Genomic DNA, 46,517 nt, shown 5'->3' with positions numbered 1-46,517 from the left:
GGCCCCCCCCTCAATGTCCGCCGTGGCCGCCTGGGTGGGACCGGCCCCGCCCGCCCCGGGCCCCCGGGCGGGGCGGGGCCGCCCCCCCCCCCGCGGGGGGGGGGCCCCGGGGCGGGGGCCCCGCCCGCCGGCGCGTGGGGTACGCGGTCCGCGTGTCAGGCGGCGCCCACCGCGACGGCGTCGCGGCCCGCCACCGCGGCGGCGGCGCGCGGTACGGGGTGGATCAGCCGGTCCACGCCGGCCGCCAGCGCACCGCCCACCAGCGGGGCCACGAGGAACAGCCACAGCTGCGACAGGGCCGCACCGCCCGCGAACACCGCCGGGCCCAGGCTGCGCGCGGGGTTCACCCCGCAGCCGGTCAGCGGCAGGCCGACCAGCACGAGCGCGGCGAGGGTGAGGCCGATCGCCGCGCCGCCCGCGCCCGGAGCGGAGTTCCGCCGGGTGACGCCCAGCACGACGAGGACCAGCAGCATGGTCAGCACGGCCTCCGCGAGGAAGGCGCCGACCCCGTCGATGCCGACCGCCGAGCGGGCTCCCCAGCCGTTGGAGCCGAAGGCGCCGTGCACGTCGAAGCCGGGGATGGCGCGGACCAGCGCGTAGAGCACGCCCGCGCCGACGACACCGCCCGCGCACTGCGCGACGGCGTACCGGACGGCGGTGCGCGGCCCGATCCGACCGGCCAGCAGCAGCCCGAAGGTCACCGCGGGGTTGAGGTGCGCCCCGGAGACGGGTCCGAGCGCGTAGGCGAGGGCCAGCAGGACCAGGCCGAAGACCAGGGCGATGCCGACCGGTCCGATCAGCGGGCCGGCGACGGCGGCGGCCGCCACACCGAAGAAGACGAGCAGGGCGGTGCCGGTGAATTCGGCGGCGATGGCACGGTCGTTCATGATGACGGACTCCCGGAAGGTCGTGGAGGAGCGGGTGGGGCGTCGGCCCCTTTCCGACTGTGCGCGAGGTGCGTGCGCCGCCGCGTCGTCCGGCGGGTCCGGTCACCGAGCCGACCGTCGTCCTCCGTCCGGTCGCCCGAACGCACGACACGCGGCCGGCCGGCCCGCCCGGAGCGGCCCGACCGGCACGCCTGTCAGGGCGCCGGTCGGGGAGCGGTCCGGCGCGCGGGGGCGGGGATGCCGAGGACCCGGTCGCGCAGCACGGGCAGTTCGGCCCGTACGCGGTCCACCTCGGACGGATCGACCTCGCACGTCAGCACCTCCTCGTCGGGGCCCGCCTCGGCGAGCACCTCGCCCCACGGGTCGACGACCATGCTGTGCCCGGCCTGCCGGACCCCTCCGTGCTCGCCGACGGCGACGCAGGCCAGGACGAAGCACTGCTCCTCCACGGCCCGCGTACGGACGAACAGCCGAAGGTGCGTCAGCCGCCCGGCAGGCCAGGCCGCGGGAACCACCAGGAACCTCGCGCCGGCGTCCAGCAGGGCCCGGAACAGCTCAGGGAAACGCAGGTCGTAGCAGGTGGCCAGGCCCACCGTGCCGAAACCGGTCGGCACGGTCACGATCCGCTCGCCGGCCCCCATCAAGGCGGCCTCCCCGGTGTCGAAGCCGTACCGGTGGATCTTGCGGTAGTGGCCCCGGCGGACCCCACCCGGGTCGAACACCAGGGCGGTGTTGTACAGCGTGCCGTCCGGGGCGCGTTCCACGATGGTCCCCGCGTGCAGCCAGACGCGGGCGGCGCGGGCCGCCGCGGACATGGCCCGGGCGGTCGGCCCGTCCAACGGCTCGGCGTCGCGGGGCCAGCCGGCGTGGTTCCAGGCCCCGGCCGCCCACCCCTCGGGCAGGACGACCAGATCGTCCCCGGCCCGGGAGCGGACGAGGCCCGCGGCCCGGAGCCGGCGGGCCGGGGCGTCCTCGGTGTCGTCGACGCGGAGCTGGATCAGTGTGGCGCGCATGGCGTCCTCCTCTCGGGACCGCGCTCTCGCGGCGGCGCCAGCGTAGGAAGACGACCCGCCCGGCGGACCACCCGGCCGGGCCGTCCACCGGCCCGCGCCCGATCCTCCGCCCCCCCCGCCCGTTCGGAGGACGCGCCCGGGCGGGGGCGGACAACCCGGAAGGCCGGGCGGGACGGGCGGGACCCGACGGTCGGCTCCTAGACTGGGACGGTGCACCACGACGGCAGCGAGGCCGCCGGACGACGCGCGGTCGGGCACTGGCCGCCGGTGGAACCCGGCGCCGCCGGTGCCGACGCGGTCGCCGCCATCTACCTCGCCTTCGACGAGCAGGCGCAACGCCTGCGCAGCATCCTGCGGCTCGGCCTGGTGGCCGTCATGGCCCTCGTGGCGTGGGCGGGCACCCCGTCCGACCAGTGGCCACCACAGTTCGCGCTGGTCGCCGCGTACGGGCTGCTGTCCGTGGGGACCTGGTGGATGTGGCGGCACCGGCCCGGCCGGGCCCGACGCATCCGCGAGGCGACCCCCATGGCGATCGTGGACGTGGCCGCCGTGTGCGCCCTGCAGTTCCTGTCCGTCGGCAGCTACCTCTCGCTCGGCCTGCTGGCCTTCCTGCCGTTCTTCACCGCCACCCATCCAGGCCGCAAGGCGCTCCTGCTGTCCCTGGCCGCCATCGCCGGAGGCGGCGCCGTGCTCGCGGACCCCACCTTCCGACGGCAGCTCGGTACGGGACAGGGCGCCGCCATCCTCGCCATGCTGGCCCTGCTGTGCGTCGTCGCGATCGCCGTGTCACGGGTCCAGGAACGCCGCCTCGCGAGCGTGGCCGCCCTGACGGTCAGCCGCTCCGTGCTGCTGGAGGACGTCGTCTCGGCCGAGAGCCGCGAGCGCCGCGCCGTCGCCGAGTCCGTGCACGACGGGCCGCTCCAGACGGTCCTCGCGGTCCGCCAGGACCTCGGCCAGGCCCGCAAGGCCCCCGACGGCGGCCCCGCCTTCGTGGAGCGCGCCTACGACCTCCTCGCCGAGGTCGAACGGGAACTGCGCCAGGTCAGCGTCACCCTGCACCCCTCCGTCCTGGAGCAGGCGGGCCTGGCCGCGGCGGTGCGGACCCTCGCGGAGACGGCCTCGGAACGGGGCGGCGTCACCGTCGACTGCGACCTGGAGCGCGCGCGCCCCAGCCCGGCCGACCCCATGCTCTTCGGGGCCGCGCGCGAACTCATCGGCAACGTCCTGCGGCACGCCCGGGCCACCCGCGTACGCGTGGGGCTGCGCGACACCGGTACTGCGGTGATCCTGGAAGTGCAGGACGACGGGGTCGGCGTGGACCCGGACCTGCTCGCCGACCGGCTGGCCGAGGGCCACATCGGAATGGCCTCGCAACGCGCCCGGATCGAGGCCCTGGGAGGACGCATGGAGCTGCTTCCCGTGGAACGGGGCACCTGGGTGCGGGTCACCGTGCCCCTGGACCGGAACCGGGCCCCGGACGCGGATCCGGTCCCGGACGCGAACGGTGCCGACGGCCGGCCCCGTGACCCAGGCGGGGAGGCGACATGACGTACGGCCAGAAGGAGCGGGTGCGCGTGGTGGTCGGCGACGACCACCCCGTCTACCGCGAGGGCATCGTCTCCGCGCTCAACGGCAGCGGACGCATCGAGGTCGTCGCGGCCGTCGGTGACGGCCGCACCGCGCTGGAGGCGATCCGCGAGCACGCGCCCGCCGTGGCCCTGCTCGACTACCGGATGCCGGAGCTCGACGGCCTGGAGGTGGCGCACGCCGTCGCCCGCGACGAGCTGGCGACCCGCGTGCTGCTGCTGTCGGCCACGACCGAGAGCGACGTCGTCTACCGGGCCGTCCAGGAGGGCGCCGCCGGATACCTCTCCAAGGGCGCCGACCGCGACGACATCGTCGCGGCCGTCATGGCCTGCGCCAAGGGCGAGAGCGTGCTCCCGCCCGAACTGGTCACCGGGCTCGCCTCCGAGGTCCGCTCGCGCGCCCGGTCGGAGGAACCGCTGCTCAGCGCCCGCGAACGACAGGTCCTCCAGATGATCGCCCAGGGGCTGTCGGTCCCCGACATGGCCAAGGAGCTCTACCTCGCCCCGACCACGGTCAAGACGCACCTGCGCCGGCTGTACGAGAAGCTCGGCGTCTCCGACCGGGGCGCGGCCGTCGCGAAGGCGATGCGGACGCACCTGCTCGAATGACGGCGGCTCGCCCGACGCCGGCGCGGCCGACGGCGGTTCGCCCGCCGCCGGGTGGACCCGCGCCCGCGGTGGGCGACGCCCGGGGCGGGGCCGTCGTCCCGGCCATCGCTCGAACGCATGACGGGGTCCGCGCGCCCCTGTGCCTACCGTGAACGCGTCCTGCACCGCGTGACGCGAGGAGGCCCACATGCTGCCCAAGACCCCACCGCCTGCCGGGCCCCGCCCGACCGCGGACACCGCCCCGGTCGGCACCGCCGAACGCTTCCCGACCGGCGTACGGCCATGACCGCCACCGTGCCGGACCGGGACACCGGCTACCCGGTCCTGCTCCCCAACGCCTTCGTCGGCCGGTCACCCGCCGCCCGACTGTGCCTCGTACGCGGTCGCGGAGCGGTGGTGTGGGACAGCGCCGGCCGGGCGCTCATCGACACCCTCGCCGGCCTCGGCCAGTGCGCCGTCGGCTACGGCCGCGAGGAACTGGCCGACGCCGCCGCCGCGCAGATGCGGGAACTGATGGCCTACCCCCTGCACGCCGGACCCGTCAACGAGCCCGCACTGCTGCTCGCCCGCAGGCTCGTGGCCCTCTCACCGGCCCCCGGCAGCCAGGTCTTCTTCACCTCCTCGGGGAGCGAGGGGACCGAGACCGCCCTCAAACTGGCCCGGCTCGCGCACTTCCACCACGGCGGAAGACACCGGCCGTACGTGCTCGCCCTCGAAGGCTCCTACCACGGCGCGACCGCCGGCGCCCTCGCCGTCACCGTCCGCGACGAGGTCCACCAGGGCCTGGGCGCCTCCTCCTCCCGCCACACCGTCCGGCTCACCCGGCCCGACCCGGCCGTACTCGGCCCGGACGCCGTACCCCACCTGGTGGCCGAGCTGGAGGGGGTCATCCAGCGGGTCGGGGCCGAACACATCGGCGCGTTCATCGGGGAGCCGATCATGGGGGTGGCGGGCAACGTGGTGCCGCCGGAGGGCTACTGGCCCGCCGTCCGACGGGTCCTCGACGCCCACGGCATCCTGCTCGTCGCCGACGAGGTGGCGACCGGGTACGGGCGCACCGGCGACTGGTTCGCCTCGCCCGGCCTCGGCGTCGAACCGGACATCGTGGTCACCGCCAAGGCCCTGACCAGCGGCTACATACCCATGGGCGCGGTCCTCGTCGGCAACCGCGTCCTGGAGATGCTGGACGGCTTCCCGCTGCGCCACGGATTCACCGCGAGCGGGCACGCCACGGCCGCCGCCGTCGCCCTGGCCAACCTCGACATCATCGAACGGGAGGCACTGACCGTCCGGGCCGCCGAGACCGGCGCGCGCATGCTGTCGGCGCTGCGCCCGCTGGAAGAACTGCCCTGGGTACGGACGGTACGGGGACGCGGTCTGATGATCGCCGTGGAACTGACCGACGACCCGGCGGTCGCCGAACGCGCCCGCGAGATCCCCGGCCGGGCCGCCGAGGCGGGCGTGCTCGTGCCCCGGGTGGTCGGCCTGCTCCGACTGACCCCGCCGCTGGTGCTCACGGACGGGCAGGCGGAACGGATCGTGGACGTGGTGAGCGCGGAGGTCCGCCGCCTGGGCGCGGCACGCGTCCCCGCCGCGGGGCCCCGTACGCCCTGCCCCTGAACCCGCGCCGCCGCCCCGCGTGGGGAGGTCCCCCGGTCCGTAGACCGGGGGACCTCCCCACGCGGGGCGGGCGCGTTCAGGTGGGGCAGGCGGTGCAGTGGACGGCCGCCACCGTACGGACGCGGCTCGTGCCGAGACCCATGGGGACGGTCCGCTCGCTCCGGACGATCCGCAGGTGCTCCCCGCACACGGCGGCCCCGCAGGAGCGGCACACGCCCTCAGCGGGGTGGGTGTGGCCGGCTTCGGTACGACAGGTCAGACAGTTCATGGCGGAGATCCTTCCGGGACCGCTTCCTCACGGGCCGCGAGGGCGTCGAAGGGCGGCGGGGGTGCGCCGCGGTACGGCCACGCTAGGCAGGGTCCGGCGCCCGCCCGGTCATCCGTTCGGCCGTCACCCGGGACGAAGCGCCCGACTCCGTCCACGCGGGCACGCCGCGCGAGGCTCGTCGTCCCGGCGGTCGTCCGGTCGGACGACACCGCGGCGGGCGGCCCGCGCCTTCACTGGAGGCATCGGTGCCCGAGGAACCCCTCACCCCTACGGGACCTGCCGCGACCCGGCACGGCGCCGAGGGTCCCCCACCTTTGGAGGAACAGATCATGCGCAAGCCCCGTGCTCTCACCACCGCCGTCCTGACCACCGGCGCTGTCGTCCTGACGGGAACCGCCTTCACCGCCCAGGCCGCCACCGCGTCTCCGGCCACCACGACGGCGCGGGCGTCGGGCGTCGAACTCCAAGGAGGCACGAAGCACATCAGCCTCCCGAGCACCGAGAAGCAGATGCGTCTCCCGAGCACCGAGAAGCAGATGCGTCTCCCGACCACCGAGAAGGAGATCAGCCTTCCGGCGACCGAGAAGGCCGTCTCGCTCGCCGAGGGCCCGCTGCCGAACACCGTGCTCGGCCTTCCGAACACCGTGCTCGGCGTCCCGTCCACCGTGCTCGGACTTCCGTCCACGGTGTTCAAGGCCTGAGACCCCACCGGTCGTCGAAGGGCCCGGTGCCACCCGGCACCGGGCCCTTCCACGTGCGCCGGTCCTGTCGTCCGATCGGTTCCGGGAACGACGAATCCGCGGCGGCACGCGGATCGATCGTTCGCCGGACGCGGCCGGAGTGGTCGCTCGCGGAGCGTGGAGGGCATGACGACACTGCCCCCGGCGACGCCCCCGACCCCACACCGACGGCACGTGGCCGCCCGCATCGGCGGCTTCGTCTGGGTGACCTCCGCCGTCCAGACCGCGGTGGTGAGCGCCGTCGCCTCCGTGCGGTTGCACTCCCTGGACCTGGCCCGCGACATGGTGTCGATGCTCGGCGCCGCAGACTGCGGCACCGTGCGGGGGCGGTGGACGTGCTCACCGATGTCCACGACCGTGAACCTCTCCTGGGCCCTGGCCGGACTCGGCGTGGGCGCCGGCGTGCTGCTCGTCCGCCCGCTGCTGCGTGCGGGGCGCCGCCGTTCCCTGGCGGTCGCCCTGGTGCTGCCGGCCGCGGCGGGCACGGTTCTGGTCGCGGCCAGCCCGTACGACGTCAGGCCGGTGCCCCACTACGTGGGAGCCTTCGTCGCCCTGCTCTGCGGGAATCTGGCCGTGACCGTGCTGGGGCCGCTGCTGTCGGACACCGGAGCCCTGCCGCGCTGGTGGAGTTGGTGCGGCCGGACGGTCGGTTCCCTCGGCCTGGCGGCCGGCGCCTGCTTCGGCGTCGGCCTGAAGGCCCACGCCTTCCAGGGCGGATTCGAACGGATCGCGATCTGGCCCCTGGTCCTGTGGGTACTCGCCAGCGGCCTGCGCCTGGCGTTCCACCGCCCCCGCCGCCCCGCCTGACCCCCCCCGCCCCCCTGGTCGGCCCCCCGCCCCCCTGGTCGGCGCCCGCGCGCGGCTGCGGGCCGGCCGTCAGCCGCGGCGGAACGCCCGGGAGGCCACCGACAGCATGCAGGCGCCCGAGGCGAGGACCAACAGCAACTCCAGCCACACCGGCACCGTGTAGCCGCCCCACGTCACCCCCGGAGCCGCCGCCGTAGCCCCCACCGCGCCGAGGACCGCCCGACGGATCGGGTCCACCGCGTACGTCAGCGGGTCGAACCGGGTGGCGACGGACAGCCAGCCCGGCAGCCGGGACAGCGGGAACAGCGCCCCGGACAGGAAGAACAGCGGCTGCACCACCATCTGGGTCAGCGCCATGAACGACTGCACCGACCGCATCCGCGCCGCCACCAGCACCCCGAAGCACGAGAAGGCGAAGGCCAGCAGCGCCATGTAGGCGAGCAGGGTGAGCATCAGCGGCAGGTCGTACGGGACGCCCACCGCGCCGGCGAGCGCCAGCACGAGCGTGCCCTGGAACAGCCCCGTGGTCATCCCGCCCAGGCACTTGCCCGCCACCACCGCCGTCCGGCTCACGGGGGCGACCAGCATCTCCCGCAGGAAGCCGAACTCCCGGTCCCACACGATCGACGAAGCCGACCCGATGGAAGCGAAGACCACCGGCATGGCGAGCGCGCCCGCGTAGACGAAGGTCTGGTACGGGACCCCGTACGCGGACCGGGTCAGCGAGCCCAGCCCGCCGCCCAGGGCGAACAGGAACAGCATCGGCTGGAGCAGCGCGGTGACCACCCGGACCGGTTCGGCCAGCAGCCGCAGCAGGTCGCGGTGCCACACCACGCACACGGCGCGCAGCTGCGCGCGCGGGCCGGTGACGGGCCGACGGGTGAACGCGACCGGGGGAGCGGCCCCCGGCAGCAGGCCGACGGCGCTCATCGGGAGCCCCTGGCGCGCGCGGCCCAGGCGGCCCGCTCGGTACGGGCCCCGCCCTCGTCGGCGGGTTCCTCGCCGGGACGCCCGGTCCAGGACAGGAACACGTCGTCGAGCGTCGGCCGGGACACCTCCATCGACCGGACCGGTACGCCCAGTCCGCAGGCGAGGCGGGGCAGGAAGGCCGCCCCGTCCGGGACGCGCACCACGACCGCGCCGCGGGCCTCGGCGCGGGCGGACAGTCCGAACCGCGTGCGCAGGGCCGCGATGGCGGCCCGCGCGTCCGTGGTGGTGAACCGGACCACGTCGGCCCCCGTGCGGGCCTTCAGCTCGGCCGGGGTGCCCAGGGCCACGACGACGCCCTTGTCCATGATGGCGATCCGGTCGCAGACCTCCGCCTCGTCGAGGTAGTGGGTGGTCATGAAGACGGTGACGCCCTCGGTGCGGCGCAGTTCGCGTATGCAGTCCCACAGGTGACGGCGCGTCTGCGGGTCCAGCCCGACGGTGGGCTCGTCGAGGAACAGCACCCGCGGCGCGTGCAGCAGGCCGCGCGCGATCTCCACGCGCCGCCGCATGCCGCCGGACAGCTCCTTGACCTTGCTGCGACGCCGCTCGGCGAGTCCCACCAGCTCCAGGACGTGGTCGACGCGCGGGGCGAGCGCGGAGCGCGGCATCCCGTACATCCGGCCGTGGAAGCGGAGGTTGCGTTCGACGGTCAGCTGCGAGTCCAGGGTGGACTCCTGGAAGACCAGGCCGATCTGCCGACGGGTCTCGTCGCGTTCCCGTACGACGTCGTGCCCCGCGACGGTCGCGGTGCCGGCGCTCGGCTCCACCAGGGTGCACAGCATCCCGATGGTCGTCGACTTGCCGGCCCCGTTGGGCCCGAGGAACCCGTAGATCTCGCCGGGCCGCACGCTGAGGTCCACTCCGCGCACGGCCTCGACGTGACCGTAGGTCTTGCGCAGGCCGCGCGCCTCGACGGCCGGCGGTGGCTCGGACCTGCCCGGGGGCGGTGGCGCGGGAACCGGGATCGGCGACGGACGCGGGGACGCGGGGGCTGTGGTGGTCACGGTGGGCTCCTCGGGAGGGTCGGTCGCGCGCCGGCGGGGGCGGACACGAAGGGAGGGAGGCCGGGTCCTGGTCCGGGACCCGGCCTCCCGCGGCCGATCAGCCGTTCAGTGACGCACCCGCGTGCTGCAGGACGGCGGGGGCGGCGGGGGACCCGCGCAGGAGATGCAGCGCATCATCGGGTCGGCGTGCCGCCGGGTGGCCCAGGGAGCCGCCGCGAAGCCCAGCTCCGCCGCGGGACCGGTGCCCCGCGACCGAACGGGCGCGGGAGAAGGAGAGGTACGGGACATCGTGTCGATCCTTTCGAATGGGGTGGTCGTCGACCGCTGCGGGCTACCGGCGCGACCGGGGCGCGGTCCGCGTACGGCGGGTCCGGGCCTCGCTGTCCGGGGTGACCGTGAGGCAGTCGACGCAGGACTGCTGACAGGCGGCCGCGGGTCCTTCGACCGCCGCGGGCAGCTGTTCGAAGCCGAACGAGCGGGTGGCGGTCGCGGTGGTGGTGCTGCTGGTGCGTGTCATGGGAACTCCCGATCGTGTGGGGCGGGCCCCGGGTCCCGGGGTGGCCGCGGATCTTCCCGTCGGTGGGCGCACGGGCCGGAGGCGGTTCGTTTGGCTCGGCCGTCGGCGGCGGGTGTCCGTGCGGGGCCGTCGTGCGGTGCTGGGGTGGTGCGCCGTGCGACGACAGCCACCACGCTAGGAAGAGGTCGGGCCCGGAACTGTCCTGCGATCGGAGGTCCGGCCGGACGAACCGCGCCCCCCCGCGGCGCAGGGGGCGTCGCGGACGAATCTCCCCGCCCCACCCCGTGGCACGGCCCGGACGCCCCATGTCACGGCTCCCGCCGCCCCTGACGCACGGGTCGGAGGCGTCGGGGGCACCGGCACCGGTTCCGGATCCGGTTCCAACATCGGCTCCGGCGGATACGGCCACGGGATCGACCGTTCGCAGGACGGTCTGCGGGCGGCCCCGTCCCTAGCGTCGGGAGGGACCGCAGCGGGAACGGCCGCGACCGCCGACCGACCCGCGACCGCCGTCCGAGGAGAGACCATGTCCGCACACCTGCCGCACCTCGGTTCCGGGCTCGGATACCGCAGGGAACTGGCCGACGGGATCGCCGCGTCGGGGGACGCCGTCGACTGGCTGGAAGTCATCACGGAGCACTACCTGTTCGCACCTCCGGACACCCGCGAGGCCCTGCGGGAGCTGCGCCGCGGCCATCCGCTGGTGCCCCACGGCCTCGAACTGTCCCTCGGCTCCCCGCAACCCCCCGACCCGCACTACGTCGCCGCGCTCGCCGGGCTCGTCGAGGAGATCGGCGCGCCCTGGTTCAGCGACCACCTCTGTTTCACCAGGACCGACGGCGTCTCCGTCGGCACGCTCACACCGCTGCCGCGCAGCCGCGCCGTCGCTCGGGACGTCGCGCGCCGCGCCCAGTGGGTGCAGGACGAGGTGGGCGTGCCGCTGATCCTGGAGAACATCACCTACCACATCGACCTGCCCAACCCCCTGACGGAGGCCCGGTTCATCGCCGAGGTGATGGAGCACTGCGCGTGCGGACTGCTCCTGGACCTCACCAACCTCGACATCAACTCCCGCAACCACCACTACGACGTCGGCGACTTCCTCGACACGATCCCGCTGGAGCGCGTCGTCCAGGTCCACCTCGCCGGCGGTACGCAGGAACCGGACGGCACGGCCCGTGACACCCACAGCGCGCCCGTGCCCGAACGGGTGTGGGCCCTGCTGGCCGAACTGTCCGCCCGCACCGACATCAAGGCCACCCTGCTCGAACGGGACCAGGACTTCCCCGAGGACTTCTCGGAGATCACCGCCGAGATCGCCCGGGCCCGCGACACCGCGGGGTGGGGCCCCGGGCCGGCGCGGCCAGGAGCGGCGGCCGCCGCGCCCGGCCTGGGGAGGGCGGCCCGATGACGGTGCTCGACGCGCTCGCGGCCCTGCTCGCCGCAGGCCCGCTGAGCGCCGGCGAACTGCACGACGACCCCGAGGGGGTGCGCGCCCGCTTCGACCTGAGCGAGGAGGAGCTGGCCCTCCTCACCCGTGTCCCGGACGACGCGTACGCCCGGGTGGCCCAGGACGTCGCCGCGAAGCACCGGCTGGTGGTGGCCCAGGCCATGCCGGAGACCGTCGACGAGGTGACGGTCCGTCATCGTGACGTGCTGGAAGCCTATTTGAACGATGTCGTGCGCCCGCCGCATCCGGACGACCCGGTCGGCGCCGAACGGGCCGCGGAGGCCTTCCTGGAGCACGCGGCGGGCCGGATCCCGGAGGGGCTGGCGGAGTTCGGCCGGTTCGAACTGGAACGCTTCCGCCTGCGCCGCGACGAGATCGCCTCCGAGGCGGCCCGCTACCGGCACGAGACCGAGGGCCGGCCGCCGAGCGACCCCGCCGGGACCTGGATCGAGTACGGGGTCCCCGTCGTACCGGCGAACGTCCTGGTCGTCTCCCACACCCACGACGTGACCGCCCCCGACGCCCCGGCACGGGTCCCGCGCCTCCCGGTCACCGTGGCCCTGCAACGGGTGTGGCGCGAGCCCGTGCGCGCGTTCCGGCTCGACCCCGGCACCCGGGACCTGCTCGCGCTGTGCGACGGCACCCGGACCGCCCTGGCGGCGGCCGTCGAGGCCGGGGCCCATCCCGCCCGGGCGGGCGCCGTGCTGGCGGCACTGGCCCGGGCGGGGCTCCTCGTCCCGCGCGGGGGACCGGACGGATGACACCCCCCGGCCGGGGGGAGGGGGCCGGCGCGACGGCCCGTGGAGGTCCGATCGGACGAACGGCGCGTGGCCCCCGTCACATCCCGGTCGGAGGATCACAGGGCCCTCGGGGATCCGTAGTGTCGGACGTGTGCACAGGGAAGACCAACAGAACAGCAGGGACAGCATCCGGAAAGTCCGCGACATGGGGAGCATGCGCGGCTGTGACGGCAACCGCTCACCGGGCATGCGGACCGGCGGTGACCAATCCGTGAGTAGACCCCCACAGCACATTCCGGAAACGTACCTGCGCTCCACGCTCCACCGGGCCGGCGACCAGCCGGCCTTTTTCCTGCGCCCACGCCGTCCCACGCGGTCCCGCAGGGCTCCGCCCGGCTCCGCGCGCCCGGACCACGGGAACGGGGTTCACTGGGGAGGTGGACGCCGGCAGGGACGGAGCAGGCCCGGTACGCGGTGCGCCGCGCGCCGTCCGGGACCTGCTCGACGCAACCGACCCGGGGCTGGTCCGGCTGGTCGGGGCCGCCCACACCGTCGGTGCGATCTGCCTGGCCCTGGCCGTGCTGTGGGCCCTGGGCTTCGACACCCCGTACCTGGTCGCCGCCGGCTCCTCCGCGCTGGTGTGGTCGATGGTGCTGACCGGGCCGAGGGAGGCGGAGCAGGCCGTCACCCACGCCCTCGGACTGCCCGCCGCACTGCTGTCGGCCACGGCGGCCGTCCTCCTCGCGCCGTATCCGGTCGTGTCGGGGACCTTCTTCGTGGCGCTGCTGTTCGTGACGGTGTACGTCCGCCGCTACGGGCCCCGGGGGACCGCCCTGGGCATGAACGCCTTCCAGATGTACTTCGTCATGCAGTTCGTGCCCCTGCCCGCGGAGGGGCTGCCCCGGCTGTGGGCGGCCCTGGCAGTGGCCTTCGCCTGCGGCGCCGTCGTGCGGTTCGCGCTGCTGCGGACCTCCCCGGCGCGCTCCTTCGTCCGGCTGCGCCGTTCCGTGCGGGCCTGCCTCGCGGACGTGACCGGGGCGCTGGCGGCGCTCGCCGACGGTGGCGACTCTCCCGGGCGCGACCGTGACCGCGCCGGGCGGATCGCGGCGCTGCGGCGCCGGCTGCGCAGGCTGCACACGTGCGCGCTGATGCTCCAGGACGCCGTCGAGGCCTGCGCAGCCCCCGAGGTCGCCGCGCCGGTGCGGACCCGGATGACCGAGACGGACGTACGGGCCGAACGGCTCGCGGTGATGCTGCTGCGGCTCGGGCAGGACGGGGGGACCTCCCCGCAGGACTTCGCCCACCGCCTGCACCTGCCCGTCACCGGGGCGCCCACCGTTGACGCCGGCGCCCGGGCCGGCGGCGCGTCCCTGGCGGCACGGCTGCGCGCGCTCCCGGAGCTCGTGGCCTCGGGCGCGGCCCCCGCCCCCGCCGCACGCCCCGCACCCGCACCCGCCCCCGTCACGGTCGCCGCCGCGGCCCTGGCCGACGCCCACCGCGCCCTGACGGACTTCGAGCAGGCCGCGGCCGGGCTCCACGAGGCCTTCCGTCGGGACCCCACGCCCGAGACCACCCCACCCACCCCACCCACCCCACCCGCCCCACCACCGCCCCGCGCGCCGTCCCCACCCGAGCCGGGGGGCCTGCGCAGGCCGACCACCCGCGCGGCCGTCCAGGTGGCCTGCGGCGCCACCCTCGCGACCGCCGGCGGGCAGCTGATCTCCGCCGATCACTGGTACTGGTCGGTGCTCGCCTGCTGGATGGTCTTCTTCAACACCTCCTCCACCGGCGAGATCGCGCTCAAGGGGTCCCGCAGGGTGGCCGGGACGCTCGCGGGAGCGCTCGTCGGCCTGTTCGTCGCCTCCGCCCTCGCCGGCCGGCCCTGGCCCGCCTTCGTCCTCACCCTCGTCTGCGTCTTCGGCATGGCCTACACGGCGGCCCTGTCCTACACCGCGGCGACCTTCTTCATCACCCTGATGATCGCCCTGCTCTCCGACCTGCTCGGCAGCTACACGGACGGCCTGCTGCTGATCCGGATCGCCGAGACCACGTTCGGCGTGCTCTGCGGGGTGGCCGCCGCCGTCCTCGTCCTGCCCCGGGCGACGGGGCGACGTACCGACGTGCTGCTCGGCGACGCGCTGAAGGCGCTGGCCGAGGCCGTCACCGCGACCGCCCGCCGACTGGTCGTCCCGGACGCGGAGCCCTCCCCGGACGACCTGATCCGCGCCGCGCACACCGCGGACCGCCGGGTGGAGGAGCTGGAGCGCGCGCTCACCCCGCTGATGCACCCCGTCGCCCCCCACCGGGCCAGGCGCCGGACCTCCCTGTACGTGCTGGGCCTGCTGGAGACCTGCGCCTACCACGTACGGGTCCTCGCCGTGGAGGCCGGCCGGGACGCACCGGGGAGCTGGTCGCGCTCGCCGGCCCGGCCGCTGCTGGAGGAGCGGGCGCGGACGGTCGCCGACCGCCTGGAGGCACTGGCCGAGGGGCGGGTGGACGGGGAGCGGCCCCACGCGCCGGGCGGCGCGCCGGAACCGGGCGCCGCCGCTCCCGAGGAGGCGCGCGTGCTGAAGCACTTCCGCCGGATGGACGACGACGTACGGGCGCTCACCGCGGCCCTGCGGCGTGGGGGAGCGGGACCGGCGGCGCCGGACCCGGCGGCCGGGGCCGGACCCGAGAGGGGGCCGGTGTGAACGGGTACGCGGCCGTGTACGAGGTCGTCGCGCGGCCTCCCCACCGCCCGGCCGGCCCGACCGAAGGGGACCGCGTCGGGACGGTCCACGCGGCGGAGACCGACGACAGCGGGCTGCGGGCCGGCCCGGTCACCCTGTGCGGGCGCAGCACGGCGGGCATGCCGCCCGCGCCCGGCGACCGGCCCGGTGCGGCCGGTGAGGCCTGGTGGCCGCAGATCAGCGGCGTCCGCATCTGCGCGGCCTGCGACCGCGAGACCTGAAGCCCGAGACCCGACCCGCGCGATTCCGCGAACAGGGGCGAAGGCGGAGGGCAACCGTAAAGCACCGCCTCAGGGAAACCGGAGTGAAACCGGAGTGAAAGTCGTATCACCGCCGTGAATTCACCGTCCTCGTGACGGTGGTTTCCGATGACTCTCGCCGCCGTGCGGGTCATTGGAAGGCTTTTCCGGTCGGGGGCGGCATGATGGCGCGGAACCGGCCCCGGTGGCCGCGCCGTTCCCCATATTCCTTTCGGAGAGTCCGGATGATCAGACACCCCTTCGGCAGGTGGACCGCGGTCGGGTCCCTCCTCGCGGCCCTGGCCCTCGCCTCCGGCTGCGGCACGGCCCAGCCGGACCACGGCCAAGCCGCTCCCACCGTGGCCGCCACGGTCTCCCCGTCGCCCGCGCTGACCGCCGCGGCCACCGAGGACCTGCGGGACCCCGCCGAGGTGGTCAGCGAGGGAGGCCTGCTCAAGACCCGGATCGTGGTGGAGCGCAAGAAGGTCCGGCTGGCCGGCAAGGACCTGTGGGCGCTCACGTACAACGGTCTCTACATGCCCCCGACGCTGCGCCTGCAGCCCGGCGACCGCATGGAGATCACCTTCGAGAACAAGCTCGACAAGTACACGAATCTCCACGTGCACGGCATGCACGTATCGCCCGGCGGGAATTCCGACAACATCTTCCTCAGCATCGACCCGGGCAAGACCTTCGATTTCAAGTACCAGTTCCTGAAATCGCTGGAGCCGGGCACGTATTGGTACCACCCGCACCCGCACACCCTCTCCGCCGCGCAGACGGCGGGCGGAATGGCGGGCCTCATCGTCGTCGACGGCCTCGACCGGTACATGCCGCAGGCGCTGCGGGGGATCACCGAGCACGCCATCGCCCTGAAGGACTTCCAGATCGTCGGCGACGAGATCAAGACCGCCGACCTGAAGATGGGCGCCCCGACCACCCGCACCGTCAACGGACAGCTGAACCCGCGCATCCGGATCAAGCCGGGCGAGACCCAGTTGTGGCGCATCGCGAACATCGGGGCCAACATCTTCTACAAGGTCGCGCTGCCCGGCACCACCTTCCACGTGGTGGCGCAGGACGGTTACCCGGTGAACAAGGTCTACCCGGTCGACTCGATCGTCATCCCGGCGGGCGCACGCTACGACGTGCTGGTGCAGGGCGGGAAGGCGGGAACCCAGGAGCTGATCACCCAGCCCTACAACTCGGGGAAGGCCGGCAACCAGTTCCCGCAGGCGACCCTCGCGACCGTGGAGACCACCGGCACCGCGGTGGAGCAGGCCGCCCTTCCGACGACCTTCGCGCCCGTCGACGACCTGGCCAAGGAGCCGATCGCGGGACGCAAGACGATCGTCTTCACGGAGAACGCGGACGGCACGCAGTTCTACATCAACGGCAAGCAGTTCGACCACAACCGGATCGACTTCAGGGTCAAGCTCAACACGACCGAGGAATGGACGATCCGCAACGACAGCGACGAAGTCCACTCCTACCACGTCCACACCAATGACTTCCAGGTCATGAGCGTCAACGGAAAGCCCCAGGTCAACTACGGCCTACAGGACACCGTGGACGTCCCCGCACGCGGCAACATCGTGATCCGCTCGCGATTCGTCGACTTCCCCGGCAAGACCGTGCTGCACTGCCACATCCTCAACCACGAGGACGCGGGCATGATGGCGACGCTGCAGATCGACAAGTGACGCGGACGCGGTGACGTCCACGCGGTGACGTCGACGCGGTGACCCCCGGCCCGCGCGAGCGACGGCCGGAAGGGGCCGGCGGCACGGCCGCCGGCCCCTTCCGGGTGGGTTCGGGATCAGCAGGTGCCGGCCGGTCGTTCCCGGACGACCAGGTCGGTGGAACCGGTGGTCGAGTCGAGCCACGCGACCTGGCGGCCGGCGCCGGCCGCCGGGCTGCCCTGCTCGCCGCGGTTGCAGGAGACCCGCTCGCGGCGGGAGCCGTCGGTGGTCAGCTGCCACAGCTTGGGCAGCGACTCGTTGCGGTAGCGGGTGTCGGGCGTGCGGGCCACGAGCGTCAGCGCCTCCTGGGAGACGGTCAGGTCGGAGGCGATGACGGCGCCCGGCTTGTGCTCACTGGCGACGAGGTAGGCGCCGCGGCCGTCGAGACCGGCACTGAGGACCGACGTCAGGCCTCCGTCGCTCGCGTCGGTGTCCGCCAGCCAGAAGACGTTCTTGTCGTTGACCCCGGTCTGGCCGAGGCTCACCGGCTCGTCGAGCTGCTCGGTCATGACCGCCCGTCCGGTGGTCAGGTCCAGGACCTCCACGCCCAGCCGGTAGGAGCCGTCCTGCGGGTACAGCTTCGCGTAGGCGAGCCGGTCGCCGGCGAGGGAGGGGAGCGCGGTCAGCGTGTTCCACCTGCGCCCGTCGGGGAAGACCGGGGCCTTGTCGGAGGGCCGCAGGTAGGCGACGTGCCGGCCGCCGAGGACGTCGTACTCCTCGAAGACGACGGTGCCCTTGTCCACCCGCAGGCCCGCGACGCCGGTCACCGAGCTGTGCAGGGTCTTGATCGGGCCGCCCGCCACGGGGCGGGACAGGACGTCGACCGAGGTCGGGCCGTACGCCGTCCACACCACGGTCTTGCCGTCGGTCGCCGGGGCGGTGTGGTAGCGGCCGTCGTTGGGGCTGATCACCTTCGGGGAGCCCTTGCGGTCCAGTCGGCCGGCGTAGACCGAGTAGGGCTCGGAGCCGTCGTCGTTGGACTTGGAGACCGTCCACCAGCCGCCGCCCGCGCCCACGCCGGTGTCGGTGGTGTTGAGCTTGCCGAAGAGGGTGTCGGAGTCGACGCCGAGGGCCTGCTCCCACCCGGGGACGATGCCGTGGGCGTTGAACGACCGCTTGACCGTGTTCTGTTGGGCGGAGGTGGCGCCCAGCGCCTTGGCCGCCGCGAGCACCGCGCCCCGGGCCTCGGTGAACCCGTCGATCGGCGTCATGTACTCGGTGACCGCCTTGTACACGATCTTGTCGGCCAGCGTGCCGAGGTCCTCGCGCATGTCCCACAGGGCGCCCGAGAAGATCGTCGAGTTCAGGTGCACGCCGCCGTTGTCGGTGGCGAACGACACGCCCAGGAAGCTCTTCGAGGTGGTGGCCCCGTCGTTGAGGTCGCGCAGGGCGCACTCCGCGGCCGCCTTGGTGCGGCACAGGTTCTCGCCGATCAGGCCGGCGGCGGGATCGCTCATCGGCGTACCGCTCGCGGTGACGTCGATCGCGTTGCCGAAGTAGTCGGCCAGGGCCTCGTTCAGGGCGCCCGACTGGCCGGCGTAGACCAGGTTCGCCGAGTGCTCGATGACCCCGTGGGTCATCTCGTGGCCGACGACGTCGGTGTCGGCCGACATCGGCTTGAACTCCTCGTCCCCGCTGCCGTACACCATCTTGGTGCCATCCCAGAACGCGTTGGCGTAGGGGAGGCCGAAGTACGTCACGCCGACGAGGGAGTTGACGGCCCCGCCCTTGCCGTCGAGGCTGTCGCGGCCGAGCTCGTTCTTGTAGAAGTCGTAGACCCGACCCGCGTTCCAGTGGGCGTCCACGGCGCCCGAGTCGGTCGCCGCGGCGCCGAAGGCGGTGCCCGTGGAGGAGAACATCGAGATGCCGGCCGGCCACTTGCCCGCGGTCTCCGACACCGACCTGCCCCGGGCGTCCCACGTGCCGAGCAGGCTCTTGCTGGTGGCGCGCATGCGTCCGGCGTCCGCCAGCAGGTAGTTGCCGGCCGCCGGATCGTAGGCGATGTCCAGCGCGGCGGTGCTGCCGTTCAGCCTGGTCCCGGACCCCGTCTCGGGCACGAGGTTCGCGGGCGCCGCCGGCGGCCCGTCCGCCGCCGGCCCGTCCGCCGCCGTGCCGGCGGTCGCGGCCGCCGGGGCCGTCAGCGTCTTCAGCGCGCTGTACTGCAACGCGGGATAGCCCGAGCGGGCGTCCACGTACACCTCGTCCACCACCGGGGCCCCGGTGCCGGGCGCGGTGCCGCGCACGGTGACCCGGTAGGCGAGGACGCCCGCGCCCTTCGGCAGGACGACGAGCCCCTTGGCCTCGCCCGTCATGCCGCCGGCCGCCGGATCGCCGGACTCGGACCGCGGCGCCGCGCCCTTGTCGAGGGCCGTGCCCAGTCGGCGGGCCGTGGCGGCCACCGCACGACGGACGGCGACGTCCTGCGTCACCTGCGGGGTGACGTCGGTGCGCAGGGCGGTGAAGTAGTGCCCCGAGGTGCCGGTCACCACCCGCTTGCCGTCCCGCTTCTGCATGCGGACGACGTACTGGCCCCCGAGCACGTCGACACCGCGGTGCCGCTGCTGGAGGCGAACCGTTTCCTCCTCGGCCCGGGTGGAGGCCGACAGGGGGACGAGGTCGCTGCCCGCCCGCGGGATCCGGTAGCGGCCCTTGTTCGCGTCGAGGTGTTGGCGCGCCGCGTCGGCCGGAGCGGCCTTGGCGTCCACGGCCTCGCGGATGCCCTCGACGAGGACCGGGGTCTCGGTGCCCTGGGCGGGCACCGCGTTGGAGGGGCCGACATCGGGGTCGACGGCCCATGCCGGCGAAGCCGACAGGGTCATCGCCGCGGCGAGCAGAACCGCTATTCCTCCGGCGGACCGGAGTTCTTTCCGCCATATCTGTCGTGCGGCAGGGGTGTGTGCCGGCGAACCTGCGCTGAACCTGGGCAAGGGGTCTCCTCAACCATGAGTGCCTGGTGCGTTGCTGTGAGTCGCCGCAATGCAAGCGCCGCGGAAGGCCGCGGACCAGAGTCGGGCCCGCCTCAGAAGTGGCCATGCACACTTGTGGGGGCTCTGTGAAGGCGGTCAGAATCCCCCGCATGATCGAAACCGACCCGCACGAACGGACTCCGGACCACAGGCAGGGCGACACCGGGGCGGTGATCCGCACGGCCGCCGATCCGGCCTCCGTGCTGCGCGTACTCGTCCGACGCCGACAGGCCCTCCTCGATCAGGAGTCCGCCGACCTGGAGTCCCTGCGCTCCTACGCCGACCGACTGGCCGACCGGCTCCCGGGGGAGGCGGCCCGCACCCACGGGCCCGCCGCGGGCGTCGAGTTCCTGACCGGAGCCGACGCCGTCGAGGCCCGCCTCGACGCCATGCTCGGCGCCGCCGAGACCGAGGTGCTGATCCTCGACCGCATGGCCCGGACCCCGTGGGCGTCCGACCGCGAGGAGGGTGCGGAGACGCAATGGGCCCGCATCCGGGAACTGCTGGAGCGCGGCGTCACCGTACGCACCGTCACCGACCGCCGCGGCGCCGACTTCCCGGACCGGGCCAAGGAACTCCTCGCCCTCACCGAACTCGGCCTCCAGGCCCGGATCGGCGCGCGGCTGCCCACCCGCCTCGTCCTCGTCGACCGCCGCACGTGCCTGCTGCCGCCGCCGCGCTGCGACGGCGAACGCGACGGCGACGGCGAGAGTGCCGACGCGGTCGCCCTGGCGTTCGGTGAATCCCTGCTGCACCGGGCGGCCCTGCCGCTCTTCGAATCCCTGTGGGCGCGCGCCACCCCGGTCGGCAGCGCCGGCAGCCCGCTCACCGCCGACCAGCGCGAACTGCTGGGGCTGCTCGCCTCGGGCCTGAAGGACGAGTCCATCGCGCGCCGGCTCGGCGTGCACGTGCACACCGCCCGCCGACGGATCACCCGCATGCTGGAGGAACTCGACGCCGACACCCGCTTCCAGGCGGGAGTCCAGGCCGCCAGCCGCGGCTGGCTGCGGCCCACCCCCTGACCCGGTGCCTGACCCGGTGCCTGACCCGGTGCCGACCCGGTCCGGGCGTGGGTCGGGCGTGGGGTCGGGCGTGTCCTCGCGGTCCTGGGCGGGATCGTCTCGTAGGTTCGGTACGTCCGGGTTCACCCGGATCTGTTCCGTGCGGCCGTCCGGTGCGCGCCCGCCACCGTACGGCCCGCCCACGAGCCCGCCTGGCCACGAGGGGCCGGCCTCGGCCCGATGGGGAGATCGCGTCCGATGACTCGGCTGCAGGGGCTGCTCGGCCTCATCGTGATCTACGGCTTGTGCTACGCCATCTCGCGCCACCGCGGGCGCATCAACTGGCGGACCCTCGGCATCGGCTTCGCCCTCCAGGTCGGCTTCGCCCTGCTGGTGCTGAAGTGGGAACCCGGACGTGAGGCGCTGCGCTGGTTCGCCGACCTGATCGCGAAAGTGATCGGCTACACGACGGCGGGAACGGAGTTCCTCTTCGGCTCGCTCGCCAAGGGCTCGTCCGTACCCTTCGCCCTCGGCGTGCTGCCCGTCATCATCTTCCTCGGCGCGCTCGTCGGGCTGCTGTACTACCTGCGCGTCATCCAATGGGTGGTGCAGATCGTCGGCGGCCTGATCTCCCGCCTCCTCGCCACCAGCCGCGTCGAGTCGATCTGGGCGACGACGGTGATCTTCCTCGGACAATCCGAGGCGCCGCTGCTGATCGCCCCCTACCTGCGCCGGCTCACCCGCTCGGAACTGTTCACCTGCATGACCGGCGGGTTCGCGTCCGTGGCCGGTTCCACCCTCGTCGGCTACTCGCTGCTCGGCGCGCCCCTGCCCTACCTGCTGGCGGCGAGCGTCATGAACGCGCCCGCCATGCTCGTCATCGCCAAGGCGATCTACCCCGAGACCGAGAAGACCGAACAGCAGGGCGACATCCGCGGCGTGCGGGACACGGAATCGGCCAACGCCATCGACGCGCTCGCCCGCGGCGCGCTGAGCGGTGGCCGCCTCGCCGTCATCGTCGGCTGCCTGCTCATCGCGTTCGTGGCGCTCATCGCCCTGGCCAACGGCATCCTCGGCGTGGCCGGAAGCTGGTTCGGCATCGACGACCTGACGTTCCAGCGGGTCCTGGGCTGGATCTTCGCGCCGGTCGCCTGGCTCATCGGGGTGCCCTGGGACGAAGCCTCGACGGTGGGCAGCCTCCTCGGTCAGAAGACGGTCATCAACGAGTTCGTCGCCTACGCCTCCTTCGGCCCCGAGATCCCCTCCCTCGAACCCAAGACCGTACTCATCACCACCTTCGCCCTCGCCGGCTTCGCCAACTTCGGATCGATCGCCATCCAGCTCGGCTCGTTCGGGGCGCTGGCACCCGAACGCCGGGCCGACGTCGCCCGGCTGGGCCTCCTGGCCCTCCTCGCGGGGACGCTCGCCAACCTCAGCAACGCGGCGATCGTCGGCATCGTCGGCTGACCGGGCGGCCCTTCCGTCAGCCGGCCCTTCCGTCAGCCGGCCCTTCCGTCAGCCGACCCGTCCGTCCGCCCGCCGCCGAAGCCCTCCGGCCCCGGCCCCCGAGGTGGTTCCTCCCGCCGTTCCTCCGGTCGGTCGTCGTCGCCGGGCGCCGCCGCCTGGTCTGCTGGCGGTGGCGGCCCGGCCGCGCCCCGCACCCCGTGGGACGCGGGCGGCGCGGGCGGCCGGACGGAGGGCGGTCATGCCAGGCACGCGACAGCAGGAGCCCGCCGCGAACCTCTGGGAGGAACACGCGGCCCTCTACGTACGGACCCTCGGCGCCGCGTGCGCCGGACCGGTGCGATCCCTCCTCGACGCCGTCCAGGTGGGCCCCGGAACCCGTGTGCTGGACGTCGGCACCGGCCCCGGCACCGTGGCCGCCGCCGCGGCCGAGCGCGGGGCGGCCGTGACGGCCGTCGACGCCTCGGCCGCCATGGTCGCCCTCGCCCGGGACGCGGCCCCCCGGGCGCACGCGCTCATCGCGGCGCTCCCCGGGCTCCCGTTCCGGGACGCCTGCTTCGACGCGGCCGTCGGCAACTTCGTACTCGGGCACGCCGGTCCCACGCGGGCCGTGGTGGCCGAGCTGCGCCGGGTCGTGCGCCCCGGGGGCCGGGTCGGCCTGACCGGCTGGACCGAGGCACCGGCCGCCGGGCAGACCCTGCTGGGCCGGGCCCTGCGCGCGGCCGGCGTCGCGATGACGGCCCCCGGGCGACTGCGGCCCCCGGGCGCCGCCCACCCGGGCGACCCGGCCGGGATGGTGCGGCTGCTGGACGCGGCCGGGCTGCGGCGGACCGTCTGCCGGACGGTCGTCTGGGACCACCGGATCGACGCCGCGGCCTGGTCCGAGGGGCTCGCCCGGCTGCTGGCGACCGGCCTGCCCGCACCGGACGCGGCCGACCCCGCCGAGATCTCCCGCATCGTGCGGCACGCCGTCGAGCTGAGTCGGCCGTTCCTGTCCCCGGACGGGGAACTGCGGCTGCCGCACGTCGCGCTGCTGGCGCACGGATGGCGCTGATCGGGCGCCGCCGCGGCCCGGGCGCGGCGGGCGGACCCGCGCGGATGCGGGTAGACAGGAGACAGGGGTGGCGGACGGGCCGGAAGGGAGAGGTGCCCATGGGCGCGACGGGACCGGAGCCGGGGTCGGGACCCGGGATGGGACCGGGACCGGCCCGGTACGGGGGCGCGTGGTGATCGGCGAGGTACTGCCCCTGGCCCTCGTGATCGCCGTCTCGCCGTTCACGCTGATCCCGGCCGTCTTCATGCAGTTCACCCCCCGGGCCCGCCCCACCGGCGGCGCCTTCCTCGCCGGGTGGATCATCGGGGTCGCCGTGCCCGCCGTCCTGTGCGCGGCGCTGACCTCCGTCCTCGGGTTCGCCTCCCACGACCGGCCCTGGACGGCCTGGGCGCGGATCGGCCTGGGCCTGTGCCTGGTCGCGCTCGGGATCCGTCAGTGGCTGGTCCGGCACGGAAAGGCGGCCCCGGGGTGGATGCGCCTGCTCAGCGAGGCGGGACCGGGCAAGGCGTTCCGGCTCGGCATCCTGCTGGCCCTGGCCAACCCGAAGATCTTCCTGCTGTCGGCGGCGGCCGGGCTCGCCGTCGGCTCCGCCGGGCCGTCCCTCGCGGGGGCGGCGGCCGCACTGGCCGTGTTCACGGCGGTGGCCGCCAGTACCGTCGCCTTCCCCGTCCTGCTGCACGCGGTGGGCGGCCCCAGGGCCCTGGGGCCGCTGGCGCGGGTCAAGGAGTGGCTGGAGACCCACGCGGCGGCCGTCATGGCCGGGGTGATCGTCGCCATCGGCGTGCTGCTGCTGGTGGAAGGCGCCCTGGGCGTCTGACCCCCGAGGGCTTCTGCCCCCGCGTTCCTTCGGGCGGCGAGCGGCCCGGCCCGCCGAAGGCCCCGCCGCACCGGGCCCGGACCACCGTCGGGTCAGTCCTCCCAGTGGACGCCGGTCAGTTCCTCCGACACGGCCCACAGACGGGTCGCGGCATCCCGGTCGCGGGCCGACTCCGCCGTGCTCCGCAGCGACGGCGGCCCCTTCAGCGAACCCGGCCCGATCGGGCCGAAGTACTGGCCGCCGAGCGCCTCCCGGTCGGTGGCGGCACGGACCACCGGCCAGGCGCCGCGGTCCTTGCCCTGGGCGATCAGCGCCAGCGGCGCGGAGCGTGCCCGGGCGAGCGCCCCGGGCTCCCACAGAGGCGGCCGGGCCGGGGTCAGACCCTGCACGGCCCAGCCCGGGTGCGCGGCCACGCTCCGGACGGCGCTCCCGATCGCCCGCAGCCGGCGGTCCAGTTCGCCGGCGAACAGCAGGACCGCCAGCTTGGACCGGCCGTAGGTGGTCATCGACCGGTAGTCGGTGCGGCTCTGCAGGTCGTCGAAGTCCAGGTGGGCCCGGGTGTGGGTGAGGCTGCCCAGGGAGACCACCCGCGCGTCCGTGCCGAGGGCGGGGACCAGCAGGAGGGTCAGCGCGAAGTGCCCGAGGTGGTTCGTGCCGAACATCAGCTCGAAGCCCTGCGCGGTCTCGGCGCGCTTCCCGGAGGCGGTGACCCCGGCGTTGTTCACCAGGAGGTCCACCGGCCCCGCAGCGGTCAGTCGCCCGGCCGCGCGGTGGACGGAGTCCAGGTCCGCGAGGTCGAGCCGGACCTCGCTCGCCCGGGCGCCGGGCACGGCCGCCCGCAGCGCGGCGAGGGCGGTGCGGGTGCGTTCCGGGCTGCGACCGGCGAGCACGACGTGCGCGCCCGCGCGGGCCAGTTGCTCGGCCACGTGGTAGCCGATGCCGGCGTTTCCCCCGGTGATCACTGCGGTGCGGCCGTCCTGTGGCGGGACGGCGCGGGGATCCCACGTCATGGTCTGCTCCTTGCGTCTCCCGGGCCGAACGGACCGGGGGTGGTCGCGGCCGGCGCCACCGGGGTACGTCCCGCGCGGCGGCGCCGGCCGGGAGGCACACCCTAGGCACGGCGGCGGATCCGACGTGTCCTCCCATCGGTCGGTCCGGCGGTCCGGGCGGCGTCCGCCGGACCGACCGGCCGGACGACGCGCCACCCCGGGCGCGTCGGTGACCGTCGAGGCGTACGGCGCCCACCGCGAGGTGCGCGCACCGCACCCCGAACGAGGACCGAGGCGACCCATGGACACGTCGAAGCCGAACCCCTCCCGCACCGGCGGGCCCGAGGCGCCCGGGGCGGACGCCCCCGGTACCCCGACCCGTGCCCGCACGCGCTTCCCGCGCCGCGGCCGAGGAAGCGACCCCACCCCGCCCGCAGACCCCCACCACCGCCCGGCGCCCCCGCTGTTCGGCGCCCCGCACAGTTAGACCGCCGCGTCCGGGGGCTCCTGATCCCCGTGGGCCGGGCCGCCGGCCTCGCCGCCTCGTCGGTCCGGCGGGTCGGGGCGGCGACCGCGTACCCGTGGAGCCGACTGGCCGGCCCCCTCGGGCGGGACCGCCAAGCGGTCCGCGTCCCGTTCGGGGCGCAGGAACAGGGCGGCGAGCGTTCCGGCGAGCGCGAGCAGGAGCGCGGTGAGGAGCCAGGCCCGCCCGTAACCGGTCACGGCCTCGGGGGCGCCGTCGACGATCCGCCCCAGCACCACCGGCGAGACCACCCCGCCCAGGGACGACACGCCGACGACGACGCCGAGGACCGGTCCCCGACGGTGCGCCGGCGAGATCCGGGCACACACCGTCTGGCCGACCGTCATCATCGGTGCGCACAGCGCCATCGGGCCGCACATCATCGCCACCTTCAACCACGGCGGGCCGACCACGAACGCGGCGACCGCCGCGGCGGCGCCGACCATCAGCAGACCCGGTCCCGCCCCGGCGGGCACCAGGCCCGCCCGGGCGCCGCGTGCGCCGGCGCGGCGGGCCAGCAGGCCGTGCGTCAGCAACACGGCGGCGTTGGCGAGCGAACCCGCCGCCACCGCGAGCCCCGTCGCCCCGGCGGACCAACCCAGGGCCGTGTGCAGGTAGTCGGGGACCCAGGTGAGCTGGGCGCTGATCTGCCAGTAGACCGCGAAGCAGGCGAAGCCCGCCGCGAGCACGCTCGGAGAGGCGAGGATCCGGCCCGGTGACGGCCCGTCGTCTGCCCCCGGGGCCGCGGGGCCGCCCGACCCGCCGGCCTCGCCGACCGGTGGAAGGGGGCCGGCCCCCACCGGCGGAGCGAGCGGTCCCTCCCGCCCCCGCAGGGCCCACACCACAGCCCAACCGATCCCGGCCAGCCCCACGGTCCCGAAGGCCCACCGCCACCCCCACGCGGCGATGACCCAGGTCAACACGGGTGCCGCCAGGGCGACGCCCGCCGCCGCGCCGATCAGCAGCACGGCCGTGGGCAGCGTGCGGTCCCGCTGCGCGAACCACCCGTACAGGTGGTGCGCCGCCACCGGGGCCGCCGGGCCCTCCGCGGCCCCGAGCAACACCCGGGTGGCGATCAGCACCCCCAGCCCGGCGCTCGGCCACAGCATCGGCAGCTGCGCCGCGGACCAGGCGAGGGCCATCGCCAGCAGCAGGACCGAGCTGCGCACCCGCCGGGTCAGCAGGGAGACCCCGATCGCGGAGAGGGAGAACAGGGCGAAGAACGCCGCCTGCGCGGAACCGAACTGCTTCCTGGTGAGACCGAGTTCGTCCATGATCTCCGGCCCGGCCAGGCCCAGTACGGCCTTGTCCGCGAAGTTGACCACCATGAACAGCACCAGCAGCCGGGCGGTCGGCCAGGCACCGGGGAGGTACGCGTCGGGAACCCGCTCCCTCGCGTCGCCGACCCGCCTCGCGTCGCCGACCGGCCTCACGGCGCGGCGTCGCCGTCCCGACCACCGGCCCCGACGGCATCGGCGGCGCCGGCCCCCGCCGGATCGTCCGCCAACCCCACACCGACCCGGCCCGCCGCCCGCTCGGCACCCTGCGGGGTGCGGGCCAGCTCCGTCGCCACGTCCGTCCCCTCCACCACCGCCGAGGACTCCGCCGCGGCCCAGGCGAAGATGCCGCGGGCCATGGTCGAGGTCTCGATCCCGGCCCGGTGGGCGTACACCTCGGCCCGCACCCGGGCCACCTCCTTGTCCCCGGGCGCGGCGAGCGCCGCCGTCTCCGCCAGGTGCGCGGCCAGGCGCGGCCGTCCGTCCGCCAGCAACTCGGCCGCCCGCGCCGCCAGTACGTGCGCGCCCCCCGCCGCGCCGGCGAACTCGACGGCCACCTCCGCCTCCGGCGCCGGCTTGAGGTGCGCCGGGTTCTGGTCGTACCAGCCTCCCCACAGGCGCCACAGGTTGCGTACGACGAACTCCGGCTCGTCGTACGCCGGACGCAGGTACGGCCTGTCGAGCAGGGACTCCGGGACCCGCACCCCCCGTACGACCTCGTCCAGGCGCAGCCCCTGGTTCATCAGCTCGCGCGTACGGTCGCACAGCGTCTGGAGCAGGACGGCCGTGTCGGTCAGCGCCTCCCGCACCCGCCCCGCCCCGACGATGGGCACGCCGTGACCGGGCAGCAGGACCTCGGCCCCCAGGTCGGCCATGGCCCGCAGCGCGGCCGCCCACTCCTCCGGATAGCGCTGCGCCTTCTGCGGGTTCCCCGCGTTGGGCGTGTTCCAGATGAACAGGTCGCCCGTGCACAGCACCCCGAGCTCGGGCACCCAGACGTAGGTGTGGTCGTCGGTCTCGCCCCGGGCGTGCACCAGCTCGAACGTGAGACGTCCCTGCCGCAGGGTGCGACGGGTCCGGTAGGAGCTGTCCGGGTAGCGGTACTCGGTGGGCCAGTCCAGCCACGGCACTCCGAACTGCCTCCGGTTGATCCAGGAGTTGTAGCCGTCGGTGCGACGGTAGCGGTCGAAACGGGCCGCCACGGCCTCGTGCGCCACCACCTCCGGCCGGTGCTCCTCGGCGTCGAACGGACCGATCCCGCCCACGTGGTCCACGTGACCGTGGGTGAGGACCACCGCCGCCACGCGGGCCGCGGAGAAGTTCCGTACGGCCGTGTGCCGCTGCGGCGCGGACAGCACGTCCCCCGAGTCGACCAGCACCAGCCCGTCGCCGGTGTCGAACACCACGGAGTTCGCGAACCCCGGGCAGAAGCCCACCTCCTCGCGCAACCGGATCAGCCGCTCCCCGGACCAGACGCCGGTGAGGTGGTCCTCCAGACCCGCCGTCCCGTGCCAGACGCGATCGGCGTAGGCCAGGTACTCCGGGGACCGGTCGGGCAGCTCCGGGCCGTCGGGGAACGGCTCGGGAACGACGGATGCGCTCATGGACCCTCTCCTTCTGCTTCCGCTCGTACGCGCGAACGACGGTTCCGCGCTCGCACCGTGAGTCTCGGCGCCCGGGGAGCGCCCCGACACCGTCCCTCGTCACACAAGGCGGGGCCGGTTAGGGTGACGCGTCACATCTCCGGCCCCCTGGAGGGCACGTGGTATCCGAGGCCGCCCGCACGCTCGCCGTCCGCTGCGAGGGGCGCGCCAACTCCCTCGCCCGGAAACTGAGCAGGGAGGTCTTCGAGAGCGTGCCCGGGTACGCCGAACTGCCCCCGGAGATCAAGGACCTGGAGATCGCGGCCACCGTCCGGCACGGCGTACGCCTCTTCCTGCGCGGCGTCGCCCACCCGCCCGCCGACCCGGACGGGTACGCCCTCTTCCGGGAACGCGCCGCCCGGCGCGCCGAGGAAGGGGTCCCGCTGCACCTGCTGCTGCGCACCTACGCGCTCGGCGTGCACGGCCTGTGGCAGGTGATCCGGGAGGAGGCCCGGCCGGGCGAGAGCGCGGCGGTGGCCGAACTCGTCGACCTGCTGCTGCGCGCCCAGACCGACGTCGTGGGGGTGGTGACGGAACGCTACCTGGCGGAGCGGGAGGCGCTCGCCGCCGAGCGCGCGGCGGACGGCACGCGACTCGCGCACCGGCTGCTGGACGGCGGACTCGGCCCCGAGGACGTCCGGCACGCCGCCGTGGACCTCACCGGCCCGCTCCTCGTCCTCGCGCTGGGAGCCGAGCCCGCCGCCCCCACCCCACCCGGTGGGCCCGTCGGCCACCACCGGCGGCTGCGGGGCCTGCGGACCGCCCTCGCCCGGATCCCCGGCGCCGCGGCCACCGCACTGCTGGCCGAGGAGCCGGAGGGCGGGGACCTCGCCGGGCGGGCCGTGGTGCCCGGGTGCGCCGGCGTCCCCGCAGGCCTGGCCGCGCACCTGTCCGAGGGGTATGGGGCCCCGCTGTACGTCGCCGCGGCGCACGCCCCGGATCCGGCCGGGGTGCCCGAAGCCGCCAGGACCGCGGCCGAGATCGTACGGATCGCCCGCGCGAGCGGTCTGCCGGCCGACCGCGTGCACCGACTGGACAGCGTCCTGCTGGAGTTCCACCTCTCGCGGCCCGGTCCCGGCAGCGACAGCATCGCCGGCCTGCTGGACCCCGTCGGGCACCGCCCGGAACTGCTGGCCACGCTGCGCAGCCACCTGGAACTGCGTCTGGACCGCCGGGCAACCGCCGCCGCCCTCGGCGTCCACCCGAACACCGTGGACAAACGCCTGGCCCGGCTGACCGCCCTGACCGGCCTCGACCTCTCCTCCCCCCGGGGCACCGCGCTCGCCCTGGCCGCCCAACTGCTCCGTGAGACCCGCCGCCCCGCCCACGGCGACCGGGACGGCGCCTGAGCGACCGGGCCCCGACCCCTCCCACGGCACTGCGCGGGACACCGACCGACCCCTCACGCCTCGGCGGTCGCGGGCCGCCGTGCCGTCAGGGCGATGGCGCTCCGGGTCCGCGCCCGCGCGGGAGCCGTGCGGACGGCGGACCGCGTACGGACCACGGCCACGGCCGCCACGACGGCGATGGCGACGCAGCAGGCACCCGCCAGGGCGAACGCCGCGCGCGCCCCGAAGGCCTCGGCGGCCACGCCGGCCAGCGGGGCGCCCGCGGCGGCCGAACCCAGCGTCACCAGCATGGCCAGCCCGGCCACCCGGCCCTGGAGCCCGGGCCCCGCCTCCATCTGCACGGCCGTCGCCGCCGTGGTGGTGAAACACAGCGCGGCGATCCCGACGGGGACGAGCAGCGCCCCGAAGGCCGCCATCGACGGGGCGAAACCGGCCGTGATCTGGAGGGCGCCGATCGACGCGGCGCAGACCGCGAGGGTCCGCAACGGGCAGGTCCGCAGCCGGGCGGCCAACAGGGCGCCGAGCAGGGACCCGACGGCCAGCAGGGCGCTGAGCGCGCCGAAGGACTGCGGTGCGGCGCCGAAACCGTCGGTGGCCAGGGCCGGCAGGAGGACCGGCAGGTTGATCCCGAACAGGGCCATGAGCCCGCTCAGCACCAGTGTCCACCGCAGCCGCGGACGGGCCGCGAGGACCACGAGGGCCCCGTGGCGCCGGGCCGGGACGTCCGCGCGAGCGCCGGGCGCCCGGTCCAGAGCCTGGACGTGGCGCGGGGCGAGCAGGACGACCGCGCAGAGCACGGGGGTGAACGTACAGAGCAGGAAGGCCCAACCGGTGCCGAGGCAGCCGATGACCAGACCCGCGGCGGCCGGTCCGAGGATCCGCGCCAACTGGAAGTTCGCCGTCGCCAGTCCGGTCGCCGCGCGGCGGTGCTCGGGCGCGACCAGGCGCGGGATGAGGGCCTGTCGGGCCGGCCCCTCGACCGCCGTCATCACGCCGAGCGCCCCGGCCAGCACGCACACCGACCACATGCGGGCGGTACCAGTGGTGACCAGGACCGTCATCGCGAGCGCCAGGAGCGCGGCTGCCGCGTTGCACCACACCATCAGGCGCCGGGGCCGGTGGCGGTCCGCGATCGAACCGCCCCACAGGCCGAGGAGCAGCGCGGGCAGGCACTGCACGGTCACCACGAGGCCGACCGCAGCCGCGCTCCCGGTGAGTTGCAGCACCAGCCAGTCCTGGGCGGTGCGCTGCACCCAGGTTCCGGTACCGGCCACGGACTGGGAGAGCAGGAAGAGCCGGAAGGCCCGGGAGGCGAGAGGACCGTTGCCGCGGTCGCGACCGCGCAGCTCGCGCAGGGCGCGGGGGAGGGCGGTGACGGACGGGGCGGTGCTGTGCGGGAGGGGGGACATGGCACGTTCGCTCCTGGGCGTGGCGTGGAGTTCCTCGCGGTGGCCGCGCGAACGGTGCGCGGTCCGCCGGTCGGCTCCGGTGGCTCCTCGACGCTAGGAGGGAAGTCCGGGCTGCGGATTCCTCCGGACGGTCGGCGGAGGGGAGGAACCGCGTGGTCGCGGGCGGTCGGGCGGGCGGACGCGTTCGTCCGGTCGGGGGGCCGAACGGATGACGGGCGGGCCGGGAGCCGGACGGTTCAGTGGAGGGGTCGGCGCAGGACACGGAGCCGGGCGCGGCCGTCCCCTCCCGGGCCTCCCCACCCCCGGCAGGCACGCCGCGCCCGTCTCCGTGGTGCCGACCGCCCCGCACGCGACCTCTCGCGCGCGGGGCGGTCGGTTCGCGTGAAAGCGCTCACGCGCTCACGCGCTCACGCGCTCACGCGCTCACGCGGTCAGGAGCAGGCAGTCCCACGGCACCGCGAGGGACCACGGCAGCAGTCCGGCGTACCGCGCCGGCGCGAGGCAGGTGCCCGCCGCCCCGTTGAGGAACCCGAGTCCCGTCCCCCGGCCGCCGCCCGGCCGCCCAGCACTTCCCGGTCCCGGGCGTCGTCGAGGCCGGGAGCAGGCGGTCCGCACACCACCCGGACGTGGATCTCCGCGGACCGAGGCGGAGGCTCCGCGGACGGAGAGGTCAGACGGTCGACCAGGGCATCGGTGAGGACGCCCTCCCCGCACGCTCCGCCGCCCCCACCCTCACCCTCCACCTCAGCTTCACCCAGTTCAGTCGCCGGCCGGCGTCGGGCGGCCGGCGGCGGCACGGGGTCGGCACAGCCGGTCGTCATCCAGTTGGGCACCGTCAGGTCCCGGCCCCGGACACCGGACGCACCGGCGCCCGCGCCGTACGTGTCCCGCGTACGTCGTCGCCGAGGAAGTGCGCGTCCACGGTTCCTCCTCCGTCGAGCCGGCGGGGCGGTCCCACCGGGCGCGCCCCCCCGGGAACCGTCGCCGCCGGCTCCCGTCCTGCGACCGGACGGTTCCCGGGACGACCCGGTCCGCCCGCCGTGGTCCCGCCCGTCATCCGGTCGTATGACGGCGGCCGGTCGCGGGCGGGGCGACGATGGCCACCTTTTCCGCTCGCCCCGTTGGGAGGACATCTCATGGAGAACGACCCGCCCGTCACCGCTGCCCCGTCGCCCGGTCCGCTCCTCACCCTCGAACGGCTCGATGCCCGGGGGCCCGCACGGGACGCCTGGGCGAAGACCTTCTGCGTCTTCTGCATGGGCACCTGCATGCAGGTCAAGACGGACGTCCCGCCGCGCCGCAAGGGCCGCGGGCGCCCGTAGGAGAGGAGGTGGAGGAACGAAGACGCGGACAGCCGACCGCCCTTGACCCGGTACGCGGACCGGATCAAGGGCGGTCCTGGTCAACGGGCCGCGCCCGCCCCGTCGCCGGAGTGGCGCGCCGGCGGTTCGACGAAGGTCGTCGGGGCGTTGAAGCAGTAGATGCAGGAGCACCCGCGCTCCTCGGACCCGGTGCGGGGCAGCGGCGTCGGAACGAGGCTGATGTCGCTCGCGCTTGCGGTGGTGGTCGAGGTGAGTACGGTCTCGGACACGATTCCTCCTGGACGACTGGACGTTCGGTCCGCACCAGCACACCAGCGGCCCGCCGCGCGTCAGGTCATCCGATCGGACCACGCGTCGGACGGTCCGGACGCGACGCGGCGGCCCCGAGGCGATGCGACGACACCCCGCGTCGTCCGATCGGGGGTACCGGCGAGGCCCCCCGACCGCACCTACTGTGCGGATGACGGAGAACCACGTGTCCGGCACGACATGGCCGCTGACCGGGCGCGGGGCGGAGCTGGAACAGTTCGCCGCCGCGTTGGACGACCCCTCCCTCGGGGCCTTCCTCGTCTTCGGCCCGCCCGGTGCGGGCCGTTCCCGGCTCGCCGCCGAGTGCCGGCGCCGGGCTGCGGGGGCGGGGCACCCGGTGTCCGTCGCCCGGGCCACGGCCGCGGCCGCGCGGGTGCCGCTCGGCGCCCTCGCGCACCTGCTGCCCCCGGACGTCTCCGCGACCCGACCGGCCCACCTCTACTCCCGGACCTCGGCCCGGCTGCCCCGCCGCGCCACGGGCCGCGGCCGGCCGGTGCTGTTCGTGGACGACCTGCACCTGCTCGACACCGCCTCCACGGTCCTGATCCGGCAACTCCTCGACGCGCGGCGGGTGTTCCTGCTCGCCACCGTCCGTACCGGCGTGCACGACAGCCCCGGTGCCGCCGCCGCGGCCGTCATGGCCGAACAGGACACCGTCCGGCGGGTGGACCTCGACCCCCTCGACGAGGAACGGACCGCCGCCCTGCTCAGGAACGCCCTCGGACGGCCCGTCACCGGCAGGGCGGTCGCCCGCCTGCACCTGCTGTCGGGCGGCATGCCCCTGCCGCTGCGCGAACTCGTCCGCGCGGCCCTCGCTGCGTCCACCCTGACGAGCGACGGCGCCGTGTGGGACCTGACCTCCACGGACGTCGCCCTCACCCCGCACCTCGCGGGCCGACTGCGGGCCCAACTCCGGGCCGGCGGCCCGATCCGGGACCTGGAGGTGCCGGCCGTGTGCGGCCCCTGCCCGCTGGCGTACGTACGCGAACACCTCGATCACGACCGGATCGCCGCACTGGAACGCACCGGGCTGGTCGCCGTCACCCGCGACGGCCGCCGCACCACGGTGCGCCTGACCCAGCCGCTCCACACGGTCGTCCTGCGCCGCGACGTGCCCGAGGTCCGCGCCCGGCGCCTGCTGCTGCACTACCTGGCCTGGAACGAGGAGCGCGGATCCCGCCGGAGCGGCGACCGGGGCATGAGGGCCGCCCTCACGCTCCGGGCCACCGGCCGCAGCCTGCCCGGCGACCTGGCCGAGGCCGTCCGGCACGCCGCCGACTTCGAGGACCTCGACCGGGCGCGCGGGCTCCTGGAGTCCGTGCCGCGCGCACAACGCGACTACGAGGCCCTGCACCTGTTGGGCCAGGCCCTGTTCCGGGCCGGGGACTGCACCCGGGCGGAATGGGCCCTCGCCCAGGCCGCCGCGCTCGCCGGCGACGAGCGGGAGGTCCGCGACACCCTCGCCGCCCGCGTGCACAACTTCGTCTACGGGCTCGGCGACGCGACGGACCGCGGCCGCGCCGCGATCGAGGCCATCGAGGAGTGCGGGCCGCGGGTCACGACCGCCGTCGGCCGCGGCGAGCTGTCCCTCCTGAGGGCCACGGTCGCCGCCGGAGCCGGCGAGTTCCGGCGCGCGCTGGAGCTCTGCGCGGCGTTCACGGGCTCCGGGGCGTCGTCCCCGCAACCCGTGCCGGCGCCCCTGGCCCTGCGCGCCAAGCTCCTGGAGGCCCTGTCCCTGGCCTGTCTGGGCCGGGCCGACGAGGCGGTGACCTCGGCCCGCGCCGCGGTCGAGACGCGGGCGTCCACACCCGTGCCGACGTCGCCACCGGCACCGGGGCCGGATCCGTACGCGGAGGTGACGGCGGCGGTGGCCCTGGACACGGTCCTCGTCAGCGTCCTCACGGCGGCGGGGCGACTCGGGGAGGCCCTGACGTACGGGACCCGCACCCGGGGCGGGCACCGCCCCTTCGACCCGTACGAGAGCAGATGGCTGGTGATGGCACTGGGACGGGCCGCGCTGGCCGGCGGCCGACTGGAACAGGCACGTCTGATGTTCGCCGAGGTCGTCCGGGCCACCCGCACCCAGCGCGCGGCCCTGTTCGCCGAGGCCCTGTGCCTCCAGGCCGCCGCCGCGGCCCAGCAGGGAGACCTGGAGGCCGCGAACCGCGCCCTGGACGAGGGCGGGCGGGCCGCCCCGCCCGGCGCCGCCCTCCCGGACCATGCCTTCGGCGCCGCCTGGACCGCGGCCTGCCGGGGCGAACTCGGCCGGGCCCGGGACCTGCTCGCCGCCGCCGCCGAACAGGCCCGCCTCCTCGGGCACACCTGGCGCGAGTCGGTGCTGCTGACCGATCTGACACGACTGGGCGGAGCCGCCGACGCGGCGCCGCGCCTGAGCGAGATCGCCGCCGATCTTCCCGAGCCCGGGCACGTGGCCCGCTCGGACCTGGCCCGGGCCTGGCGCGACGACGACCCCGACCGCCTCCTCGAACTGGCGGACCGGTTCCACGCCCGCGGGGCCGACCTCCTCGCCGCGGAAGCGGCCTCCACCGCCGCCGCGACCCTGCGCGCCCAGGGCCGTGCGCGCCGGGCCCAGGCCGCCTCCCGTACGGCCGCGACCCTCCTCGACCGGTGCCAGGGGGCCCTGACCCCCGCGCTGCGCACGGCCCACGCGGGCAACCGGCTGAGCACACGGGAGACCGAGATCGCCTTGCTGGCCTCCCGCGGTGTCTCCAACAAGGAAATAGCCGCGGACCTGCGGATATCGCCGCGCACCGTGGAGAACCACCTCAACCGCGTCTACCACAAGCTCGGCGTGGACGGCCGAGGGGACCTCATGGCCGCCCTCCGTCCCCACTGACACGGCCGCTCACCGGGCCCGCGCAATGAGTGGTGAACACTCACGACGCGCGGATCCGGCCGCCCTAGATTCCGACCCGGCGGCACGGGGCCGCCACACCGGAGGAGAAGAGGGGCGGGCGTGGGAGACGAGACGTACGACAGCGGATGGGACCTGGGCAGGCAGTGGAAGTGACCCCGGCGCGGAGCGGGAGTCGGAGCGGGAGGCGGAGCGCGAGGCGGAGTGCGAGCGGTCGCGCCGCGTCCTCCCCCCGTTCCTCCGGACGGAGGGCGAGGAAGACCTCCGCGGATTCCTAACGTTGTCGGGTCCCCGAGCGGGCGTACGGCGCGCCGCCGCGCCACCACGCGCGGCGCACGCAGCACACGCGGCACGCGCGCCGCGCCCGTGCTCCCGATTGCGAGTGTCACCAGCCATGAACCAGCGCGACACGGCTTCCCCCACCCCGACCGGAACGCCCCTGACCGACACCACCCTGCCCGGCCTCTTCGAGGCGCAGGTCGCGCGCACGCCGTGTGCGCCGGCCGTGGCGGGACCCGACGGGGTGGTGAGCTACACCCGGTTGAACGAGGGGGCGAATCGGCTGGCGCGGTATCTGGTCGCCGTCCACGCGGTGGGCCCGGAGGACGTGGTGGGCCTGGCGGTGCCGAGGTCGACGGTGGCGATCACGGCGTTGCTGGCCGTGTCGAAGGCGGGGGCGGCGTACCTGCCCCTGGACACGGCGCACCCGGCGCGCCGGACCTCGGCCGTCCTGGAGTCGATCGCTCCCCGGTTGCTGTTGACCACGCGCGAGCAGGCCGCGGCGCTGCCGCGGACCGGGACACGCCGGATCCTGGTGGACGAGCTGACGTGCGCGGGCTGGTCGGCGGCCGATCCGACCGACGGGGACCGGACCGCGCCCCTGCGCCCCGAGCACCCGGCCCGGCTCCTCCCCACCCCCGACCCCACGGGCACCCCCGAGGGCGTCGTGACGACGCATGCCGGCCTCGTCGGCCCGGCGGTGAACCTCGAACGACGGTTCGCCCTGGACGGGACGAGCCGGGTGCTGCAACTCGCCTCGACGAGCCTGGACGCGGCCTCGCTGGAACTGCTGATGGCCTTCGCCTCCGGGGGGACGCTCGTCCTGCCGCCCCCCGGCCCCCTCGCCGGCGAGGCACTGGCCCGCACCCTCACGGACCACCGCGTCAGCCACGCGCTGGTGCCCCCGGCCACCCTGGCCACCCTTCCCCACGACGACTTCCCGCACCTGCGGACCCTGGTGGTGGGCGGCGAGGCCTGCCCGGCGGAGCTCACCACACGGTGGTCGGCGGGCCGCCGCATGATCGACACGTACGCGCACGCGTACCCGTCGGACGAGGGGGTGTGTCCGGCACCGCCGGGTGCGGTGGGCCGGACGAGGACCAAGGGCTGACGGCCCCGCATCCGATCACGGTTCCTCCGGCGGATGGTCCGAAGGCAGGACGACCCGTGCGGCGGCCCCTGGTGTGCTGGGGCCCGTAGTCGAACTCCCGCCCGACCGCCGGGCGACGAAGGGGGTTCGACGACAGGCCCCAGATCCGGACACCCCACCCCCACCCGCACGAAGGACCGCCATGGACCGCCCCGGCCACCGCCCCGCAGGACGCGCCACCGCCGCGTCCGCCACCGGGACCGCCTCCGTCCGGGCGGCCGTCGCCCTGGCCGCCCCGCTCGCCGTCGGGCTCGCGGCCCACCACCCCGAGTACGGCGCGCTCGCCTCCCTCGGCGCCCTCCTCGGCGTGCTCACCGCCACCGCGCCCGCCCGCCGGACGCGGCTGCGCACGGTCACGGCCTCCCTCCTGCTCGGCGCCGCGGGCGCCGCCCTCGGCGGACTCGTCGACGGCCGGGGCTGGACGGCGTTCGCGGTGCTGACGGCCCTGGCCCTGCTCTCCGGGATGCTCTCGGCGCTCGGACGCGCCGCCTCACTGGCCGGGCTGATGCTCCTGCTGAACGCCGTCCTGGCGGCCGGGGTGCCCCCCACCGGCACGCCGTGGTGGCTCCCGCCCCTGCTGGTCGCCGGAGGCGGGCTGCTCGTCCTGGCGCTGTGCCTGCCCACCGGACTCCCGGGTGCGGGAGCCCGGCGCGCCGGCGCCGCCGCCCCGGCGCCGCCCGCACCGCCCGCGTCCCGTCGGCCGCGCGCCTTCCTCGCCTCGCCCGCCCCGTGGTGCTACGGCCTGCGCCTGGCCCTGTGCGTGGGCCTCGCACAGGCCCTGGTCGTCCTGATGCCGTACGAGCGGGCCTACTGGGTTCCCGTCACCGTGGTCTTCGTCCTCAAGCCGGACCTCGGCTCCGTCTTCTCGCGCGCCCTGCTGCGGGCCGCCGGCACGGCCGCCGGGCTCCTGATCGCCGTCGCGGTGTTCGCCGCCGTGCCGCGCGGCTGGTGGGAGCTGCCCGTGCTGATGCTCCTGGGCGCGCTGCTCCCCGTCCTGTCCCGTCGCGGCTACGGCTTCCAGACCGCGGCCGTGACCCCCGTCATCCTCCTGCTGTCCGACTTCGGAAACCTGGAGGGGGCCGAGCTCGTCGGCCAGCTGATGGAAGACAGCCTGATCGGCTGCGCGATGGCGCTGGTGGTGGGCCACCTCCTGTGGCCGGGCGCCCGACGGAGGCGCCCGGACGCCGGCCGCACCGCCGACACCGCCGCCGCGGGCGAGGCGTCCGTACGTCCCCGACCGCGACCGCTCCCCGTCGGCCGATGAGCCGGGCGCGGGCGGGCGTTCGTCCTGCCCGGGGGCCGATCGGACGACGCGGCGGGGCAGGCGCGACGGGTCCACTGGTCGGATCGGTGCGGCACCCCGCCGGACCCGCCTCCGCGCTCCACCCCGACACCCGGCGACGGCCGCACCTTTCCCGACCGGAAAGGCGACGAGTCCGATGGAGTACGCGCACGACGACGAGTACCGGCACGAGCACGAGCACGACACCGGTACCGGTACCGAGGCCCCGAACCGCCCGTCGGCAGGACGGACGCGCGTCGACGGTCCCACCCCGGTGCGGACCGCCCTCGCGGTCGGCCCCCACGTCCACACCGCCCTCGCCGCCGGTCCGCACGGCGGCGAGAAGGTCCTGCTCCTGCACGGCTTCCCCCAGTTCGCCGACTCGTGGACGGACCAGCTCACCCACCTCGCCCGCGCCGGATACCGGGCCCTCGCCGTCGACCAGCGGGGCTACGCGCGGGGCGCGCGGCCCGACCGCGCGGCCGACTACACCGTCCACCGGCTCGTCGGGGACGCCCTCGCCTTCGCCCGCACCCTCGGCGACGGGCCCTTCCACCTGGTGGGCCACGACTGGGGCGGCCTGATCTCCTGGGCCTTCGCCACCGAGCACCCCGAACTCCTCGCCTCGCTCACGGTCCTTTCCACCCCGCACCCGCGGGCCCTCGCCGCGGCCCTGCGGTCCGATCCCGACCAGGCCCGCCGCAGCGCCTACGTCCCACGCTTCCGGCAGCCCGGTGGCGTCGCCGAGGCCGACCTGCTGGCCGACGGCGCGGCCGCCCTGCGGCGGGTCTACGGGGACTCCCTGCCGCCCGACCGCGTCGACTCCTACGTCGCCCGGTTCGCCGAGCCCGGCACGCTGACCGCCGCACTGAACTGGTACCGGGCACTGCCCGACACCCTCACCGTGCCCAGCGGCCGCATCCGCGTCCCCACGCTGTTCGTCTGGGGCGACCGGGACGGCGCCCTGGGTCGCACCGCGGCCGAGGGCACCGGCGCCTGGATCGACGCCCACTACCGTTTCGAGGTCCTCGAAGGCGCGGGCCACTGGCTGCCGGACGAGCACGCCGACCGGGTGGACCCGCTCCTCCTGACCCACCTCGCGGCCCACCCGGCCGGCTCCTGAGCACGGGTCCTCCCACCGGAGGGCGTTCACCCGGACCGTCGTCCGTCGGGAGGAACCCGCACCCGCACGGCGGTTCCCACACTGGAGTCGACCGCGCGGGACCGGACCGCGTTCCACCGCGGGGCCCCGCACCCCCCTTCGCAGGAACCAGGAATGAGGAACCATGGTCGAGAACCGAGTCACCCCGTCCTTCCACCTCGGATTCAGCCCCGTCCCCGTCGGCGCCACCACCCGGCCCGCGCTGCTGTGCCAGCCGTGCTCCCGGGTGTCCACCGTCCGGCGTGCCGCAGCCCGGCAGGGCGTGGCGGAGGCGAAGCGGACCCGCTCCTGAACCCCGCGCGGCCGTCGGGGTCGGCTCCGGCCGGCCCCGACGGCCGCGTGTTCGCGTGTTCGCGCGTCACGGGGCGGCGAGCAGCACCGCCTCGTACACCTCCATGACCCGGCGCGCGAACTCCAGGGTGCCCAGGGTCGCCGGGCGTCCCCGCAGGACGCTTTGGCAGAAGTGGTCCAGTTCGGCGTGGATCCCCTGGACGAAGTGCGACTGGTTCTCCAGCGCGGCCCTGCTGTGCTGCGGCTCCCACGTGATCAGCCCGCCGTCCGCACCCTCGGGCGCGAAGCCGGTCGTGACCCCGTACTCGTAGGGGATGCCCCGCTGGAACGTGACGCGGCTGCCGTTGAGGATCTCGGCCGTGCCGTGCTCGGCGACGAACGTGTACTGCTCGAACGGTTGCGACATCGTGAGGTTCTCGCTCATCTGGAGCACCCCCAACGCGCCGTCCGCGAAGCGGAGCACGCACACGCAGTCGCCCAGCCCGCCGCGGTGCACCTCGACCGCCTCCACCGGGCCGCCCGCGGCCAGCAGCAGGGACAGCGGGTGGCAGCCCTCGGCCAGCCAGTGGCAGGCCTCCCGCCGGTCCGGCAGCTCCCCACCGGTCTCGGGCACCGACAGGGCGTACCGGGCGTACAGGCTCGTGAGCCGTCCCGTTCCGGGCGACGCCAGCAGTTCCAGCGCCTTGCGCGCCGCCGGCATGAACACCTTCTTCAGGCCGACCACGACGACCCGGTCGCCGCGCGCGGCGATCACGGGGTCGAGGTCGGCGGCGCGTACCGCGGGTGGTTTCTCCATCCATACGTGCAGCCCGTGCTCCAGGGCCTCGACCGCCAGTGCCGGATGCTCTTGGGGCGGCGCCGCCAGCAGGACGGCGTCGAGCGACTGCCCCGCCAGCATGTCGCGCTGGCGCGTGTAGGGGACCGCGCCGTACTGCCGGGCCGTCAGGACGGCCAGGCCGGCGTCCACGTCGCACACCGCGTCGAGGCGCACCGGGAGGTTGTTGAGTGCGGGCAGCAGGGTCCGGTAGCCGTGTCCGCCGAGACCGACCAGGCCGACGCGCAGCCGCCGGTCGTATTCGCGCTGGTAGGACATCTCCTCGTCGCCTTCCTATCGGGCCGCGGGCCGCACCGCGCGGTGGCGGGGGTCCGCGGATCGTGCCGTCGCGACGCACTCCTCCAGGAGCGCGACGTGGCCGATGCAGTGCGGGGCCGGCGCGGGGTTGGCCGCGGCTCCCGCGAAGTAGCCCAGGATCCGCCGCAGATGGCGGCCGAGCGGGTCGTCGTGCACCGTCCGCGGCGGTGCGAGCGGCAGGCCATCGCGCAGCACGGTGAGCGTGCCCTCCTCGCGGTCCCGGTCGCCCGTCGGGGCGAACGTGCCGATCACCCGCCACCGGTGGCCCGCCCGGTCCACGGCCTCGACCCGCAGCACGCGGTGCCGGCGGGGCGACCCGTACGGGATCGGGGGGTGGTCCGGGAAGCGGGGACGGCCGACGAGCGAGGTGTGGAGGACGACCTCGCACCCGCCGGCGGTGCGGTAGGAGATTTCGGCGCCGTCCTGGGGCGGCGAGCCGTCCGCCCCCCAGGGCCCGTCGAAGGCGCAGGCGGCGGGGGAGGCGGGCGTCATGCGCACGCCGAGCCGGCGCCCGAGCGCGTCGAGTACGCCGAGCAGGTGGGGACCCTCGTACCCGAGCGCGCCCAGCGCCCGGTCCTCGAACCGGCCCCGGGCCCGGTCGGGCCCGCGGTGCTTGGTCATCTCCACGACGACCCGTACCACCGCGGCGCCGGGCACCGACAGCACGGCCGCCGCCACCGCCTCGGGTATTGCCGAGGAGAGGTAGTGCTCGTCCACGCTGACCCGGCCGAGGTGGGCCTCCAGCAGCCGGTACATCCGCGGTACGTCCCGAGGGGCGCAGACCGGCTTCTCGACGATCACGTCCGCCCGCGGTGCCAGCCGGCCGATCCGACGGAACACCGCCGCGTGCGCGGCCGTCGGGGCGCAGATGCTCCACAGGCCCACCGACCGGGGGTCGCGCACCTCGTCGAGGCGGCCCACGATCGGGACGCCGGGGGCGAGCGCCGTCCCCGCCCGTCGGGGGTCGACCACGGCGACGGTCCGCACCCCCAGCTCCGTCAGCTTGGCCCGCTGGAGGCGCCCCATCACCCCGTGGCCGACCAACACGCAGGTCGTCGCCGCCGACGGGGCAGGGGGGCGGGGTGCGGGTCGTGTGGTCGCGGACCGGTTCACCATCGTCTTCCTCCCGTTGACGCGTCGCCGGCCGCCGCCGGTGGGCGGCGCGCCGGAATGTCACCGTAGGGACGCCGCCCCGCGCGCCGCGTCCTGCGTTCGGACTCCGCCGGGGACGAAGGACCCCGCGCCGGGCCGGGTGCGGACGGGCGGTTCAACGCGTCGTCCGTTGCCAGGAGTCGACCCGCGCGCGCCTCAGGAAGAGGGCCGCGCCCGCGAGGACGGCCAGGCAGCCCTCGGCGGCCACGACCGCCGTCGTGCCCAGGTCGACCCCGGACAGGACCAGGAGCGAGGCCACGCTGTCGCCGGCCGTCACGGCCAGGAACCAGATCCCCATGGTCTGGCTCGCGTACTTCAGCGGAGCCATCCTGGTGGTCACCGAGAGGCCGACGGGCGACAGGCACAGCTCGCCGACGGTCTGGATCAGGTAGATCGACACGAGCCACAGGGGACTGACCTTCGCACCCTCCCCGGCCATGGCCATCGGCACGACCAGGACGAGGAAGGAGACCCCGACCAGCCCGAGGCCCAGGGCGAACTTCGCCGTGGTCGTCGGCTCCCGCCCGCGCCGCGCCAGGTGCAGCCAGCCCCAGGCGAACAGCGGCCCCAGCAGCATGATGAACACCGGGTTCGCCGACTGGAGCCACGAGCTCGGGAACGCGAGGCCGAACAGCCGGCCGTCGGTGGAGTTCGCGCCGAAGACCGCCATGGTCGAGGCGCCCTGGTCGTAGACCATCCAGAACACGGCGGCGGCCGCGAAGAGCCACACGTAGGAGCCCATCCGGGACCGCTCCGCGGCGTCCAGTTCCCTGTCGCGCAGGATCCGGACCAGCACGCCGACGGGGATGGCGACGCCCGCCACCGCCAGGGGCACCAGCGCCCACTTCAGGGTGTAGTGCCCGGACAGGACGAGCGCGGCGTAGCAGAGCACGACGACGACCGCCCAGAGCGCGCACCGGCGGGCGAGGGAGGCGAGCACGCCGCGCTCCAGGGCCCGGGGGACGACGTCGCGCGGGCCCCGCAGGTGCCGGGTGCCCAGCACGAACTGGACCAGGCCCAGGGCCATTCCCGCGGCGGCGAGGGCGAACCCCAGGTGCCAGGAGTACTGCTGGCCGATGGTGCCGATGACCAGCGGGGCCAGGAGGGCGCCGAGGTTGATGCCCATGTAGAACACGGTGAAGCCGCCGTCGCGCCGGGGGTCGTCCGGCCCCTCGTAGAGGTGACCGACCAGGGTGGAGACGTTCGGCTTCAGCAGGCCCGAGCCGACGGCGACCAGGGCCAGGCCGCCGAAGAACGGGGGCAGCCCCGGCACCGCCAGCAGCAGGTGGCCCGTGATGATCACGCACCCGGCCACGACGACCGTGCGCCGCGGCCCCCACAGCCGGTCGGCCAGCCAGCCGCCGGCCATGCAGGGCAGGTACACCATGGCCATGTAGAGCGAGGTGATGGCCAGGGTGGTGGACCCGTTCATGGCCAGACCGTGCCCCTGGGAACCGGCCGCCGCGTCGGGCCCGCCCGAGATCAGGTAGAGGGGCAGGAGCGCCCTCATGCCGTAGAAGCTGAACCGCTCCCACATCTCGGTGAGGAAGAGCGTGGCCAGTCCGCGGGGGTGCCCGAAGAAGGTCTTCTCGGAGATCCCTCCGCCCTGCGGGGCGGGAACCCGACTCGTGGTGGTCATGGCGTGCCAATGCTCGGGGGATCGGGAAACGTGCGGCCTCACGGCCTCACGGCCTCACGGCCTCACGGCCTCACGGCCTCACGGCCTCACGGCCGACGCCGGGCGTTTGCCCGGGCGTACGAGGCCGTGCACCCGCCACTCTCGCGCCGTGCGCGGGCGCGCGGCAGACCCGTACGACGCTTCGTGGGGCGCACGCCGCATCGGCCGGAGGGGGCCGCGCACCGGCCCGGGGCCTCCTCCGATCGGAGGCTTGCGGGCCGGGTGGGGCCGGGCCGCCGCCCCGCCGCCGCAGCCGGTGGCCCCGGGTGTACGACGTCGATCGGTACGGGGCGGGTCGTCGCCCCGTACCCCCGGTCGGTCGATCCGCTGCCACCGCCGGCCCCGCCAGGGTGGTCGCGGGGAACCGGCTGCCGACCGCCGACCGCCGACCGCCGACCGCGGCCCGTCGGCAGCCGACCGCCGAACGCCAACGAAGGGATCGACCATGTTCGCCGCACGTGCCCTCGCCGCCGTCCTCCTCACCGCGGGCATGGCCCTGCCGCTCGCCGGCGTCTCCCCGGCCCGCGCGGACGCCTCTTCCTCGACCTGGGACCGGGTCGCGGCCTGCGAGTCCGGCGGGAACTGGGCGAGCGACACCCACAACGGCTTCAGCGGTGGCCTGCAGTTCACCGCGACCGACTGGAAGGCCTTCGGCGGGGACCGGTTCGCCGCCCGAGCCGACGAGGCCGGGCGCGGGCAGCAGATCCAGGTCGCCCGGAACGTCCTTCGGGCACAGGGCCCGCGGGCGTGGCCCGTGTGTGGCGAGGCCGCCGGCCTGTGACACCCGCCGGTGCCCGCCGCTGATCGGACCCAGGCCCCTCGGGTGAAGCGGAGGAGGCCGGCCCCGTGACGGGACCGGCCTCCTCCGGTCGGCCTCCGGACTTCCGGGGCCTGCGGGACTTCCGCGGCTCGCCGCGGTCAGACCGCTTCGCCGACGAGTTCCTCCAGGACGTCCTCCATGGTGACGAACCCGATGACCGCGCCCGCCGCGTCGGTGACGGCCGCGAGGTGGGTGCCGGCGTCCCGCATGGCGTCCATGGTGTCGTCGAGCGGGGTCGTCTCGGGGACCGCGGTGACGGTGTGGAGGCGGTCGGCCGGGAACGGCGCGGTGCGGTCGCTCACGCCGAGGGCGTCCTTGATGTGCAGGAAGCCCATGACCTCGCCGGCGTCGCCGGTGACGACGAGGCGGGAGAAGCCGTGGTCGGCCGCCGTGCGCTCCAGGCGGCGCGGCGTGATGCCCAGCGGTACGGTGACGAACTCCGCCCGGGGGATCATGATCTCGCCGACGGGCCGCTTGCCGAGGGTCAGGGCGTCCCGCAGTCGTTCCCCCTCCTCGGGGGCGAGCAGCCCCGCGGCGCTGGAGTCCTTGACCAGTCGGGCCAGCTCGTCGTCGGTGAAGACGGCCCCGACCTCGTCCTTCGGCTCGACCTTCAGCAGCCGCAGCAGCGTGTTCGCGAAGGCGTTGATGCCGAAGACGAACGGGCGCAGGGCGCGGGTGAGGGCCACCAGGGGCGGTCCCAGCAACAGGGCGGTCGGCGCCGGCGCGGCGAGGGCGATGTTCTTCGGGACCATCTCGCCGACGAGCATGTGCAGGTACGTCGCCGCGGTGAGGGCGATGACGAACGCGATGGGGTGGACGAGCGCCTCGGGGACCCCGATGGCCTCGAACGGCGGCTCCAGCAGGTGGGCGATGGCCGGTTCGGCGACCGCGCCCAGCACCAGGGAGGAGACGGTGATGCCGAGCTGGGCCGTGGCCATCATCGCCGAGAGGTGTTCGAGCGCCCACAGCGTCGTCTTCGCGCGGCGGCTCCCCTTGAGGGCGGCCGGTTCGATCTGGCTGCGGCGGACCGAGATCAGGGCGAACTCGGCGCCGACGAAGAAGGCGTTCGTGATCAGCGTCAGGGCGCCGATCAGCAGTTGGATCGCGGTCATCGGCCCTCCTCCGGCCGGTGGTCCCGCGCGGAGTCGCCGGCGGGCGCGACGACCGTGAGTCGGTCGGCGCGGTGGTGGTCTATGTCGAGCACGGTGAGTTCCCAGCCGTCGACGGTCGTCGTGTCGCCCGCGACGGGGATGCGCGCCAGTCGGGTCGCGACCAGGCCGGCGAGGGTCTCGTAGGGGCCCTCGGGGACGTCGAAGCCGATCTCCGCGAGCTGGTCGAGACGGACGCCTCCGTCGGCTTCCCAGACCTTGCGGCCGTCCTGCTCGGGGCCCTCGATGAGGTCGGCGACCTCGATCGGGTCGTGCTCGTCGCGGACCTCGCCCACGACCTCCTCCACGATGTCCTCGACGGTGACGACGCCGGCGGTGCCGCCGTACTCGTCGATGACGACGGCCATGGTGCGGGCCTTGCGCAGCCGCCCGAGGATGGTGTCGACGGGCAGGGAGTGCGGCACCAGCAGCGGGGAGGTCATGAGGTCGGACACCGCCGTCAGCGGGCGCTTGTCCTCGT

The 46,517-nt window shown here is 75.2% G+C and carries 39 protein-coding genes (1 of these 39 cut by a window edge); 22 read left to right on the top strand and 17 right to left on the bottom strand.

What is annotated here, in order from left to right; genetic code table 11:
- Positions 1 to 155: 155 nt before the first annotated feature.
- Complete coding sequence (locus ACZ6ZI_RS23755) at positions 156 to 887, bottom strand: aquaporin (RefSeq protein ID WP_469524002.1); 732 nt, start codon at positions 885 to 887, stop codon at positions 156 to 158.
- Positions 888 to 1,081: 194 nt separating this feature from the next.
- Positions 1,082 to 1,900: a nitrilase-related carbon-nitrogen hydrolase gene (locus tag ACZ6ZI_RS23750; RefSeq protein WP_469524001.1), complete on the bottom strand. Its 819-nt coding sequence runs from the start codon at positions 1,898 to 1,900 to the stop codon at positions 1,082 to 1,084.
- Between the two features lie 210 nt (positions 1,901 to 2,110).
- Here ACZ6ZI_RS23750 and ACZ6ZI_RS23745 point away from each other — a divergent pair, with 210 nt between their 5' ends.
- The 3 genes from ACZ6ZI_RS23745 (at position 2,111) to ACZ6ZI_RS23735 (ending at position 5,715) form a co-directional block, all read left to right on the top strand.
- Positions 2,111 to 3,448 (top strand): sensor histidine kinase, encoded by a 1,338-nt coding sequence (locus ACZ6ZI_RS23745; protein ID WP_469523999.1) that lies wholly within the window; start codon positions 2,111 to 2,113, stop codon positions 3,446 to 3,448.
- Complete coding sequence (locus tag ACZ6ZI_RS23740; protein ID WP_469523998.1) at positions 3,445 to 4,095, top strand: response regulator; 651 nt, start codon at positions 3,445 to 3,447, stop codon at positions 4,093 to 4,095. The genes ACZ6ZI_RS23745 and ACZ6ZI_RS23740 overlap by 4 nt, the downstream gene beginning before the upstream one ends.
- A gap of 282 nt (positions 4,096 to 4,377) precedes the next feature.
- Positions 4,378 to 5,715 carry an aminotransferase family protein gene (locus tag ACZ6ZI_RS23735; RefSeq protein WP_469523996.1) on the top strand — a complete coding sequence of 446 codons (1,338 nt, stop codon included), beginning with the start codon at positions 4,378 to 4,380 and terminating at the stop codon, positions 5,713 to 5,715.
- Positions 5,716 to 5,791: 76 nt separating this feature from the next.
- On the opposite strand, the gene ACZ6ZI_RS23730 is transcribed toward ACZ6ZI_RS23735, so the two are convergent.
- Positions 5,792 to 5,983 carry a hypothetical protein gene (locus ACZ6ZI_RS23730; protein ID WP_469523994.1) on the bottom strand — a complete coding sequence of 64 codons (192 nt, stop codon included), beginning with the start codon at positions 5,981 to 5,983 and terminating at the stop codon, positions 5,792 to 5,794.
- A gap of 329 nt (positions 5,984 to 6,312) precedes the next feature.
- Here ACZ6ZI_RS23730 and ACZ6ZI_RS23725 point away from each other — a divergent pair, with 329 nt between their 5' ends.
- The gene (locus ACZ6ZI_RS23725) at positions 6,313 to 6,684 is read left to right on the top strand and encodes a hypothetical protein (RefSeq protein WP_469523993.1); all 372 of its coding nucleotides are present in this window, start codon (positions 6,313 to 6,315) and stop codon (positions 6,682 to 6,684) included.
- A gap of 165 nt (positions 6,685 to 6,849) precedes the next feature.
- Positions 6,850 to 7,530 (top strand): hypothetical protein, encoded by a 681-nt coding sequence (locus ACZ6ZI_RS23720; protein ID WP_469523991.1) that lies wholly within the window; start codon positions 6,850 to 6,852, stop codon positions 7,528 to 7,530.
- 69 nt (positions 7,531 to 7,599) lie between these two features.
- Here ACZ6ZI_RS23720 and ACZ6ZI_RS23715 read toward each other — a convergent pair whose 3' ends face one another.
- From ACZ6ZI_RS23715 to ACZ6ZI_RS23705, 3 genes are all read right to left on the bottom strand, one after another.
- Positions 7,600 to 8,460, bottom strand: a complete 861-nt coding sequence (locus ACZ6ZI_RS23715) for an ABC transporter permease (RefSeq protein WP_469523989.1) — start codon at positions 8,458 to 8,460, stop codon at positions 7,600 to 7,602.
- Positions 8,457 to 9,524: an ABC transporter ATP-binding protein gene (locus ACZ6ZI_RS23710; RefSeq protein ID WP_469523988.1), complete on the bottom strand. Its 1,068-nt coding sequence runs from the start codon at positions 9,522 to 9,524 to the stop codon at positions 8,457 to 8,459. Before ACZ6ZI_RS23710 ends, ACZ6ZI_RS23715 begins: the two co-directional genes overlap by 4 nt.
- A gap of 331 nt (positions 9,525 to 9,855) precedes the next feature.
- The gene (locus tag ACZ6ZI_RS23705; protein WP_469523986.1) at positions 9,856 to 10,041 is read right to left on the bottom strand and encodes a hypothetical protein; all 186 of its coding nucleotides are present in this window, start codon (positions 10,039 to 10,041) and stop codon (positions 9,856 to 9,858) included.
- A 526-nt stretch (positions 10,042 to 10,567) separates the two neighbouring features.
- Here ACZ6ZI_RS23705 and ACZ6ZI_RS23700 point away from each other — a divergent pair.
- The 5 genes from ACZ6ZI_RS23700 to ACZ6ZI_RS23680 all read left to right on the top strand — a co-directional run bounded on the left by ACZ6ZI_RS23700 (position 10,568) and on the right by ACZ6ZI_RS23680 (position 16,905).
- Complete coding sequence (locus tag ACZ6ZI_RS23700; protein ID WP_469523985.1) at positions 10,568 to 11,452, top strand: MbnB/TglH/ChrH family RiPP precursor modification enzyme; 885 nt, start codon at positions 10,568 to 10,570, stop codon at positions 11,450 to 11,452.
- Entirely contained in the window at positions 11,449 to 12,252 is an 804-nt protein-coding gene (locus ACZ6ZI_RS23695; protein ID WP_469523983.1) for a hypothetical protein, read from the top strand. The genes ACZ6ZI_RS23700 and ACZ6ZI_RS23695 overlap by 4 nt, the downstream gene beginning before the upstream one ends.
- A gap of 416 nt (positions 12,253 to 12,668) precedes the next feature.
- Positions 12,669 to 14,924 carry an FUSC family protein gene (locus tag ACZ6ZI_RS23690; RefSeq protein ID WP_469523981.1) on the top strand — a complete coding sequence of 752 codons (2,256 nt, stop codon included), beginning with the start codon at positions 12,669 to 12,671 and terminating at the stop codon, positions 14,922 to 14,924.
- On the top strand, positions 14,921 to 15,184 hold the full coding sequence (locus tag ACZ6ZI_RS23685) for a hypothetical protein (RefSeq protein ID WP_469523979.1): 264 nt from the start codon (positions 14,921 to 14,923) through the stop codon (positions 15,182 to 15,184). The genes ACZ6ZI_RS23690 and ACZ6ZI_RS23685 overlap by 4 nt, the downstream gene beginning before the upstream one ends.
- 263 nt (positions 15,185 to 15,447) lie before the next feature.
- Positions 15,448 to 16,905, top strand: coding sequence for a multicopper oxidase family protein (locus ACZ6ZI_RS23680; RefSeq protein WP_469523977.1), 1,458 nt, complete (start codon positions 15,448 to 15,450; stop codon positions 16,903 to 16,905).
- Between the two features lie 116 nt (positions 16,906 to 17,021).
- Here the strand turns inward: ACZ6ZI_RS23680 and ACZ6ZI_RS23675 are convergent, their stop codons facing one another.
- Positions 17,022 to 19,763 (bottom strand): M4 family metallopeptidase, encoded by a 2,742-nt coding sequence (locus ACZ6ZI_RS23675; RefSeq protein WP_469523976.1) that lies wholly within the window; start codon positions 19,761 to 19,763, stop codon positions 17,022 to 17,024.
- A 257-nt stretch (positions 19,764 to 20,020) separates the two neighbouring features.
- Between ACZ6ZI_RS23675 and ACZ6ZI_RS23670 the strand changes: the two genes are divergently transcribed.
- The 4 genes from ACZ6ZI_RS23670 (at position 20,021) to ACZ6ZI_RS23655 (ending at position 24,246) form a co-directional block, all read left to right on the top strand.
- Complete coding sequence (locus tag ACZ6ZI_RS23670) at positions 20,021 to 20,932, top strand: helix-turn-helix transcriptional regulator (RefSeq protein WP_469523975.1); 912 nt, start codon at positions 20,021 to 20,023, stop codon at positions 20,930 to 20,932.
- Positions 20,933 to 21,169: 237 nt separating this feature from the next.
- Entirely contained in the window at positions 21,170 to 22,378 is a 1,209-nt protein-coding gene (locus ACZ6ZI_RS23665) for a NupC/NupG family nucleoside CNT transporter (protein ID WP_469523974.1), read from the top strand.
- 238 nt (positions 22,379 to 22,616) lie between these two features.
- On the top strand, positions 22,617 to 23,429 hold the full coding sequence (locus ACZ6ZI_RS23660; RefSeq protein WP_469523972.1) for a class I SAM-dependent methyltransferase: 813 nt from the start codon (positions 22,617 to 22,619) through the stop codon (positions 23,427 to 23,429).
- Positions 23,430 to 23,601: 172 nt separating this feature from the next.
- Complete coding sequence (locus tag ACZ6ZI_RS23655) at positions 23,602 to 24,246, top strand: GAP family protein (protein ID WP_469523971.1); 645 nt, start codon at positions 23,602 to 23,604, stop codon at positions 24,244 to 24,246.
- A 92-nt stretch (positions 24,247 to 24,338) separates the two neighbouring features.
- On the opposite strand, the gene ACZ6ZI_RS23650 is transcribed toward ACZ6ZI_RS23655, so the two are convergent.
- The 3 genes from ACZ6ZI_RS23650 to ACZ6ZI_RS23640 all read right to left on the bottom strand — a co-directional run bounded on the left by ACZ6ZI_RS23650 (position 24,339) and on the right by ACZ6ZI_RS23640 (position 28,639).
- Complete coding sequence (locus ACZ6ZI_RS23650; RefSeq protein WP_469523970.1) at positions 24,339 to 25,256, bottom strand: oxidoreductase; 918 nt, start codon at positions 25,254 to 25,256, stop codon at positions 24,339 to 24,341.
- A gap of 462 nt (positions 25,257 to 25,718) precedes the next feature.
- Complete coding sequence (locus ACZ6ZI_RS23645; protein WP_469523969.1) at positions 25,719 to 27,191, bottom strand: MFS transporter; 1,473 nt, start codon at positions 27,189 to 27,191, stop codon at positions 25,719 to 25,721.
- Complete coding sequence (locus ACZ6ZI_RS23640) at positions 27,188 to 28,639, bottom strand: alkyl sulfatase dimerization domain-containing protein (protein WP_469523968.1); 1,452 nt, start codon at positions 28,637 to 28,639, stop codon at positions 27,188 to 27,190. The genes ACZ6ZI_RS23645 and ACZ6ZI_RS23640 overlap by 4 nt, the downstream gene beginning before the upstream one ends.
- A gap of 158 nt (positions 28,640 to 28,797) precedes the next feature.
- Between ACZ6ZI_RS23640 and ACZ6ZI_RS23635 the strand changes: the two genes are divergently transcribed.
- Positions 28,798 to 30,027, top strand: a complete 1,230-nt coding sequence (locus tag ACZ6ZI_RS23635; protein ID WP_469523967.1) for a PucR family transcriptional regulator — start codon at positions 28,798 to 28,800, stop codon at positions 30,025 to 30,027.
- 53 nt (positions 30,028 to 30,080) lie between these two features.
- On the opposite strand, the gene ACZ6ZI_RS23630 is transcribed toward ACZ6ZI_RS23635, so the two are convergent.
- A complete protein-coding gene (locus ACZ6ZI_RS23630; protein ID WP_469523966.1) occupies positions 30,081 to 31,436 on the bottom strand; it encodes an MFS transporter in 1,356 nt (451 codons plus the stop codon).
- A gap of 1,136 nt (positions 31,437 to 32,572) precedes the next feature.
- Between ACZ6ZI_RS23630 and ACZ6ZI_RS23625 the strand changes: the two genes are divergently transcribed.
- Complete coding sequence (locus ACZ6ZI_RS23625) at positions 32,573 to 32,758, top strand: hypothetical protein (RefSeq protein WP_469523964.1); 186 nt, start codon at positions 32,573 to 32,575, stop codon at positions 32,756 to 32,758.
- Positions 32,759 to 32,838: 80 nt separating this feature from the next.
- Here the strand turns inward: ACZ6ZI_RS23625 and ACZ6ZI_RS23620 are convergent, their stop codons facing one another.
- Positions 32,839 to 33,027, bottom strand: coding sequence for a hypothetical protein (locus ACZ6ZI_RS23620; protein WP_469523962.1), 189 nt, complete (start codon positions 33,025 to 33,027; stop codon positions 32,839 to 32,841).
- 206 nt (positions 33,028 to 33,233) lie between these two features.
- On the opposite strand from ACZ6ZI_RS23620, the gene ACZ6ZI_RS23615 reads away from it, so the two are divergent.
- The 5 genes from ACZ6ZI_RS23615 (at position 33,234) to ACZ6ZI_RS23595 (ending at position 40,107) form a co-directional block, all read left to right on the top strand.
- Positions 33,234 to 35,924, top strand: a complete 2,691-nt coding sequence (locus tag ACZ6ZI_RS23615; RefSeq protein WP_469523961.1) for a helix-turn-helix transcriptional regulator — start codon at positions 33,234 to 33,236, stop codon at positions 35,922 to 35,924.
- A gap of 412 nt (positions 35,925 to 36,336) precedes the next feature.
- Positions 36,337 to 37,332: an AMP-binding protein gene (locus ACZ6ZI_RS23610; RefSeq protein ID WP_469523959.1), complete on the top strand. Its 996-nt coding sequence runs from the start codon at positions 36,337 to 36,339 to the stop codon at positions 37,330 to 37,332.
- Positions 37,333 to 37,513: 181 nt separating this feature from the next.
- Positions 37,514 to 38,635 (top strand): FUSC family protein, encoded by a 1,122-nt coding sequence (locus ACZ6ZI_RS23605; protein ID WP_469523957.1) that lies wholly within the window; start codon positions 37,514 to 37,516, stop codon positions 38,633 to 38,635.
- 175 nt (positions 38,636 to 38,810) lie between these two features.
- Positions 38,811 to 39,776: an alpha/beta fold hydrolase gene (locus ACZ6ZI_RS23600; protein WP_469523956.1), complete on the top strand. Its 966-nt coding sequence runs from the start codon at positions 38,811 to 38,813 to the stop codon at positions 39,774 to 39,776.
- Between the two features lie 163 nt (positions 39,777 to 39,939).
- Entirely contained in the window at positions 39,940 to 40,107 is a 168-nt protein-coding gene (locus ACZ6ZI_RS23595) for a hypothetical protein (RefSeq protein ID WP_469523954.1), read from the top strand.
- Positions 40,108 to 40,173: 66 nt separating this feature from the next.
- Here the strand turns inward: ACZ6ZI_RS23595 and ACZ6ZI_RS23590 are convergent, their stop codons facing one another.
- The 3 genes from ACZ6ZI_RS23590 to ACZ6ZI_RS23580 all read right to left on the bottom strand — a co-directional run bounded on the left by ACZ6ZI_RS23590 (position 40,174) and on the right by ACZ6ZI_RS23580 (position 44,029).
- Entirely contained in the window at positions 40,174 to 41,199 is a 1,026-nt protein-coding gene (locus ACZ6ZI_RS23590; protein WP_469523952.1) for a Gfo/Idh/MocA family protein, read from the bottom strand.
- Positions 41,200 to 41,214: 15 nt separating this feature from the next.
- Positions 41,215 to 42,354, bottom strand: a complete 1,140-nt coding sequence (locus ACZ6ZI_RS23585) for a Gfo/Idh/MocA family oxidoreductase (RefSeq protein WP_469523950.1) — start codon at positions 42,352 to 42,354, stop codon at positions 41,215 to 41,217.
- A 151-nt stretch (positions 42,355 to 42,505) separates the two neighbouring features.
- Positions 42,506 to 44,029 (bottom strand): peptide MFS transporter, encoded by a 1,524-nt coding sequence (locus ACZ6ZI_RS23580; RefSeq protein WP_469523949.1) that lies wholly within the window; start codon positions 44,027 to 44,029, stop codon positions 42,506 to 42,508.
- A gap of 484 nt (positions 44,030 to 44,513) precedes the next feature.
- On the opposite strand from ACZ6ZI_RS23580, the gene ACZ6ZI_RS23575 reads away from it, so the two are divergent.
- Positions 44,514 to 44,849 carry a transglycosylase family protein gene (locus ACZ6ZI_RS23575; protein ID WP_469523947.1) on the top strand — a complete coding sequence of 112 codons (336 nt, stop codon included), beginning with the start codon at positions 44,514 to 44,516 and terminating at the stop codon, positions 44,847 to 44,849.
- Positions 44,850 to 44,986: 137 nt separating this feature from the next.
- On the opposite strand, the gene ACZ6ZI_RS23570 is transcribed toward ACZ6ZI_RS23575, so the two are convergent.
- Together ACZ6ZI_RS23570 and ACZ6ZI_RS23565 are read right to left on the bottom strand one after the other, a co-directional pair.
- Positions 44,987 to 46,000: a hemolysin family protein gene (locus ACZ6ZI_RS23570; protein ID WP_469523945.1), complete on the bottom strand. Its 1,014-nt coding sequence runs from the start codon at positions 45,998 to 46,000 to the stop codon at positions 44,987 to 44,989.
- Positions 45,997 to 46,517, bottom strand: the 3' portion of a protein-coding gene (locus ACZ6ZI_RS23565; RefSeq protein WP_469523944.1) for a hemolysin family protein. It continues 820 nt past the right edge of the window; 521 of the gene's 1,341 nt are visible here — the last part of the coding sequence; the start codon falls outside the window, past its right edge; it ends in the stop codon at positions 45,997 to 45,999. Before ACZ6ZI_RS23565 ends, ACZ6ZI_RS23570 begins: the two co-directional genes overlap by 4 nt.

This window comes from Streptomyces sp. NPDC103540 (assembly GCF_055584445.1).
This window is presented reverse-complemented; position numbering and strand designations above follow the sequence as displayed.

Excerpts from the sequence above, each read along its gene's own strand:
- ACZ6ZI_RS23755 (WP_469524002.1), bottom strand. The coding sequence starts at position 887 with ATGAACGACCGTGCCATCGCCGCCGAATTCACCGGCACCGCCCTGCTC.
- ACZ6ZI_RS23750 (WP_469524001.1), bottom strand. The coding sequence starts at position 1,900 with ATGCGCGCCACACTGATCCAGCTCCGCGTCGACGACACCGAGGACGCC.
- ACZ6ZI_RS23740 (WP_469523998.1), top strand. The coding sequence starts at position 3,445 with ATGACGTACGGCCAGAAGGAGCGGGTGCGCGTGGTGGTCGGCGACGAC.
- ACZ6ZI_RS23735 (WP_469523996.1), top strand. The coding sequence starts at position 4,378 with ATGACCGCCACCGTGCCGGACCGGGACACCGGCTACCCGGTCCTGCTC.
- ACZ6ZI_RS23730 (WP_469523994.1), bottom strand. The coding sequence starts at position 5,983 with ATGAACTGTCTGACCTGTCGTACCGAAGCCGGCCACACCCACCCCGCT.
- ACZ6ZI_RS23725 (WP_469523993.1), top strand. The coding sequence starts at position 6,313 with ATGCGCAAGCCCCGTGCTCTCACCACCGCCGTCCTGACCACCGGCGCT.
- ACZ6ZI_RS23720 (WP_469523991.1), top strand. The coding sequence starts at position 6,850 with ATGACGACACTGCCCCCGGCGACGCCCCCGACCCCACACCGACGGCAC.
- ACZ6ZI_RS23715 (WP_469523989.1), bottom strand. The coding sequence starts at position 8,460 with ATGAGCGCCGTCGGCCTGCTGCCGGGGGCCGCTCCCCCGGTCGCGTTC.
- ACZ6ZI_RS23705 (WP_469523986.1), bottom strand. The coding sequence starts at position 10,041 with ATGACACGCACCAGCAGCACCACCACCGCGACCGCCACCCGCTCGTTC.
- ACZ6ZI_RS23700 (WP_469523985.1), top strand. The coding sequence starts at position 10,568 with ATGTCCGCACACCTGCCGCACCTCGGTTCCGGGCTCGGATACCGCAGG.
- ACZ6ZI_RS23695 (WP_469523983.1), top strand. The coding sequence starts at position 11,449 with ATGACGGTGCTCGACGCGCTCGCGGCCCTGCTCGCCGCAGGCCCGCTG.
- ACZ6ZI_RS23680 (WP_469523977.1), top strand. The coding sequence starts at position 15,448 with ATGATCAGACACCCCTTCGGCAGGTGGACCGCGGTCGGGTCCCTCCTC.
- ACZ6ZI_RS23675 (WP_469523976.1), bottom strand. The coding sequence starts at position 19,763 with ATGACCCTGTCGGCTTCGCCGGCATGGGCCGTCGACCCCGATGTCGGC.
- ACZ6ZI_RS23670 (WP_469523975.1), top strand. The coding sequence starts at position 20,021 with ATGATCGAAACCGACCCGCACGAACGGACTCCGGACCACAGGCAGGGC.
- ACZ6ZI_RS23665 (WP_469523974.1), top strand. The coding sequence starts at position 21,170 with ATGACTCGGCTGCAGGGGCTGCTCGGCCTCATCGTGATCTACGGCTTG.
- ACZ6ZI_RS23660 (WP_469523972.1), top strand. The coding sequence starts at position 22,617 with ATGCCAGGCACGCGACAGCAGGAGCCCGCCGCGAACCTCTGGGAGGAA.
- ACZ6ZI_RS23650 (WP_469523970.1), bottom strand. The coding sequence starts at position 25,256 with ATGACGTGGGATCCCCGCGCCGTCCCGCCACAGGACGGCCGCACCGCA.
- ACZ6ZI_RS23640 (WP_469523968.1), bottom strand. The coding sequence starts at position 28,639 with ATGAGCGCATCCGTCGTTCCCGAGCCGTTCCCCGACGGCCCGGAGCTG.
- ACZ6ZI_RS23630 (WP_469523966.1), bottom strand. The coding sequence starts at position 31,436 with ATGTCCCCCCTCCCGCACAGCACCGCCCCGTCCGTCACCGCCCTCCCC.
- ACZ6ZI_RS23625 (WP_469523964.1), top strand. The coding sequence starts at position 32,573 with ATGGAGAACGACCCGCCCGTCACCGCTGCCCCGTCGCCCGGTCCGCTC.
- ACZ6ZI_RS23610 (WP_469523959.1), top strand. The coding sequence starts at position 36,337 with ATGAACCAGCGCGACACGGCTTCCCCCACCCCGACCGGAACGCCCCTG.
- ACZ6ZI_RS23605 (WP_469523957.1), top strand. The coding sequence starts at position 37,514 with ATGGACCGCCCCGGCCACCGCCCCGCAGGACGCGCCACCGCCGCGTCC.
- ACZ6ZI_RS23600 (WP_469523956.1), top strand. The coding sequence starts at position 38,811 with ATGGAGTACGCGCACGACGACGAGTACCGGCACGAGCACGAGCACGAC.
- ACZ6ZI_RS23595 (WP_469523954.1), top strand. The coding sequence starts at position 39,940 with ATGGTCGAGAACCGAGTCACCCCGTCCTTCCACCTCGGATTCAGCCCC.
- ACZ6ZI_RS23590 (WP_469523952.1), bottom strand. The coding sequence starts at position 41,199 with ATGTCCTACCAGCGCGAATACGACCGGCGGCTGCGCGTCGGCCTGGTC.
- ACZ6ZI_RS23585 (WP_469523950.1), bottom strand. The coding sequence starts at position 42,354 with ATGGTGAACCGGTCCGCGACCACACGACCCGCACCCCGCCCCCCTGCC.
- ACZ6ZI_RS23580 (WP_469523949.1), bottom strand. The coding sequence starts at position 44,029 with ATGACCACCACGAGTCGGGTTCCCGCCCCGCAGGGCGGAGGGATCTCC.
- ACZ6ZI_RS23575 (WP_469523947.1), top strand. The coding sequence starts at position 44,514 with ATGTTCGCCGCACGTGCCCTCGCCGCCGTCCTCCTCACCGCGGGCATG.
- ACZ6ZI_RS23570 (WP_469523945.1), bottom strand. The coding sequence starts at position 46,000 with ATGACCGCGATCCAACTGCTGATCGGCGCCCTGACGCTGATCACGAAC.